Annotated in this window: 53 protein-coding genes and 1 tRNA gene (2 of these 54 only partly in view); 29 read left to right on the top strand and 25 right to left on the bottom strand. The window is 68.5% G+C overall.

The window, feature by feature from the left end:
* Both rng and G4G00_RS09715 read right to left on the bottom strand, forming a co-directional pair.
* Nucleotides 1-1,153 carry the 5' portion of a ribonuclease G gene (gene rng, locus G4G00_RS09720; RefSeq protein ID WP_108750641.1) on the bottom strand. Its footprint begins 335 nt before the window's first position, so only the first 1,153 of its 1,488 coding nucleotides appear in the window; the start codon lies at nucleotides 1,151-1,153; its stop codon lies off the left edge, out of view.
* On the bottom strand, nucleotides 1,146-1,754 hold the full coding sequence (locus G4G00_RS09715) for a Maf family nucleotide pyrophosphatase (protein WP_108756828.1): 609 nt from the start codon (nucleotides 1,752-1,754) through the stop codon (nucleotides 1,146-1,148). The genes rng and G4G00_RS09715 overlap by 8 nt, the downstream gene beginning before the upstream one ends.
* 130 nt (nucleotides 1,755-1,884) lie before the next feature.
* Here G4G00_RS09715 and G4G00_RS09710 point away from each other — a divergent pair, with 130 nt between their 5' ends.
* The 4 genes from G4G00_RS09710 to G4G00_RS09695 all read left to right on the top strand — a co-directional run bounded on the left by G4G00_RS09710 (nucleotide 1,885) and on the right by G4G00_RS09695 (nucleotide 8,101).
* Entirely contained in the window at nucleotides 1,885-2,622 is a 738-nt protein-coding gene (locus G4G00_RS09710) for an SIMPL domain-containing protein (RefSeq protein ID WP_164272905.1), read from the top strand.
* Nucleotides 2,623-2,885: 263 nt separating this feature from the next.
* Nucleotides 2,886-3,545: an energy transducer TonB gene (locus G4G00_RS09705; protein WP_164272902.1), complete on the top strand. Its 660-nt coding sequence runs from the start codon at nucleotides 2,886-2,888 to the stop codon at nucleotides 3,543-3,545.
* 217 nt (nucleotides 3,546-3,762) lie between these two features.
* Nucleotides 3,763-6,573 carry a TonB-dependent receptor gene (locus G4G00_RS09700; protein ID WP_164272900.1) on the top strand — a complete coding sequence of 937 codons (2,811 nt, stop codon included), beginning with the start codon at nucleotides 3,763-3,765 and terminating at the stop codon, nucleotides 6,571-6,573.
* 106 nt (nucleotides 6,574-6,679) lie between these two features.
* On the top strand, nucleotides 6,680-8,101 hold the full coding sequence (locus G4G00_RS09695; protein WP_164272897.1) for a basic amino acid/polyamine antiporter: 1,422 nt from the start codon (nucleotides 6,680-6,682) through the stop codon (nucleotides 8,099-8,101).
* A 162-nt stretch (nucleotides 8,102-8,263) separates the two neighbouring features.
* Here the strand turns inward: G4G00_RS09695 and G4G00_RS09690 are convergent.
* The 8 genes from G4G00_RS09690 to G4G00_RS09655 all read right to left on the bottom strand — a co-directional run bounded on the left by G4G00_RS09690 (nucleotide 8,264) and on the right by G4G00_RS09655 (nucleotide 15,132).
* A tRNA-Asn gene (locus tag G4G00_RS09690) sits at nucleotides 8,264-8,340 on the bottom strand.
* A 22-nt stretch (nucleotides 8,341-8,362) separates the two neighbouring features.
* A complete protein-coding gene (gene rlmH / locus G4G00_RS09685) occupies nucleotides 8,363-8,833 on the bottom strand; it encodes a 23S rRNA (pseudouridine(1915)-N(3))-methyltransferase RlmH (RefSeq protein ID WP_108753752.1) in 471 nt (156 codons plus the stop codon).
* Nucleotides 8,834-8,899: 66 nt separating this feature from the next.
* Nucleotides 8,900-9,310 carry a ribosome silencing factor gene (rsfS, locus tag G4G00_RS09680; RefSeq protein ID WP_108750646.1) on the bottom strand — a complete coding sequence of 137 codons (411 nt, stop codon included), beginning with the start codon at nucleotides 9,308-9,310 and terminating at the stop codon, nucleotides 8,900-8,902.
* A 58-nt stretch (nucleotides 9,311-9,368) separates the two neighbouring features.
* Nucleotides 9,369-10,034: a nicotinate-nucleotide adenylyltransferase gene (nadD, locus tag G4G00_RS09675; RefSeq protein WP_108753753.1), complete on the bottom strand. Its 666-nt coding sequence runs from the start codon at nucleotides 10,032-10,034 to the stop codon at nucleotides 9,369-9,371.
* A gap of 3 nt (nucleotides 10,035-10,037) precedes the next feature.
* Nucleotides 10,038-11,075 (bottom strand): DNA polymerase III subunit delta, encoded by a 1,038-nt coding sequence (holA, locus tag G4G00_RS09670; protein ID WP_108753754.1) that lies wholly within the window; start codon nucleotides 11,073-11,075, stop codon nucleotides 10,038-10,040.
* 12 nt (nucleotides 11,076-11,087) lie between these two features.
* Nucleotides 11,088-11,669, bottom strand: a complete 582-nt coding sequence (lptE, locus tag G4G00_RS09665; protein ID WP_108753755.1) for an LPS assembly lipoprotein LptE — start codon at nucleotides 11,667-11,669, stop codon at nucleotides 11,088-11,090.
* 138 nt (nucleotides 11,670-11,807) lie between these two features.
* A complete protein-coding gene (gene leuS, locus G4G00_RS09660) occupies nucleotides 11,808-14,450 on the bottom strand; it encodes a leucine--tRNA ligase (protein WP_164272894.1) in 2,643 nt (880 codons plus the stop codon).
* Between the two features lie 82 nt (nucleotides 14,451-14,532).
* Nucleotides 14,533-15,132 (bottom strand): DUF998 domain-containing protein, encoded by a 600-nt coding sequence (locus G4G00_RS09655; protein ID WP_164272891.1) that lies wholly within the window; start codon nucleotides 15,130-15,132, stop codon nucleotides 14,533-14,535.
* 141 nt (nucleotides 15,133-15,273) lie between these two features.
* Here G4G00_RS09655 and trxA point away from each other — a divergent pair, with 141 nt between their 5' ends.
* The 3 genes from trxA (at nucleotide 15,274) to G4G00_RS09640 (ending at nucleotide 19,553) form a co-directional block, all read left to right on the top strand.
* The gene (gene trxA, locus G4G00_RS09650; RefSeq protein ID WP_108753758.1) at nucleotides 15,274-16,131 is read left to right on the top strand and encodes a thioredoxin; all 858 of its coding nucleotides are present in this window, start codon (nucleotides 15,274-15,276) and stop codon (nucleotides 16,129-16,131) included.
* A 150-nt stretch (nucleotides 16,132-16,281) separates the two neighbouring features.
* Nucleotides 16,282-17,934, top strand: coding sequence for a FecR domain-containing protein (locus G4G00_RS09645; RefSeq protein WP_240336107.1), 1,653 nt, complete (start codon nucleotides 16,282-16,284; stop codon nucleotides 17,932-17,934).
* On the top strand, nucleotides 17,931-19,553 hold the full coding sequence (locus G4G00_RS09640) for a CHASE2 domain-containing protein (RefSeq protein ID WP_108753760.1): 1,623 nt from the start codon (nucleotides 17,931-17,933) through the stop codon (nucleotides 19,551-19,553). The genes G4G00_RS09645 and G4G00_RS09640 overlap by 4 nt, the downstream gene beginning before the upstream one ends.
* A 336-nt stretch (nucleotides 19,554-19,889) precedes the next feature.
* On the opposite strand, the gene G4G00_RS09635 is transcribed toward G4G00_RS09640, so the two are convergent.
* On the bottom strand, nucleotides 19,890-20,345 hold the full coding sequence (locus G4G00_RS09635; RefSeq protein ID WP_234414531.1) for a transposase: 456 nt from the start codon (nucleotides 20,343-20,345) through the stop codon (nucleotides 19,890-19,892).
* Between the two features lie 312 nt (nucleotides 20,346-20,657).
* Here G4G00_RS09635 and G4G00_RS09630 point away from each other — a divergent pair, with 312 nt between their 5' ends.
* Nucleotides 20,658-21,116, top strand: a complete 459-nt coding sequence (locus tag G4G00_RS09630) for a DUF4442 domain-containing protein (RefSeq protein ID WP_108753761.1) — start codon at nucleotides 20,658-20,660, stop codon at nucleotides 21,114-21,116.
* Between the two features lie 4 nt (nucleotides 21,117-21,120).
* Here the strand turns inward: G4G00_RS09630 and G4G00_RS09625 are convergent, their stop codons facing one another.
* On the bottom strand, nucleotides 21,121-22,398 hold the full coding sequence (locus G4G00_RS09625; RefSeq protein WP_164272888.1) for a hypothetical protein: 1,278 nt from the start codon (nucleotides 22,396-22,398) through the stop codon (nucleotides 21,121-21,123).
* A 74-nt stretch (nucleotides 22,399-22,472) separates the two neighbouring features.
* On the opposite strand from G4G00_RS09625, the gene G4G00_RS09620 reads away from it, so the two are divergent.
* The 9 genes from G4G00_RS09620 (at nucleotide 22,473) to G4G00_RS09580 (ending at nucleotide 31,468) form a co-directional block, all read left to right on the top strand.
* Nucleotides 22,473-23,156, top strand: coding sequence for a DUF502 domain-containing protein (locus G4G00_RS09620; protein WP_108750658.1), 684 nt, complete (start codon nucleotides 22,473-22,475; stop codon nucleotides 23,154-23,156).
* A complete protein-coding gene (locus G4G00_RS09615; RefSeq protein ID WP_108753763.1) occupies nucleotides 23,153-23,950 on the top strand; it encodes a queuosine precursor transporter in 798 nt (265 codons plus the stop codon). The genes G4G00_RS09620 and G4G00_RS09615 overlap by 4 nt, the downstream gene beginning before the upstream one ends.
* A 94-nt stretch (nucleotides 23,951-24,044) precedes the next feature.
* Nucleotides 24,045-25,952: a DUF885 family protein gene (locus G4G00_RS09610; protein ID WP_108753764.1), complete on the top strand. Its 1,908-nt coding sequence runs from the start codon at nucleotides 24,045-24,047 to the stop codon at nucleotides 25,950-25,952.
* On the top strand, nucleotides 25,949-26,350 hold the full coding sequence (locus G4G00_RS09605; protein WP_164272885.1) for a VOC family protein: 402 nt from the start codon (nucleotides 25,949-25,951) through the stop codon (nucleotides 26,348-26,350). Before G4G00_RS09610 ends, G4G00_RS09605 begins: the two co-directional genes overlap by 4 nt.
* Before the next feature lie 532 nt (nucleotides 26,351-26,882).
* Entirely contained in the window at nucleotides 26,883-27,332 is a 450-nt protein-coding gene (locus G4G00_RS09600; RefSeq protein ID WP_108750662.1) for a DUF2147 domain-containing protein, read from the top strand.
* A 102-nt stretch (nucleotides 27,333-27,434) separates the two neighbouring features.
* Entirely contained in the window at nucleotides 27,435-29,516 is a 2,082-nt protein-coding gene (gene metG / locus G4G00_RS09595; protein ID WP_164272882.1) for a methionine--tRNA ligase, read from the top strand.
* Nucleotides 29,517-29,591: 75 nt separating this feature from the next.
* Nucleotides 29,592-30,182: an HAD family hydrolase gene (locus G4G00_RS09590; protein ID WP_164272961.1), complete on the top strand. Its 591-nt coding sequence runs from the start codon at nucleotides 29,592-29,594 to the stop codon at nucleotides 30,180-30,182.
* A gap of 23 nt (nucleotides 30,183-30,205) precedes the next feature.
* Nucleotides 30,206-30,619 (top strand): Rnf electron transport complex subunit RnfB, encoded by a 414-nt coding sequence (gene rnfB, locus G4G00_RS09585; protein WP_164272879.1) that lies wholly within the window; start codon nucleotides 30,206-30,208, stop codon nucleotides 30,617-30,619.
* 489 nt (nucleotides 30,620-31,108) lie between these two features.
* The gene (locus G4G00_RS09580; RefSeq protein WP_164272877.1) at nucleotides 31,109-31,468 is read left to right on the top strand and encodes a hypothetical protein; all 360 of its coding nucleotides are present in this window, start codon (nucleotides 31,109-31,111) and stop codon (nucleotides 31,466-31,468) included.
* A gap of 51 nt (nucleotides 31,469-31,519) precedes the next feature.
* On the opposite strand, the gene G4G00_RS09575 is transcribed toward G4G00_RS09580, so the two are convergent.
* Nucleotides 31,520-31,867 carry a RidA family protein gene (locus tag G4G00_RS09575; RefSeq protein ID WP_108750666.1) on the bottom strand — a complete coding sequence of 116 codons (348 nt, stop codon included), beginning with the start codon at nucleotides 31,865-31,867 and terminating at the stop codon, nucleotides 31,520-31,522.
* Nucleotides 31,868-32,057: 190 nt separating this feature from the next.
* Here G4G00_RS09575 and mprF point away from each other — a divergent pair, with 190 nt between their 5' ends.
* Complete coding sequence (gene mprF / locus G4G00_RS09570; RefSeq protein ID WP_164272874.1) at nucleotides 32,058-34,619, top strand: bifunctional lysylphosphatidylglycerol flippase/synthetase MprF; 2,562 nt, start codon at nucleotides 32,058-32,060, stop codon at nucleotides 34,617-34,619.
* Between the two features lie 46 nt (nucleotides 34,620-34,665).
* On the opposite strand, the gene G4G00_RS09565 is transcribed toward mprF, so the two are convergent.
* From G4G00_RS09565 to G4G00_RS09550, 4 genes are all read right to left on the bottom strand, one after another.
* Nucleotides 34,666-36,003 (bottom strand): AcvB/VirJ family lysyl-phosphatidylglycerol hydrolase, encoded by a 1,338-nt coding sequence (locus G4G00_RS09565; protein WP_240336106.1) that lies wholly within the window; start codon nucleotides 36,001-36,003, stop codon nucleotides 34,666-34,668.
* Between the two features lie 71 nt (nucleotides 36,004-36,074).
* Entirely contained in the window at nucleotides 36,075-36,692 is a 618-nt protein-coding gene (locus G4G00_RS09560; protein WP_164272871.1) for a DUF998 domain-containing protein, read from the bottom strand.
* A complete protein-coding gene (locus G4G00_RS09555; RefSeq protein ID WP_108756846.1) occupies nucleotides 36,689-36,868 on the bottom strand; it encodes an oxidoreductase-like domain-containing protein in 180 nt (59 codons plus the stop codon). Before G4G00_RS09555 ends, G4G00_RS09560 begins: the two co-directional genes overlap by 4 nt.
* A gap of 49 nt (nucleotides 36,869-36,917) precedes the next feature.
* Nucleotides 36,918-37,520, bottom strand: a complete 603-nt coding sequence (locus G4G00_RS09550; protein WP_164272868.1) for a hypothetical protein — start codon at nucleotides 37,518-37,520, stop codon at nucleotides 36,918-36,920.
* Nucleotides 37,521-37,794: 274 nt separating this feature from the next.
* Here G4G00_RS09550 and G4G00_RS09545 point away from each other — a divergent pair, with 274 nt between their 5' ends.
* Nucleotides 37,795-38,955, top strand: coding sequence for a transglutaminase-like domain-containing protein (locus tag G4G00_RS09545; protein WP_164272865.1), 1,161 nt, complete (start codon nucleotides 37,795-37,797; stop codon nucleotides 38,953-38,955).
* A 6-nt stretch (nucleotides 38,956-38,961) separates the two neighbouring features.
* On the opposite strand, the gene G4G00_RS09540 is transcribed toward G4G00_RS09545, so the two are convergent.
* Entirely contained in the window at nucleotides 38,962-39,297 is a 336-nt protein-coding gene (locus G4G00_RS09540) for a zinc ribbon domain-containing protein YjdM (RefSeq protein ID WP_108751627.1), read from the bottom strand.
* A gap of 255 nt (nucleotides 39,298-39,552) precedes the next feature.
* Here G4G00_RS09540 and G4G00_RS09535 point away from each other — a divergent pair, with 255 nt between their 5' ends.
* From G4G00_RS09535 to G4G00_RS09525, 3 genes are all read left to right on the top strand, one after another.
* Nucleotides 39,553-40,914, top strand: a complete 1,362-nt coding sequence (locus G4G00_RS09535) for an Hsp70 family protein (RefSeq protein WP_108753775.1) — start codon at nucleotides 39,553-39,555, stop codon at nucleotides 40,912-40,914.
* Between the two features lie 228 nt (nucleotides 40,915-41,142).
* Nucleotides 41,143-41,436, top strand: coding sequence for a YkgJ family cysteine cluster protein (locus G4G00_RS09530; RefSeq protein WP_108751629.1), 294 nt, complete (start codon nucleotides 41,143-41,145; stop codon nucleotides 41,434-41,436).
* 11 nt (nucleotides 41,437-41,447) lie between these two features.
* A complete protein-coding gene (locus G4G00_RS09525) occupies nucleotides 41,448-41,630 on the top strand; it encodes a hypothetical protein (RefSeq protein WP_079222716.1) in 183 nt (60 codons plus the stop codon).
* Nucleotides 41,631-41,677: 47 nt separating this feature from the next.
* On the opposite strand, the gene G4G00_RS09520 is transcribed toward G4G00_RS09525, so the two are convergent.
* From G4G00_RS09520 to G4G00_RS09510, 3 genes are read right to left on the bottom strand one after another with little or no spacing between them, the layout of a single operon-like run.
* A complete protein-coding gene (locus G4G00_RS09520) occupies nucleotides 41,678-42,556 on the bottom strand; it encodes a DUF4097 family beta strand repeat-containing protein (protein ID WP_164272863.1) in 879 nt (292 codons plus the stop codon).
* 11 nt (nucleotides 42,557-42,567) lie between these two features.
* Nucleotides 42,568-43,092: a hypothetical protein gene (locus tag G4G00_RS09515; RefSeq protein WP_164272859.1), complete on the bottom strand. Its 525-nt coding sequence runs from the start codon at nucleotides 43,090-43,092 to the stop codon at nucleotides 42,568-42,570.
* Nucleotides 43,089-43,667 (bottom strand): sigma-70 family RNA polymerase sigma factor, encoded by a 579-nt coding sequence (locus tag G4G00_RS09510; RefSeq protein WP_108753778.1) that lies wholly within the window; start codon nucleotides 43,665-43,667, stop codon nucleotides 43,089-43,091. The genes G4G00_RS09515 and G4G00_RS09510 overlap by 4 nt, the downstream gene beginning before the upstream one ends.
* Nucleotides 43,668-43,792: 125 nt before the next feature.
* Here G4G00_RS09510 and G4G00_RS09505 point away from each other — a divergent pair, with 125 nt between their 5' ends.
* Both G4G00_RS09505 and G4G00_RS09500 read left to right on the top strand, forming a co-directional pair.
* Complete coding sequence (locus G4G00_RS09505; protein ID WP_108753779.1) at nucleotides 43,793-43,972, top strand: hypothetical protein; 180 nt, start codon at nucleotides 43,793-43,795, stop codon at nucleotides 43,970-43,972.
* 36 nt (nucleotides 43,973-44,008) lie between these two features.
* Nucleotides 44,009-44,602 (top strand): mechanosensitive ion channel family protein, encoded by a 594-nt coding sequence (locus tag G4G00_RS09500; RefSeq protein ID WP_108753780.1) that lies wholly within the window; start codon nucleotides 44,009-44,011, stop codon nucleotides 44,600-44,602.
* Nucleotides 44,603-45,234: 632 nt separating this feature from the next.
* Here G4G00_RS09500 and G4G00_RS09495 read toward each other — a convergent pair.
* Entirely contained in the window at nucleotides 45,235-45,501 is a 267-nt protein-coding gene (locus G4G00_RS09495; RefSeq protein WP_108750680.1) for a DksA/TraR family C4-type zinc finger protein, read from the bottom strand.
* A gap of 111 nt (nucleotides 45,502-45,612) precedes the next feature.
* The gene (locus G4G00_RS09490; RefSeq protein WP_164272855.1) at nucleotides 45,613-46,170 is read right to left on the bottom strand and encodes a DUF2058 domain-containing protein; all 558 of its coding nucleotides are present in this window, start codon (nucleotides 46,168-46,170) and stop codon (nucleotides 45,613-45,615) included.
* 62 nt (nucleotides 46,171-46,232) lie between these two features.
* Between G4G00_RS09490 and G4G00_RS09485 the strand changes: the two genes are divergently transcribed.
* The 3 genes from G4G00_RS09485 to G4G00_RS09475 all read left to right on the top strand — a co-directional run bounded on the left by G4G00_RS09485 (nucleotide 46,233) and on the right by G4G00_RS09475 (nucleotide 49,150).
* Entirely contained in the window at nucleotides 46,233-46,733 is a 501-nt protein-coding gene (locus tag G4G00_RS09485; RefSeq protein ID WP_108753782.1) for a M48 family metallopeptidase, read from the top strand.
* Nucleotides 46,734-46,780: 47 nt separating this feature from the next.
* Complete coding sequence (locus G4G00_RS09480; protein ID WP_108753783.1) at nucleotides 46,781-47,479, top strand: RNA pseudouridine synthase; 699 nt, start codon at nucleotides 46,781-46,783, stop codon at nucleotides 47,477-47,479.
* Between the two features lie 126 nt (nucleotides 47,480-47,605).
* Complete coding sequence (locus G4G00_RS09475; RefSeq protein ID WP_164272852.1) at nucleotides 47,606-49,150, top strand: phospholipase D family protein; 1,545 nt, start codon at nucleotides 47,606-47,608, stop codon at nucleotides 49,148-49,150.
* A 3-nt stretch (nucleotides 49,151-49,153) separates the two neighbouring features.
* On the opposite strand, the gene G4G00_RS09470 is transcribed toward G4G00_RS09475, so the two are convergent.
* Entirely contained in the window at nucleotides 49,154-50,224 is a 1,071-nt protein-coding gene (locus tag G4G00_RS09470; protein WP_164272956.1) for an HDOD domain-containing protein, read from the bottom strand.
* Between the two features lie 275 nt (nucleotides 50,225-50,499).
* Between G4G00_RS09470 and G4G00_RS09465 the strand changes: the two genes are divergently transcribed.
* Entirely contained in the window at nucleotides 50,500-51,597 is a 1,098-nt protein-coding gene (locus G4G00_RS09465; RefSeq protein ID WP_108753786.1) for a Glu/Leu/Phe/Val dehydrogenase dimerization domain-containing protein, read from the top strand.
* Between the two features lie 52 nt (nucleotides 51,598-51,649).
* On the opposite strand, the gene G4G00_RS09460 is transcribed toward G4G00_RS09465, so the two are convergent.
* Complete coding sequence (locus G4G00_RS09460; RefSeq protein ID WP_164272849.1) at nucleotides 51,650-54,490, bottom strand: autotransporter serine protease; 2,841 nt, start codon at nucleotides 54,488-54,490, stop codon at nucleotides 51,650-51,652.
* A gap of 181 nt (nucleotides 54,491-54,671) precedes the next feature.
* Between G4G00_RS09460 and G4G00_RS09455 the strand changes: the two genes are divergently transcribed.
* A protein-coding gene (locus G4G00_RS09455) for an acetyl-CoA C-acyltransferase (RefSeq protein ID WP_108753788.1) crosses the window boundary here: on the top strand, nucleotides 54,672-55,551 show its 5' portion. It continues 296 nt past the right edge of the window; only the first 880 of its 1,176 coding nucleotides appear in the window; its start codon is at nucleotides 54,672-54,674; the stop codon falls past the right edge of the window.

The raw sequence follows: 55,551 nt of genomic DNA, 5'->3' as shown, positions 1-55,551 counted from the left end.
CGTAGACGGTGGTCTTGGCATGGTCGCGGGCCAGCGCCTTTTCCAGCGTGCGCAGCACCTGGCGGCGATGCTCGGCATCGTCCATGTCGATGAAATCGATGATGATGATGCCGCCCAGGTTGCGCAGCCGCAGCTGCCTGGCCACCGCCTGCGCGGCCTCCAGGTTGGTGCGGAACACGGTTTCTTCCAGGTTGCGCTGGCCCAGGAACGAACCGGTGTTCACATCGATGGTGGTCATCGCCTCGGTCTGGTCGATCACCAGGTAGCCACCGGATTTCAGCGGCACCTGCTTGTCCAGCGCGCGGCCGATCTCGTCTTCCACGCCGAACATGTCGAAGATGGGGCGGTCACCGCTGTACAGCTCGATCTTCTCGGCCAGCACCGGCATGTACTTGGCCACGAACGCCTGCAGCTGGGCGAAGGTTTCCTTGGAATCGACCTTCACCTTGTCCACGTCCTTGCGTATCAGGTCGCGCACCGAACGCAGCGGCAGGCTCAGGTCTTCATAGATGTTGCTGCACGAGGGCGCCTCGCGGCCGCGCCGCTCGACCACGTTCCAGACCCGCGACAGATAGGCGATGTCCTCGGCAATGGCTTCGGCCGGCTGGCCTTCGGCATTGGTGCGCACGATATACCCGTAGCCACCGTGCTGCGCCGACAGTTCGGTCACCAGCGCCTTCAGCCGCGCACGCTCGCCTTCGTCTTCGATGCGCGCGGAAACGCCCACCACCTTCGACTGCGGCAGCAGCACCATGTAGCGCGAGGGAATGCTGATCTGCGTGGTCAGGCGCGCGCCCTTGGTGCCGATCGGGTCCTTCACCACCTGCACCACGATGTCCTGGCCGTCGCGCAGCAGTTCCACGATCGGCACGCTGGACGGCGGCGGCAGGGTGGTGTTCTCGGTATCGGCGCTGGCCACCGGGGCCGGCCGCACCACGTCGTTGGCGTGCAGGAACGCGGCGCGCTCCAGCCCCACTTCCACGAACGCGGCCTGCATGCCGGGCATGACCCGCTGCACCTTGCCCTTGTAGATGTTGCCGACCACACCCCGGCGCCAGCCGCGCTCGATGTGCAGTTCCTGCAGCATGCCATTTTCGATCACCGCGACCCGGGTTTCGCGCGGGGTCACATTGACCAGGATTTCCTCAGACATCGGCAGCCTCCCTGGCGGCATGGGCAGTGGGGGCCGGCACGCCGCAACGGGCCAGCAGGCGGTCAGTGTGCAGCAAAGGCAGCCCCATCACGCCGGAATAGCTGCCTGACAGGTGTTCGATCCAGCGCTCGGCGCCGCCCTGGATGGCATAGGCACCGGCCTTGTCCAGCGGTTCGCCGGTGGCCACGTAGGCGGCGATGTCGGCCGCAGCGATCGGCGCGAAGGTGACCTCGGAGACCACCAGCTCGGTCTCCAGGCCCTGCGCGTGCACGACCACCACGGCGGTCATCACCTGGTGGGTGCGCCCGGCCAGGCGCGCCAGCATGGCGCAGGCCTCGGCCGCATCGGCCGGCTTGCCGAACACCTGGCCGTCCAGCACCACCTCGGTATCCGAGCCCAGCACCCGCGCCTGCGGGTCGGTGGCCAGCACCCGGGCCAAGCCGGCGCGCGCCTTGTCGGCAGCCACCCGGCATACATACTGTTCGGCACTTTCCTGCGGCGCACGCTGCTCGGGCACCTCCAGGTCCAGGGCCTGGAAGGGGCGTTCGAGTCGGGCCAGCAGTTGGTTGCGTCGGGGCGAGCGGGAAGCGAGATAGAGCATCGGCACAGCATAACCTGAGGCCGCCACCTGAATCGTCGGCAACCCCGCCTTGAATGCCTTCAACCCCGAACGGACTCACAGCGCGTTCATCGCTACGACACCACCCTCACCGGCACACCAAGGAGATCCCATGCGCCGCACCGCCACCCCGCTGCTGCTTGCCCTGTCCCTCGCTCTTGGAGCTTCGATGACCGCCCATGCTGCCCCGCCGCCGCCGCCCGCGGTCGCCGCCGCCGAAGGCACCCTGCTGAACATCTCGGCCAACGCCGAAGCCACCCGCGTGCCGGACGTGGCCACCCTGTCGGCCGGCGTGGTCACCCAGGCCGCCGACGGCAACAGTGCCATGCGCCAGAACGCCCAGCAGATGGACAAGATGCTGGCCGCGATCAAGGCCGCCGGCATTGTCGAGCGCGACGTGCAGACCAGCGGCGTCAGCCTGAACCCGCAGTATCGCTATGCCGACAACGAAGCGCCGAAGATCACCGGCTACCAGGCCAGCAACACGGTCAGCCTGAAGGTGCGCGACATCGCCAAGCTGGGCAAGGTGCTTGATGCCCTGGCCGCGCAGGGCGCCAACCAGATCAACGGCCCGCAGTTCGAGATCGACCAGCCCGAGCCGGTCTACGACGAAGCCCGCCTGGCCGCGCTGAAGAAGGCCCAGGCCCGTGCCCAGACCTATGCGAAGTCGCTGGGCCTGCAGGTGCGCCGCATCGTCAGCATTTCCGAGAACAGCAACGGCGGCTTCCGCCCGATGCCGATGATGCGCGCAATGGCCGCCGGCGCGGCGATGGACAAGGCCACCCCGGTGGCACCGGGCGAATCGACCGTGTCGGTGAACCTGGACGTCGTGTTCGAGCTGGGCCGGTAAGCGTCGCGCAAGGCGGTAGGTGCCAACCGTGGTTGGCAGCCGCTGGCCCAGGCGCCCCCCAGGCTGGCGACCTGCAGAACAAGAAGAAGGGGTCCGCCACCGCGGGCCCCTTCCTTGTATCTGAAGCCCAGCCCAACGGCGTCGCACCTGACTCTAGGCAGTGGCCGGTGGCTGGCGCTAATGATGAACTGCCAGCCGCGTGCGGCAACCCCGATGGCGGCCCTGGTGCGTTGAGGACTTCAACACTGGCATGGAGGTGGACCATGGTTCGTACGTATCCCGCTGCATCCCTGCACTTCGACCCCGCCCGCATTGCCGCCTGGAGCGCGGCCATTGCCCTGCACCTGCTCGCGCTGTTGCTGCTGCTGATCCCGGCAACCTACCAGGCCATCAGCGCCCTGCCCCGCGACGACACCACGGTGCGTTTCATCCCCAAGGAAGCCCCCAAGCCGCTTGAGCCCACCCCGCTGCCGCCCAAGCCGGAAGTGGTGAAGCTGGTGCCGAAATCGCAGCCTGTGCCGACCGTGACCCCGCCCCTGCCTGCGCCCACCGCAGCACTCGACGAGGCCCAGGGCATCATCCTGCCGGCGGCCGCCGAGGTGGCGGTGGAAGCGCCGCCCGCGCTGCAGCCGGGTGCTCCGGTCACCGGCGCCCAGCTGCAGTACCGCAGCGCGCCGCCGCCGAGCTATCCGGTGCCGGCCCTGCGCAACCACGAACAGGGCACGGTGCTGCTGCGGGTGGAAGTGGACCCGAACGGGCAGCCGGTGAACGTCAGCATTGAACGTAGCAGTGGCTCGCGCAGCCTGGACCAGGCCGCCCGCCAGCAGGTGCTGCGCCACTGGCGCTTCGTCCCGGCCGAGCGTGATGGCCAGGCGGTGTCCGCCATCGGCATGGTGCCGGTGCAGTTCAGCCTGCCCGACTGAGCCATGGACCGGCCCGGCGACCTGCCGGGCCGGCTCCAACGCGGGCTGCGCTTCAAGCCGGCCATGCGCCTTCAATTCTTCAGTCGCGATCACATTTCTGTTACGAATTCAGTAAAACTTCACAACGCCGTCACCTGACAGAAACCTAGATTGAGCCGTCCCGGGACACACCGGCGACAGCCCTCGATGCTCGAGTTTTCCAGTCAGGAGAGAAGCTGTGAAACACCCGATCCAACGGCCCGCCAGCCGCCGCCATAACCACCTGGCATTTTCCATTACCCACATCCTCACCGGCGGCGCTCTGCTGCTGGCCGGCGCCGTGGTCTCCCCTGCCTTCGCACAGGACCAGGCCACCAACCTCGACCGGATCACCGTGACCGGTTCGAACATTCCCCGCACCAACACCGAAACGCCCTCGCCGGTGCAGGTGGTGACCCGCCAGGAAATCGACCGCAGTGGCAAGACCACCGTGGCCGAATACCTGCAGACGCTCACCTCCGACGGTGCAGGTTCCATTCCCAAGACCTTCGGCAATGGTTTTGCCGGCGGTGGCGCCGGCATCTCGCTGCGCGGCCTGGGCGCCGGCTCCACGCTGGTGCTGTTGAACGGCCGCCGCATGGCCACCTATGGCCTGGCCGATGACGGCCAGAAGGTGTTCACCGACCTCAGCACGATTCCGCTTGACGCCGTCGAGCGCGTGGAAGTGCTGAAGGACGGCGCCTCGGCCATCTACGGTTCCGATGCGATCGCCGGCGTGGTCAACATCATCCTGCGCAGCGACTTCCAGGGCGCGATCCTGCGCGGTTCCTACGGTGTTTCCGGCGATGGCGATGGCGATGCCAAGAAGGCCACGCTGACCGCCGGTACCGGTGACCTGTCCAGCGACGGCTGGAATGCGTTCTTCAGCCTGGACGTCGGCAAGACCGACGCGATCAAGATCAGCGACCGCAAGAACCGCAAGTGGATCGGCACCGGTGACATCCGTCGCTGGGGCTATGACGCCGCCGATGCGCAGTTCCTGGGCGGCGCCTACCTGTCCGGCGGCACCGCCGGTGGCGTGGGCCCGAACGGTTCGGTGTTCGATGACCGCAACGTGGACGATGAAAACCCGGCCTTCCTGGTCGCACTTCCGGGCTGCGCCGACCTGACCACCATTCCCGGCCAGAGCGATGCCACCGCACAGGCGCAGGGCTGCCTGTGGAATCCAGCCCAGCTGTACCGCGACCTGAGCCCGGAAGAGAAGTACGTGAACGTGTTCGGCCGCGCCAGCTTCGCCTTCGGCGAAGGCGGCGAGGTCTACACCGAGATCGGCTACTCGAAGAAGGAAACGATCTTCAGCAACACGCCATCCGGTGTTTCCGGCGGCTGGGGCTACCCCGGCGGCCCGGTCAACGCCAGCAGCGGCGACGGTGCCGTGGTGCTCAGCCCGACCCATCCGGACAACCCGATTCCCGGCCAGGCCTCGCGCCTGCGCTATTCGGCCTGGGATGTCGGCCCGCGCGTGACCAACAACACCAACGAGTTCAACCGTTTCCTGGTGGGCGTGAAGGGCAACTGGGGCGACTGGAGCTACGACACCGCCTACCTGCATTCGGGCACCGACCTGGTCAACAAGCGCACTGGCTTCCTGCGCTACAGCGCCGTGCAGTGCGCGCTGGGTGACCCGGCCTGCGCCGGCGGTGTGTGGCGCATCGGCGACAACGCCGGCCTGAATTCGCAGGCGCTGTACGACTACATCTCGCCCACCATCAGTGCCCGCGCCAAGTCCAGCCTGGACATGTTCGACTTCACCGTCTCGCGCAGCCTGATGGATCTGAAGGGCGGCCCGCTCGGCCTGGCCATGGGTACCGAATGGCGCAAGACCAGCAACAGCCTGACCCCGCAGACCTACACCGACCAGGGTGACATCATCGGCCTGGGCTACTCGGCCTATGACGGCACCCAGAACGTGTACGCCGGCTACGTCGAACTGTCCGCGCCGGTGCTGGAGCAGTTGGAACTGTCGGCCGCACTGCGTTACGACAAGTACGAAAGCGGTGAAGGCAAGGCCACCCCGAAGCTGGGCGTGAAGTTCACCCCGGCCGACTGGATCGCCCTGCGCGCCAGCTACGCCGAAGGCTTCCGTGCGCCGAACCCGGCCGAAAACGGCGACGGTGGCCTGGCCGCCTTCTCCAATGCCCGCGATCCGGTGCGCTGCGCCATCGACCCGGACAACGAGTGCACCGCGCGTTCGGTGGCGATCATCACCCGCCCCAATTCCGGCCTGAAGCCGGAAGAGTCGAAGAGCTACTCGGTGGGTATCGTGCTGCAGCCGACCTCCAGCACCTCGCTGACGGTTGATGCCTGGGAAATCAAGCGCACCAACGAAATCGCCCAGGGCAGCACCGCCGACGCCATCGCCGCCGGCAACGTCCTGCGCGACAGCAACAACATCGGCGGCGTGGCCAACAGCGGCACCATCCTGGCGGTCAACACGCAGTACGTGAATGCCAACTCGTCGCGTGTGCGCGGTATCGATACCGATATCCGCCAGACCTTCGACCTGGGTCCGGGCCAGCTGGAAATGGACCTGCAGTGGAGCCACCTGCTGAAGTTCGAGCGCACCGAGGGTGACACCACCGTCGATTACGTGGGCACGCACGGCAACTGCGACGTGACCAACTGCATCGGCACCCCGCAGGACCGCATCAACTTCGGCACCACCTGGAAGCAGGGGCCGTGGAGCGTGAGCGGCGTGGTGAACTACATCGACAGCATGGAAAACAAGGATCGCCGCGGTGGCGACTACCTGGCCTTCTATGAAGACGGTACGCCGGTGGAGAAGATCTCTTCGTTCACCACCTTCGATCTGTCCGGTCGCTGGAACATCACCGATGCGTTTGAACTGAACGCTTCGGTGCAGAACGTGTTCGACCGCATCGCCCCGCTCGACCCGTCCACCTACGGCGCGGTCAACTACAACCCGCTGCACTTCAGCGGTGCCATTGGTCGTTACTTCACCGTCGGCGCCAAGTACACCTTCAACTGATCCACGAAGGTCAACCGCTGCAGAGGCCCGGGCATGTCCCGGGCCTTTGCTTTTTCACCACATGCGCGCGTCCATGATGAAGGCCTACCGCGCGAGGCACGACCGCATGCCGTCTTCCACGCAACGCCTGGGCCTGGCCGCGCTGACCGCGCTTGTCGTCGGCTCGATGGTCGGTGCCGGCATTTTCTCGCTGCCACAGAACGTGGCCCGCAGCGCCGGGCCGGCCGCCGCGCTGATCGGCTGGGCCCTGAGCGGCGCCGGCATGTTGATGCTGGCCTTCGTGTTCCAGGCGCTGGCCAACCGCCGGCCCGACCTGGACACCGGCATCTACGCCTATGCGCGCGAGGGCTTCGGCAACTACATCGGCTTTTCCGCCGCATGGGGCTACTGGGTGGCCTCGGTGCTGGGCAATGCCAGCTTCTTCGTGCTGATCTTCAGCGGCCTGGGCCACTTCCTGCCGGTGTTCGGCGAGGGCAATACGCCCGTGGCATTCGCTGCCTCGTCGCTGCTGCTGTGGACGGTGCACCTGCTGGTACTGCGGGGCCTGCGCACCGCCGCCATCATCAACGGCCTGGTGACCGTGGCCAAACTGGTCCCGATCGCGCTGTTTCTGGTGCTGGCCGCCGGGGCATTCCGTATGGATGTGTTCCGCGCCGACTTCTTCGGTACACCCGCGCTGGGCGATCTGGGCACGCAGCTGCGCGGCATGATGCTGGTGACGGTGTGGGTGTTCATCGGCATTGAAGGGGCCAGCATCTACTCGCGGCGTGCGGCCCGCCGCGCCGACGTCGGCCGCGCCACCGTGATCGGTTTCGTCGGGGTGTGGCTGCTGCTGGTGCTGGTCAGCCTGCTGTCGATGGGGGTGCTGTCGCAGGCCGAGCTGGCCGGCCTACCCAACCCCTCAATGGCGTACGTGCTGCGTGCCATCGTCGGCGAATGGGGCGCCACCGTAATCATCATCGGCTCGATCATTTCCGTGCTGGGCGCGCTGCTGGCCTGGGTGCTGCTGTGCGGTGAAGTGCTGTACGCAGCGGCCGGCGACGGCACCATGCCTGCCTTCCTAGGCCGCGAGAACGCGCGCGGCGTGCCGGCCAATGCGCTATGGATGAGCAACGGCCTGATCCAGCTGTTCCTGCTGCTGGTGCTGTTCAATTCGGGCAGCTACACCAGCCTGGTGCTGCTGGCCGCGTCGATGAGCCTGGTGCCGTATTTCCTATCGGCGGCGTTCGCCGTGCAGTTGGCCTGGCGTGGCCAGGCCTATGCCGGCGAAAGCGGTATGCGCTGGCGCGACTTCGGCGTTGCGCTGCTGGCCAGCGCCTACGCGTTGTGGCTGGTCTATGCCGGCGGCGTGGACAACCTGCTGCTGTCGGTGCTGCTGTATGTGCCCGGCGTGGTGCTGTTCGCGCTGACCCGGCGCCAGCATGGGCAGGCCGTGTTCACCCGCTGGGAAGCGGTGCTGTTCGGCGCGATCGTATTGGTGGCGATCGCCACCCTGGTCGCATTCTGGCGCGGCGCGTTGACGTTGTAGAGTCGAGCCATGCTCGACTGCGCCACCGCCGTTGTAGAGTCGAGCCATGCTCGACTGGCTCTTGCATCGCGCGCACAGCAGTCGAGCAAGCTCGACTCTACGAAGTGCAGCCATCACGCACACAAAAAAAAACCTGCATCTCGCGATGCAGGTTTTCAAAGGTGGCGCCCGAAGTTGGACTCGAACCAACGACCCCCTGATTAACAGTCAAGTGCTCTAACCGGCTGAGCTATTCGGGCAGACGACTAGTATAACCACTCTTCACGCGCGATGGTAGGGGTGATTGGCAATCATTGCCGCAGCCCGATACAACTGCTCGGCCACCACCAGCCGTACCAGCATGTGCGGCAGGGTCAACGGGCCGATCGACCACTTCTCATCGGCCAGTGCGGATACTTCCGGCGAATGCCCTTCCGGGCCGCCGATCAGGAACGCCAGCTCCCTGCCCTGCCCGCGCCAGTGCTCCAGGCGCTGTGCCAGCTGTTCGGAACTGAGCTGGCGACCGGGCACATCCAGCGCCACCACGTAGGCGTTCTTCGGCAATGCCGCGATCACCCGCTTGCCTTCGTCTTCGGTGGCACGGCGCGCATCGCGACCCTTGCCACGCAGGCCGGGTTCGATTTCCACCAGTTCAAACGGCAACCAGTGCGAGAGCCGCTTCTGGTACTCGGCAAACCCTTGCGCCACCCAGCTGGGGGCACGTTCGCCGGTGGCGATCAGACGGGCTTTCATCAAACAGTCCTCCACAAACGTCGACGGCGCCATCGGCGCCGTCGAAGGGGTGCGTCAACGCGCGGCTCAGGCCACTTCGTCGTCGCTGGTCGGCGGCTGGTCGCCCACGGTCCACAGGCGCTCCAGCGCGTAGAACTCGCGCACGCGCGGCAGCATCACGTGCACGATCACGTCGCCCAGGTCCACCAGCACCCATTCGGCTTCGCGCTCGCCTTCCACGCCCAGCGGCATCACGTCGATCTTCTTGGCGAAGCGCACGACTTCATCGGCGATCGACTTCACATGGCGGGTGGACGTACCGGAGACGATGACCAGGTAGTCGGCGACGCTGGACTTGCCACGCACGTCGATCTCGACCGGGTCCTTGGCCTTCAGGTCTTCGGTGGCTTGGCGGACGCTGGCCAGCAGTTCCGGCACCGAAGGCGGCGGGCTGGGCAGTTCGACCTTGATGGTCTGGGGCTGGGTCTGGTTGCTCAAAACGGATCGACTCGATAAACGTGGGGGCGATTATACGGGCAAGGCGCGCCCGCGGCATTCACGGGGTGGCCGGCCGGTACAGGCCGTGGTCCACCACGTAATCGGCCACCGCCGGCGGCAGCAGGGCCCGCCACGGGCCGGTCGCGGCAATCTGCGCACGCACCGCGCTGGCCGATTCCGAGCGCAGCGGGTGGTGCAGGCGCAGCACCCGCCCGCCGGGGCTGGCGAACAGGGCCTGCTCGTTGTCGGCCCAGCGGCCATCCAGGGCCTGGCCCAGGGCGCCATCCACCGAATCCTGCAGCGGGCTGCCCGGGCGCTCGGCAACGATGAAGTGGGCCAGGTCGAACAGGGCCTGCCACTCGTGCCAGGCCGGCAGGGCCAGCAGGCTGTCGGCGCCAACCAGCCAGGCCAGCGGCCGGCTCGGGCCCAGCTCGGCGCGCAGTTCGCGCAGGGTGTCGACGGTGTAGGAAGGACGACCCGGGAAGCGCTTGGCCCGTTCCAGTTCGCGCCGGTCCAGCAGCAGGCCCGGCTCGTCGCCAATGGCCAGCGACAGCATGCGGCAGCGCTGCTCGGCGGTGGCCCCCGGCGGCGCGCGGTGCGGCGGGTCGGCCGCCGGCAGCAGCCGCACCGCCACCTGCAGTTCGTCGCGTGCGGCGCGGGCGATCGCCAGATGCCCCAGGTGCACCGGATCGAAGGTGCCCCCGTAATAGATGCGCAGGCTCATGGCTCAGGCCCGGGCCAGCAGGCGCACGGCGCGGGCCTCGGCCACCGCCACCAGCAACCGCTCCAGCGCCAGCCAGGCATCGCCGTCGGCGCGCCCCTTGGCAATGCGATCCACCAGGCCGGCTTCGGCCACGAAACGTTCCCAGCGCTTGCCTTCCGGGTGGCGCTGCAACGCACGCTTGTAGGGCGCCTGGCGCGATTCCCAGATACCGCGCGACTTCATTTCCGCGGCCAGATTGCCGCCGCGTGCCTGCACCCGGGCCAGGCCGGCACCGGCCAGCAGTTCGCGGATGACCATCGGCATCAGCGCGGCCACCGCCTCGCCTTCGCCGCGCAGCCCGGCCAGCATGCGCAACACCGCCTGCGGCTGCCCGGAGAACGTGGCTTCCAGCAGACGGAACACGTCGTAGCGGGCGGCATCGGCCACCAGCGATTCCATCCGTTCCACGTCCAGTGGCTGGCCGTCGGCCAGCAATGCCAGCTTGTCGATCTCCTGCGCGGCGGCCAGCAGGTTGCCTTCCACGCGTTCGGCCAGGCGCTGCACCGCGGCGGGATCGGCGCGCAGGCCCTTGCCACGCAGGCGGCGCTCGATCCAGTCGGGCAGTTCGTGCGGCTTGATCGCCCAGGCCACCGACAGCACGCCGACGCGGTTCACCGCTTCGGCCCACTTGCCCTGGTGGGCCTTGCTCCATTCGTTGGCGGTGATCAGCAGCACCACGTCCGGCGCCGGGTTGGCGCAGAACTGGCTGATCACTTCGGCGCCGTCCTTGCCCGGCTTGCCGCTGGGCAGGCGCACCTCCACCAAGCGGCGGGCGCTGAACAGGCTGGGCGCATTGAAGCTGGCGTCGAGCTGGTTCCAGTCGAAGTCGCGGCCATCGGCATCGAACACTTCACGTTCGCCAATGCCGGCGGCACGGGCGCGTGCGCGCACGGCATCGGCCGCTTCCAGCACACGCAGGGTTTCCGGCCCGGCGATCAGGTACACCGGCGCCAGCGCGGTATCACCGCCCTGGCTGGCCAACTGCTCCGGACGCAGTTCCATCGCTGCGCCGGCTCAGCGCTCGACCGGCGGTGCCGGCGTAGGCTGCACGTCCTGGGCCGCGGCCGGCTTCGGCGCTGCCAGGCTGCCGCCACGTTCCAGTTCGGCGCGCACCACGCTGTCAATGCGGCGGATGATGGACGCCGACATTTCCCGGCGCAGCTCATCGGCCAGGATCTCGCGTTCGGTGGTGGTGCCGGTGGCGTCGGTCGGCGGCGACACGTAATCGCGCGACAACTCGATCACCTGCTGCGGCACCAGTTCGCTGCCGTCTTCGCGGCGGAAGATGAAGATGACCGCATAGCGCAGGCTGTATTCCTGGGCACGGCCCTGCGCATCGATGGCGATGGGCAGATCGCCCCAGCGCTCGGACAGCACCTGCAGCTGGGTGCTCGGCCCGGTGCTTTCATCGTCGGCCAGCTTGGCCCCGGAGGCCAGCAGGCTGCGGTTGAGCAGCTTGACCAGTTCGCTGTAAGGCGCGGTGGAGACCACCTTCACTGGCGCCGTGTCGGTGGGCAGCATCAGCTTGTTGCGCAGATGGAAGCCACAGCCGGCAAGGCCGAGGGCAAGGACGAGGGCAAGCAGGATTCGGGTCATGGGAACAGTCTGGCGGAGCCGGGCGATCACGGCAACAGACAGCCTGCCCGATCACGCGTGAACGCAGGGCCATCGGCCGCTGACGCCGGCGTGGGGAACACGCACCGGCCGCCACACGGGCGGCCGGTGCCGGACACATCAGGCAGCGACGATGTTCACGATCTTGCCGGGCACGATGATGATCTTGCGCACCGTCAGGCCTTCCATGAACTTGGCCGCGTTCGGCTCGGCCTGTGCCAGCGTTTCGATATGGTCGCGCGCGGCATCGGCGGCAACCTCGATGGTGCCGCGCAGCTTGCCGTTCACCTGCACCGCCAGGGTGACCGCATCGCGCACCAGCGCACTGCTGTCGGCCTGCGGGAACGCCTGGTCTTCCAGCAGCGTTTCGCCGTGGCCCAGCACCTGCCACAGGGCATGGCTGGCGTGCGGGGTGATCGGGTTCAGCAGCAGCACCACGGCCTGCAGGGCTTCCTGGCGCACCGCACGGCCCTGCGCGCTGGCGTCGTCGAACTTGGCCAGTGCGTTCATCAGTTCCATCACCGCCGCGATGGCAGTGTTGAAGCTGTGGCGGCGGCCGTAGTCGTCACCGACCTTGCCGATGGTTTCGTGGGTCTTGCGGCGCAGCGCCTTCTGGTTGGCATCCAGCCCCGCCACGTCCAGGGCCGGTGCCACGCCCTCTTCGGCGTGCTTGTGCACCTGGGTCCACAGGCGGCGCAGGAAGCGGGCCATGCCATCCACGCCGGCCTCGTTCCATTCCAGCGACTGTTCCGGCGGCGCGGCGAACATCGAGAACAGGCGCACGGTGTCGGCGCCGTACTTGCCGACCATGGCCTGCGGGTCCACGCCGTTGTTCTTCGACTTGGACATCTTCTCGGTGCCACCCACCACCACCGGCTGGCCATCGGCCACCAGGGTGGCGCCGGTGATGCGGCCGCGCTCATCGCGCTGCACGTCCACGTCGGCCGGGTTGATCCAGTCCTTCGAGCCGTCCGGGTTCGGGCGGTAATAGGTTTCGGCGATCACCATGCCCTGGCACAACAGATTGCGCGCTGGTTCGTTGCTGTCCACCATGCGCGCGTCGCGCAGCAGCTTGTGGTAGAAGCGGAAGTACATCAGGTGCAGGATCGCGTGCTCGATGCCGCCGATGTACTGGTCCACCGGCAGCCAGTAGTTGCCGCGCTTGTCCACCGCATCACGCGCACCCGGCGAGGTGTAGCGGGCGTAGTACCAGCTCGATTCCATGAAGGTATCGAAGGTGTCGGTTTCGCGCTCGGCCGCGCCGCCGCAGTCCGGGCAGGTGGTCTTGCGCCATTCCGGGTCGGTCTTGATCGGCGAACCGGTACCCGAGAACGCCACGTCTTCGGGCAGCACCACCGGCAGCTGCTCTTCCGGCACCGGCACCGCGCCACACTTGTCGCAGTAGATGACCGGAATCGGGCAGCCCCAGTAACGCTGGCGGCTGACGCCCCAGTCGCGCAGGCGGTAGTTCACTCGGCGCTGGCCCTGGGCCTTGCGCTCGAACCGTTCGGCCAGGGCTTCAAAGGCGCCCTGGAAATCCAGGCCGTCGAACTCGGCCGAGTTGACCAGTTCGGTCTGCCGGCTCTTGTCGCTGTACCAGTCCTGCCAGCGGGTGGCGTCCCAGGTGCGCTCGTCGTCGTTGCGCGCATCCTTCAGCGCGATGACCTGCACGATCGGCAGGCCGTACTTGTTGGCCACCTCGTTGTCGCGCTGGTCGTGGCCGGGAACGGCCATCACCGCGCCGGTGCCGTAGCCCATCAGCACGAAATTGGCTACCCACACCGGCACCTGTTCGCCGGTGACCGGATGGATCGCGCGCAGGCCGGTATCCATGCCGCGCTTTTCCTGGGTTTCCAGTTCAGCTTCGGTCACGCCACCCTGCTTCAGCTCGGCCAGCAGCGCGGCCAGTGCCGGGTTGCTCTTGGCCGCATGCAGGGCCAGCGGGTGTTCGGCGGCGATCGACACGAAGGTCACGCCCATCACGGTGTCCGGACGGGTGGTGAACACGCGCAGCGGGTCCAGCGCGCTGCCATCGGCATCGCGCACGTCGAACTGGATTTCCAGGCCTTCGGAACGGCCGATCCAGTTGCGCTGCATGGTCTTGACCGATTCCGGCCAGCCGTCCAGTTCATCCAGGCCGTCCAGCAGTTCCTGGGCGTAATCGGTGATGCGCAGGAACCACTGCGGGATCTCGCGCTTTTCCACCAGCGCGCCCGAACGCCAGCCGCGGCCGTCGATCACCTGCTCGTTGGCCAGCACGGTCTGGTCCACCGGGTCCCAGTTCACCACTGAGTTGCGGCGGTAGGCCAGGCCCTTGCGCATCAGGCGGGTGAACATGCGCTGCTCGTGGACGTAGTAGTCCGGGCGGCAGGTGGCGAACTCGCGCGACCAGTCGATGGCATAGCCCAGCGATTTCAGCTGGCTGCGCATGTGGTCGATGTTCTTGTAGGTCCACGCCGCCGGCGCGGTCTTGTTCTTGATGGCCGCGTTTTCCGCCGGCAGGCCGAACGCGTCCCAGCCCATCGGCTGCAGCACGTTGTGGCCGGTCATGCGCTTGTAGCGGCTGATCACGTCGCCAATGGTGTAGTTGCGCACGTGGCCCATGTGCAGCGCACCGGACGGGTACGGAAGCATCGACAGGCAGTAGTACTTCGGCTTGTCCGAGGTCTCGCTGACCTCGAAGGCACGGGTGGCGTCCCAGTACTGCTGGGCGGCGGATTCAACCTGCTGCGGGTCGTAGGCGATGGGTTCAGCGCTGGTCATGGAACACGCGGATGCGGCGGCAAAGCGGTACAGCGTACCGCAGTGCGGCAAACGTCTCCAATCCCGCCCATCGCGGGCAGTCTCAGCGCCCCCGCGACAGGGGCAGTGCCAGCGCCAGCCAGACCGCCCAGCAGGCAAACGCCAGGCGCTGCGCGAACGGCGCCGGCAGCACCCCCTGCAGGCCAAAGGCGGCTACCGCCGCGGCGATGCCGACCAGCAGCGCCAGCACGCCCGGCGCCCGTGCACCGGGGTCACGCAGGCGGCTGGCCCCCAGCATGCAGGTGCCGGCCACGAACCCCAGCACCCAGACCATCCAGGCGCTGGCGTGCAACTGGCTGGCGCCGCCATGCAGATCCTCCAGGTCCAGCGGCAGCACGCCCATGGCCGCGAAGGCCAGCCCGGCCAGCAGCAGCATCTGGCTGCCCACCCGGCCCGCCCAGCCTTCGGTGGCCGGCAGCCGCCGGCGCAGGCGCTCGGCCACCACCATCGCCAGCATGCCCGGCGCCACGAAGCCCAGCAGGTTGAACGCCCAGGCATGCGGCACCCCGTGCGCGCCAAGCAGGGCGACCGGGTGCACCGCCTGCGCATAGCCGGCCAGGCCGACGCCGAAGCCGACCACCGCGGCAACGAACAGCAGCGCGGCGCACAGCCCCAGCCAACGATCAATCCGGACCCACGACATGGTGCCTACCCGTACGACAGAAGAAGCACCCATTGTCGCGGCCGGCACGCGGGGCGCCAAGCCAAGACGTGAGGAAAGGGTTGAGACCGTCATCGATCGACACCATAGAATCGGTCTCCTGTTGCCGAACGATGTGCCCCCATGACCGAGACGACCTACGTATTCGACGCCACGACCGCGACCTTCGAGGCCGAAGTCCTGCAGAAGTCGCTGCAGACGCCGGTGCTGGTCGATTTCTGGGCGACCTGGTGCGGCCCGTGCAAGACCCTGGGGCCGATGCTGGAAAAGCTGGCCGCCGAGTACAACGGCGCCTTCGAGCTGGCCAAGGTGGACGTGGATGCCGAGCAGCAGATCGCCGCGGCCTTCCAGATCCGCTCGGTGCCCACTGTGTTCCTGGTCAAGGGCGGCCAGCTGGTGGACGGCTTCCCGGGTGCCATTCCGGAAGGCCAGCTGCGCGAATTCCTGGCCCAGCACGGCATCGTGCCGGCCGACGTGGGCGATACCAGCAGCGAAGAAGAGGCACCGCTGGACCCGCAGGGCCAGGTGGACGTGCTGCGCGCGCAGATCGCCGCCGAGCCGGACAAGGACGAACTGAAGCTGGACCTGGCGTTGGCCCTGCTGCAGATCGGCGGGGTGGACGAAGCAGGCAAGCTGATCGATGCCCTGCCGGCCAACCTGGCCACCGATGACCGCGCCGTGCGTGGCCGCGCCCGCCTGGCCTTCGCCACCGCACTGAAGGATGCGCCGGCCGCCGATGCGCTGGACGCGCGCATTGCCGCCGATGGCAAGGACCTGCAGGCGCGCCATCTGCGCGGCGTGCAGCTGCTGCTGGGCGGCCACGACGAAGCGGCGCTGGAACAGTTCCTGGAAATGCTGCGCATCGACCGCAGCTATGACGACAACCTGCCGCGCCGCACGCTGATAGACGCCTTCAACGTCATCGCCGACGAGGACCTGGTGGGCCGCTACCGTCGCAAGATGGCGTCGCTGCTGTTCTGAGGCCGCTGTTTTCGTTCAGGATTCGCGCCACGCACCGGGCAATAATGTGATGCCGGCCGCACTTTTGCGCGACCGGCATCCATTCCGGGGGGAATAAGTCAGGGCCATGGGGTCTGCACGCTGGCCCCCGCATTGCCGGGACTGCATGCCGTGACCGTTGGGATCTCGTCTGTCGTTGTGCGCGTGTTCGCCGCGCTGCTTGCCGCCGCCACCCTGCTGCCCATCAGCGCAGCCGCGCAGGACTGGACCTACCGGGTGCGCCCCGGTGACACCCTGTGGGACCTGGGCGGCGTGTACCTGAAACCCAGCGTGCCCTGGCAGCAGTTGCAGCAGCACAACCGCATCGACAACCCCTACCGCCTGCCCCCGGGCCAGCCGCTGCGCTTCCCGATCGGCTGGCTGCGCGTGGAGCCGGCGCCGGCGCGGGTACTGGCCGTGCGCGGCCCGGTGCAGCTGGCCGCCGGCACTGGCGCCGCCACCCGCGCACTGCAGGCCGGTGAGAACCTGCATATCGGCGATGTGGTGCAGACCGGCGCCGATGCCAGCCTGACCCTGGAATTCGCCGATGCCTCGCGCCTGCAGCTGCGCGAGCATTCGCGGCTGCGGCTGGACCAGCTCAGCCGCTACGGCCGTACCGGCATGGTCGACACCCGCATGCGCCTGCAGCAGGGCCGTGCCAGCAACCGCGTCACCCCCGCACGCGGCCCGGCCTCGCGCTACATCATCGATGCACCCACCGCGACCAGCAGCGTGCGCGGCACCGTGTTCCGGGTCAGCGCTGGCCAGGCCGGACAGCCGGCGGCCACCGAAGTGCTGGAAGGCAAGGTGCAGGTCGGCAATCAGCGCGGCCAGCAACTGGTACGCCCCGGCCAGGCCAGCATGGCGCCGGATCTGGATGCGGCACCGATGGCGGCGTCGGCACTGCTGCCCGCCCCGTCCTTGGCTGCAGAAACGTTGCAGCGCCCCGGTCTGCCGTTGCAGCTGCACTGGCAGCCGGTGGACGGCGCCGACCACTACCGCATTGAAGTGGTGCAGGCGGCGATGGCCGAGATCCTGCTGTTCGCCACGACCACGGCAGACACACGATTGACCATTGCCGCGCTGCCGCCCGGCCAACACCGCCTGCTGCTGCGCGCCGTCGATGCGCAGGGCGTGGAAGGCCTGGATGCCAGCGCCGACTTCAGTCTGGACGACCAGCCGCCACCGCCGCTGACGGTCGCGCCGCTGCACGGACAGGACATCAACAGCGACCGCCCGCGATTCCGCTGGACCCGGGCCCCGGGCGCGCAGGCCAGCGTGCTGCAGATCGCCAGTGAACCGCAGTTCCTGTCGCCCCTGCAGGAGCAGGCCACCACCGGCACCGATCTGCGCCTGCGCCAGCCGCTGCCGCCGGGCCAGTATTTCTGGCGCGTGGCCTCGCGCGACGGCCAGGGCCGGCAAGGGCCATACGGGGACGCGCTGCCCCTGCAGCTGACCGACCTGCCGGTGGACCCGGCCCTGCAGCCGCCGGAAGCGGACGGCAAGGCGCTGACCCTGCGCTGGCAACCGGGCAGCGCGGGCCAGACCTACCGCGTGCAGGTTTCCCGCAACGGTGCATTCGAGGCACCATGGCTGGACCAGACCGTCGAGCAGCCCCAGGTGAGTTTCAAGCGCCCTTGGCACGGCACCCTGCACGTGCGCGTGCAGTACATCGATGATGACGGCCACGCCGGCCCGTTCTCGCCCGCGCAGCAGGTCAGCCTGCCGTGCCGGCTGTGCTACGGCGCCGGCGGCGGGGCCGCCCTGCTCTGGCTGCTGCTGTGAGGCGCTCGCCGCTGCCCTGGTCGCGGCGGTTGATGCTGGCCGTGCTGGCCTTCGTGGCCACCGCCGTGGCCAGCCACGGGCAGTGGCTGTGGCGGCAGGATGAAGCGGCCTACGACCTGATGGTCGGCGACTGGACCTATCGGCCCGACCCCAGCGTGCTGGTGGTGGCCATCGACGAGGACAGTCTGGCGCGCATCGGCCAATGGCCGTGGCCGCGTTCGGTGCACGCGCGCCTGTTGGACCGCCTGACCGATGCCGGTGCCGAACGCGTGGCGCTGGACCTGATGCTGACCGAGCCCGACCGCCGCGACAACCGCCAGGATGCCGAGCTGGCCGCCGCCATCCGCCGCAATGGTCGCGTGGTGCTGCCGGTGCTGGCGGCACCCGCCGCCGGCGACCGCATGGCTGAAGAGCTGCTGCCCATTCCGCTCATTGCCGACAGCGCTGCAGCGCTGGGCCACAGCGACGTGGAAGTGGATGGCGACGGCGTGGCCCGCGGGGTTTACCTGCATGCCGGCATCGGCCAACCGCATTGGCCGGCGCTGGGGCTGGCCCTGGCCGACCTGCCGGTGCAGGCCGCGCGCGGGCTGCCCGACCCCGATCCGGCGCTGGAATCGCCGTACCAGTGGCGCCGCGATGACTACGTGCGCGTGCGCTACGCCGGCCCGCCGGAGCAGTTGCCGCAGGTGTCCTATGCCGATGTACTGGACGGCCAGGTGGATGCCGCCCTGCTGCGCGACCGCCGCATCGTGGTCGGCATGACCGCCAGTGGCATTGCCCCGCGGCTGCTGACCCCGACCACGCGCGAGTACTGGATGAGCGGCAGCGAATACCAGGCCAACATCGCCTCGATGCTGCTGCAGGGCAAGCAGATCCAGGTGGTTCCGCCGCTGGTGCAGGACCTGCTGGCCGGTCTGCTGGCCGCGCTGTGCGTGCTGCTGCTGGGCCTGCGCCTGCCCTGGCTGGCCGCCCTGTGTTCGCTACCGATGGGCCTGGCCACCAGCTGGCTGCTGTTGCGCACGGCCAGCCTGTGGTGGGCCCCAGCCGCAGCCACTTTCGGCATCCTGATGGTGCTGCTGGTATGGGCGGTCTGGCGCATTTCCGCCTGGCACCGCCAGGCCAACCGCGATGCCCTGACCGGGCTGGGCAACCGCCTGCGCTTCGAACAATCGCTTCAACAGGAATGCGACGCCGCACGGCGCAGTGGCAAACCGCTCAGCCTGGTGCTGATCGACGTGGACCATTTCAAGCGGCACAACGACCGCCATGGCCACCAGCTGGGCGACCGCGTGCTGCGCGACGTGGCCGCGCTGATCGCCGCCCATGCGCGACGACCGCGCGACATGGCCGCCCGTTACGGCGGCGACGAATTCGCAATGGTGCTGCCCGACACACCGGGCAGCGGCGCACGCCAGGTGATCGAAGACCTGATTGCCGACGTACGCGCCCTGCCCGCGCCGGCAGCGGGCGACGACAGCCGCATCACCCTCACCATCGGCGTCTATACGCGGGTGCCGGACAGCCAGCTGCACCCGCACCATTTCGTCGAAGGCGCCGACGCCGCCCTTTACCGCGCCAAGGCCAACGGCCGCGACGGCTACGCCATGGACGGCGCCTGACCCCACCCCCGCCCGACGTTCGTAGCGTCGAGCTTGCTCGACTGCCCTTCGCATCACGCCCGTAGAGTCGAGCTTGCTCGACTGCTCTGCGCGCGATCCCCGTAGAGTCGAGCTTGCTCGACTGCTCTGCGCGCGATGCCGGCGATAAACAGTCGAGCAAGCTCGACGCTACGAAAGCGGCCAGCGGCACCACACGCGGCCGCCCGTTCGATGCGCTCCGTGCAATGCCCGCAACATTTGCCGACACGGCGGCCCTGCGCGCGATCCCCGTAGAGTCGAGCTTGCTCGACTGCTCTGCGCGCGATGCCGGCGATAAACAGTCGAGCAAGCTCGACTCTACGAAAGCGGCCAGCGGCACCACGCGTGGGGGTAATGCCCCAGCGCGCTTGCCAGCCCCGCCCGGACCGGATTGCCCATGACATACATGGCCTGCTGGCGTACATCGCGCTCGTTCCGGATCCAGTGCTCGTAGTAGCCACGCTGCCACACCGCTGCGCCGAACCCAGAAGTATGCGCATTGAGCGCAATCGCAGCGCGCGACTTCAGCGACTGCACACAACGCCCCAATGTCCCGCTCCGCAACTGGATGACCCAATGGAAGTGGTCAGGCATGACCACCCAGGCACAGGAGCGCGTGAACCCCAGACAGTCGCTGTTTCGGAATGCCTCTTCCAGCAAGGCCGCGCAGGCAGGATCTGCGAACAGGCGCCACCGCCCCGCCACTACGCTGGTGATGACATAGAACTGACCGATGGCGGAGCTGCGATGTCGCAGGAGTGCTTGGCTGGGCATGACCCAGCTTGACCGGGGTGCCGAGCTGTTGATGTCGGGCGATCCTGATTCTGCCGTCCGTAGAGTCGAGCTTGCTCGACTGTCTTTTCCCGACAGGGGCCGTCGAGCAAGCTCGACGCTACCAATGCGGGATCAAAAGCCGTCGAGCAAGCTCGACGCTACCAAAGCGGGGTCAAAGGCAACGCCGCGGAGCGGGTGCGATGCCACGAAAGCAGGAGGACGCGCAACAGACGGCCATCCGGCAAGTCCCGGGGTTCAACATACGGTGGCGAATGGTTAGACTCGAGGCCTCGCCCCCTGCCCCGCACCCGCATGAAAGCCAGCACCTTCCGTCTCGGCATCAACCTGTGGCCGCCGTTCCTGTTCACCGGCATCCATGTCACCCGCATCACCGCCGACTACCGGCAGATCGACGTCGAGCTGCGCATGCGCCCGTGGAACCGTAACTACGTGGGCACCCACTTCGGCGGCAGCCTGTTCGCCATGACCGACCCGTTCTGGATGCTGGGCCTGCTGCATACGCTGGGCCGCGACTACTACGTCTGGGACCGCGCCGGTGCCATCGAATTCCTCAAGCCCGGTCGCGGCACCGTGCGCACCCACTTCCACATCGATGACGCGGTGCTGGACGAACTGCGCGCCGAGGCGGCCGGCGGCGAGAAAGTGCTGCGCTGGTTCAGCAACGACGTGGTCGATGCATCCGGCGAGGTCGTCGCGCGCGTGCGCAAGCAGGTCTACGTGCGCCTGAAGCCGCAGGCACGCGGCGGCTGACCCGCTACAGCGGCACCGACAGCATGGTCGTCAGCTCGCCGGTCGCATCGCGCTGGCGGCGCGGCACCTGCAGGTGGCGGCCATCGGCCGACAGCGTGGGCACCCGGCTGGGCGAACGCCATTGCGCCGGCAGCCGTGCCAGCGCCTGTGCCGGGGCATCGGGCTGCCGCCGCAGCCATCGCTGCGCGCCCAGCAGGCGCACCAGCGCCGCGCTGTCCTGGCTGCGCGCGGCGTAGTCCTGATACGCCGGGCCGCTGATGCTGGCCAACGTGCAGCCGATCCAATTGGCCAAGCAGCGGACGTCCCACGGCTGTTCCCAGCTGCGCTGCGCCGGCGCGTCCTCGGCCAAGGTGCGTTCGGCAGCAGCACCGCAGGCCCAGGCGAAGTTCTGCGCGATGCGCGCGCGGGTCTGGCTGCGGTCCAGCATCAGCACGTTGGCGCCCTGCCGCAGCGACGCATCGATGGCCCGTTCGTTCAGTGCGAACTCGCCCTGCATCGCGCGGCACAGGCTCTGTTCGTCGCTCGCCAGCGGCCGCAGCGCCGTTTCGCAGACCGCTGGCAGCGCGTGGTCAGCCGGCAGTTCCACCAGCATGTCGGCCAGCAACTGCGCGTTCACCTGCACGCTCGCGGCGCCGATCATGCTGTCCAGCAGCGTGCCGCCACGGTGCATCAGGCGCCTGCCCAGCTGCAGCGAGCGACAACTGCCGGCCAACGCTGCCGCCGTATCGCCCTGCACGAAAGCCAGCGCATGTGCGCTGGTGCCCTCCATCAGCAGCTGATAGCGCGGCACCGGCATCAGCAGCGGGTCATCCAGCCCCGGGAACGGGGAATCGAAACGATCGAAGTCGGCCAGCTGTAGCTGGCGCGCATGCAGGCCGCCGTGGCCGGCATGGCCATCGATGAAGCGCTGCGGATCGGCGCGCACCCGCGCCAGGCAATCCGGCACACGGGACCCACAGGTGACTCCCACCTGCGCCTTCACCTGCGGTTGGGTGCCTTCCAGCAGGGAATCGGTCATGCCCGGCTCCGGCCCGGCCCGCCACCGCGCTACGTCCTTCAGCAAGGCCTGCTCGCGCTGCGCCGCATCCAGATCGTCGAACGGCAGCGTCCACAGCAGGGCAAAGCCGTTGCGCCCGGGCAGGGGCTGCACATCTTCCAGCAGGCGCACCTGCGCGCGCTGCTCGGCCGACAGCGGCCAGAACCGCGCCGCCAGCCACACCGCCACCACCAGCCCCAGCAGGGCCAGCAGGCTCCAACCGATTCCGCGCAGAATCCTCAACACAGCATCCCTGCCCTGTAGCCCGCCGTCGTGATCGGGCAGCGTAATCGACAGGCTGCGACCGCTACAATGCGCGCATGTCGCTCGAAGCCCCCGCCCTGGTTCCCCGCCCCTCCCTGCAGCGCCTGTTCCTGACCGGCCTGCTGACCCTGTTGCCGATCTGGCTGACCTGGGTCGTGGTGAAGTTCGTGTTCGTGCTGCTGTCGGGCATTTCCAGCCCGCTGGTGGTGCCGCTGTCCGAACAGATCGCCACCAACTTTCCGCACTACCTGGGCTGGGTACGCGCCGAATGGATTCAGAACACCATCGCCCTGCTGGCCACCCTGCTGGTGATCCTGGCGGTGGGCGTGGCCAGCCGGCGCGTGGTCGGCCAGCGCCTGCTGCGCTGGGTGGGCGCGGTGATCAAGCGCATTCCGCTGGCCAGCATCATCTACGACAGTGCCAAGAAGCTGCTGGACATGCTGCAGACCGAACCGGGCAGCACCCAGCGCGTGGTGCTGATCGACTTCCCGCACCGTGACATGAAATCGGTCGGCCTGGTCACCCGGGTCATCAAGGAACAGGGCAGCGACCGTGAACTGGCCGCGGTATACGTGCCGACCACGCCGAACCCGACCTCGGGCTACCTGGAAATCGTGCCGGTGGAACTGCTGACCCCAACCGACTGGACCGTGGACCAGGCGATGAGCTTCATCATCTCCGGCGGTGCGGTGGCCCCGGCCAGCGTGCCGTTCACCCGCGCCGGCGAACGCGCCGAGTGAGCGAGCCGGCGCAGCCCACGCCGCATGCGCGGCCACTGCAGGACCGCGCGGTCCTGCTGTTCATCGTGCTGGCCACGTTCTTCTGCGGCAACGCGGTGCTGGCCGAACTGATCGGGGTGAAGATCTTCGCGCTGGAAGACACGCTGGGCATCAACCCGCTGAACTGGAACCTGTTCGGCCAGACCGGCTCGCTCAGTTTCACCGCCGGTACGCTGCTGTGGCCGGTGGTGTTCATCATGACCGACACCATCAACGAGTTCTTCGGCAAGCGCGGCGTGCGCTTCATCTCGTGGCTGGCGGTGGTGCTGATCGCCTACGGCTTCCTGTTTGCCTTTGCCGCCATCTCGCTGGCCCCGGCCAGCTGGTGGGTCACCTCGATGAACGCCCATGGCGTGCCGGACTACCAGGCCGCCTTCGCGGCGGTGTTCGGCCAGGGCATGTGGACCATTGCCGGCTCGCTGGTGGCCTTCCTGGTTGGCCAGCTGATCGACGTGGCCGTGTTCCACCGCATCCGCCGGGCCACCGGCGAACGCCATGTGTGGCTGCGCGCCACCGGCTCCACGGCGGTGTCGCAGCTGGTGGACAGCTTCGTGGTCATCTGGATCGCCTTCGTGCTGGGCCCGCAGCATTGGCCCACGTCGTTGTTCCTGGCGGTCAGCAGCGTCAACTACGTCTACAAGATGGGCTTTGCGATCGCCCTCATTCCCCTGCTGTACCTGATGCGCCGCGCCATCACCCGCTACCTGGGGCCGCAGCGCGCGGCCGATCTGCGTGCCGCCGCCGCGGCTGACTGAATACCCAGCGCCGGCAAACTGACTGCGGCTGCACGCTGGCCGTACGCGCGCGGATCGTGCAAGCTCCACGGTCTGTGTTCCACGGAAGCTCCTGATGCCGTATTCCCCCCGCGTCCTGGCCGCCGCCATCGCTGCGTTGTTCCTGTTCAGTGCCGTACCGTCGGCCGAAGCAGCGAAGAAGAAGGCCAGCCGCCCCGCCGCCGCGCAGAGCCGCCAGGCCGCAAAGCCCAAAGCCAAGCCTCGCGCCGCCCCACGCCGCGCCGCGCCGCGCCCCACCGCCCCGGCCCGCGCCGTGCCGCGCGCCGTGCAGCTGGAGCGCCTGTACGACGAATACTGGGATGCCTCGATGCGGTTGAACCCGCTGCAGGCCACTTTCCAGGGCGAAACCCGCTACAACGACCAGCTGCCCAACATCCTGTCGGCCGCCTGGCGCCAGCAATCGCACGATTTCACCGTGGAATGGCTGGGCAAAGTTGAAAAGGTCGGCAGTGACGGCCTGCAGGGCCAGGACCTGCTCAGCTACCAGATCTTCGTGCGCGACGCGCGCGCCACGCTGGACGCAGAACGCTACCCCAGCTGGATGATGCCGATCAGCCAGTACTACAACATCGGCAGCATCATGGCGATCCTCGGTGCCGGTGCCGGCGCCCAGCCCTTCAACACCGTGCAGGACTACGACACCTGGTCGCGCCGTTCGCTGGGCATTCCCCCGCTGTTCGACCAGGCCATCGACAACATGCGCCAGGGCATGAAGGCCGGCGTGGTGCAGCCGCGCGACCTGATGGAAAAGGTACTGCCGCAGCTGGATGCGGTGATCAAGCCGACCGCAGAGGAAAGCATCTTCTGGTCGCCCATCCGCACCATGCCCGACAGCATTGCCGCCGAAGACAAGGCGCGCATCAGCGCCGAGTACAAGCGCATGATCGAACTGCGCATCATGCCGGCCTACCGCGCACTGCGTGGCTTCATCGCCACCGAATACCTGCCGGCCACCCGCGAAAGCACCGGTCTGGGCGCGCTGCCCGATGGCCAGGCCTGGTACGCCAACCTGATCGTGCAGACCACCGCCAGCGACCAGACCGCCGCGCAGCTGCATGCCCTGGGCGAACAGCGCGTGCAGGAACTGCAGGCGCAGATCGCCGCGGTGATGAAGGAAAACAAACTGCGTGGTTCGCAGGCCAAGCTGCTGAAGAGCATGCGCAGCGACCGCCAGTTCCAGTACGTGAACGCCGACGACCTGCTGAACCGCTACCGCCAGGTGCAGCAGCAGGTGTCCGCGCGCCTGCCGCAGGTGCTGGACACGCTGCCCAAGGCCGGGCTGGAGATCCGCGCGGTCGATCCGGAACGCGCCCTGGCTGCCGCCGCAGCCGCCTACCAGCCTTCGCCGGCCGGACAGCCGGGCGTGCTGTACGTGAACACCCGCGACCTGCCCAGCCGCAAGCGCTGGAGCGTGCCGGTGCAGTACCTGCACGAAGCCATTCCCGGCCACCACGTGCAGCTGGGCCTGCAGCAGGAACTGGCCAAGCTGCCGCGCTTCCGCCGCCAGGGCGGCGATGTGGCCTTCGTTGAAGGCTGGGGCCTGTATGCCGAAACCCTGGGCGATGAGCTGGGCGCCTACAACGATCCCTACGACCGCATCGGCTACCTGTACTCGCGCCTGCTGCGCGCCACCCGCGTGGTGGCCGACACCGGCGTGCACGCGCAGGGCTGGAGCAAGCAGCAGGCGGTCAGCTACCTGCAGAAGAATGCAGACATGAGCGCCGACGATGCCAGCGCCGAAGTGGAGCGGATCATGGCCCAGCCCGGCCAGGCCCTGTCCAACGTGGCCGGCCTGACCACCATCGTCGCCCTGCGTGACAAGGCCCGCGCGCAGCAGGGCGCAGCGTTCGACCTGCGCCGCTTCCATGCCGAACTGCTGAAGGACGGCTCGATGCCGCTGGATGTATTGAGCCGCAAGATGGACCGCTGGATGGCCCAGCCCGCCGCAGCGGCCACGCCATGAGCGGGGCCGACGCACTGCTGGGCATCCACCATGCGGCGCTGATCTGCAGCGACTACGCGCGCTCGAAGGAGTTCTACGTGCGCGTGCTGGGCCTGCGCGTGCTGGCGGAAAACCACCGCCCCGCGCGCGATTCATGGAAGCTGGACCTGGCCCTGCCCGACGGTGGGCAGCTGGAACTGTTCTCGTTCCCCGCACCGCCGCCGCGGCCCAGCCGGCCCGAAGCACAGGGCCTGCGCCACCTGGCTTTCCGGGTGGCCGCACTGGAACCGTTCATCCAGCGCCTGGCCGACCACGGCGTGGCCTGCGAACCGATCCGCGTGGACGAATACACCGGCGCCCGCTTCACCTTCTTCGCCGACCCCGACGGCCTGCCACTGGAACTGTACGAAGTCGTCTGAGCCGGGGGCGGATCCCTTTCCACAGGAAAGGGCTCTGACCCCATCCAGGCGATCCCCAATGGGGTCAGAGCCCGTTGCGCAGCAACGGGATCCGACCCCGTGCGACCCACAGCCGCGTGAACCTGTCGAAGGCGGGGCACTGTGGGTTTGCGGGGTGTGAGCCGCATGGATGCGGCGACCAAGGCTACATGGACGTACTTGCGCCGTCCCCGCAAACCCGCAGTGCCCCGCCATCCCCCGGAATGCCGCTCTTGATCTTGCTTCGGCTTCGGCTTCGGCTTCGGCAGGCGCAGGTGCAGGGCGCAGCCCTGCTCTGAGCCCATGCACGCGATCCCCAAGGGGGGCAGAGCCCGTTGCGCAGCAACGGGATCCGACCCCGTGTCGACCAAGGTCGACACCTACCCTTCGGCTTCCGCCTCTGCGGGTGCAGGGCGCAGCCCTGCAAAGCCCTCCCTCTTCCCCATACCCACCCGAATGGGTATACAGTCGCCCTGTACCGGCATCGTGCCGGAATGAACCCTGGGAGGGGACCATGCGCAAGACCTTCAAGACCCTGCTGCTGGCACTGCCGCTGTGCCTGGCCGCGCTCTCGGCGCAGGCCGCCGACAGTGCCGCCGGCCGCTGGAAGACCATCGACGACAAGACCGGCAAGGTGAAGTCGATCGTCGAGATCACCCAGGCCGCCAACGGCACGCTGTCTGGCAAGGTGGTCGACATCCTGCATTCGGACAAGGGCCCCAACCCGGTCTGCGATGGCTGCGAAGGCGCCAACAAGAACAAGCCGGTGAAGGGCATGACCATCCTGTGGAACCTGTCGCAGGACAAGGGCAGCCACAGCAAGTGGTCCGGCGGCACCATCCTGGACCCGGCCAACGGCAAGACCTACAAGTCCAAGATCGAACTGCAGCCCGGCGGCGGCAAGCTGGACGTGTCCGGCTGCATCGCGTTCATCTGCCGCGCGCAGACCTGGGTGCGCGAGTAACCCGCCCCACCCCGCGCAGCACCCCGTGACCCGGCCCCGGCCGGGTCACGACGTTGCGGGCGTGCGATAATCTGCGGTTCCCCTCGGCTGCACCCCGCGACCATGACCCGTACCGCGCTCGTCACCACCGCCCTGCCCTACGCCAACGGCCCGCTGCACCTGGGCCATCTGGTCGGCTACATCCAGGCTGACATCTGGGTGCGCGCGCGGCGAATGAGCGGCGGTACCGCCTGGTTCGTCTGCGCCGACGACACCCATGGCACGCCGATCATGCTGGCCGCCGAGAAGGCCGGGGTCACCCCGGAAACCTTCATCGCCAACATCCAGGCCAGCCACGAACGTGACTTCGCCGCCTTCGGCGTGGCCTTCGACCACTACGATTCGACCAACTCGGCGGCCAACAAGGCGCTGACCGAACAGTTCTACCTGAAGCTGGAAGCGGCCGGCCACATCAGCCGTCGCTCGGTGGCGCAGTTCTACGACCCGGCCAAGGGCATGTTCCTGCCCGACCGCTACGTAAAGGGCATCTGCCCCAACTGCGGCAGCGCCGACCAGTACGGCGACAACTGCGAAGTGTGCGGCGCCACCTACGCGCCCACCGACCTGAAGGAACCGCGTTCGGTCATTTCCGGGGCAACCCCGGAGATGCGCGATTCGGAACACTTCTTCTTCGAGGTCGGCCACTTCGATGCGTTCCTGCGCGAATGGCTGGCCGGCGACGTCGCCCTGCCGGGCGTGAAGGCCAAGCTGGGTGAGTGGCTGAACGCCGAAGGTGGCTTGCGAGCGTGGGACATCTCGCGTGATGCACCGTACTTCGGTTTCCAGATTCCCGGCCAGCCGGGCAAGTACTTCTACGTCTGGCTGGATGCGCCGATCGGCTATCTGTCCAGCTTCCAGACCCTGTGCGGCAAGCTGGGCGAAGACTTCGACGCGCACCTGCGCGCCGGCACCAGCACCGAACTGCACCACTTCATCGGCAAGGACATCGTCAACTTCCACGGCCTGTTCTGGCCGGCGGTGCTGCATGGCACCGGCCACCGCGCGCCCACCCGCCTGCACGTGAACGGTTACCTGACCGTGGACGGCGCCAAGATGAGCAAGTCGCGCGGCACCTTCGTAATGGCGCGCACCTTCCTGGACGCCGGCCTGGAACCGGAAGCGCTGCGCTATTACTACGCAGCCAAGACCAGCGGCGGCGTGGACGACCTGGACCTGAACCTGGGCGACTTCATCGCCCGCGTCAACGCCGATCTGGTTGGCAAGTTCGTCAACCTGGCCAGCCGCTGCGCCGGCTTCATCAGCAAGCGCTTCGACGGCCTGCTGGCCACCCAGCTGCCCGACGCGGCGCAGTACCAGGGTTTCGTCGATGGCCTGGCGCCGATCCGCGAAGCCTACGAGCGCAACGACCCGGCCGCGGCCATCCGCCTGACCATGGCCCTGGCCGACGAAGCCAACCGCTACATCGACGATGTGAAGCCCTGGGTGATCGCCAAGCAGGAAGGCGCCGACGCGCAGCTGCAGGCGGTCTGCAGCCAGGGCCTGAACCTGTTCCGCGTGCTGGTGACCGCGCTGAAGCCGGTGCTGCCGACCACCGCCGCCCAGGCCGAAGCGTTCCTGGCCGCACCGGTCAACGACTGGACCGCGCTGGCACAGCCGCTGCTGGGCCACCGCATTGCCGACTACACCCCGCTGTTCACCCGTATCGACCCGAAGAAGATTGACGCCATGATCGACGCCTCCAAGGACACCCTGCAGCCGGCCGCCGCTGCCGCCCCCGCCGCCAAGCCCGAGGCCGCCAAGCCGGCCGCCCCGGCCCCGGCCAAGGACGAAGCCAAGAGCGCCGACGCGCCGGCCTACATCGGCATCGATGATTTCGCCAAGCTCGACCTGCGCATCGGCAAGGTGCTGGTGTGCGAATTCGTGGAAGGCTCGGACAAGCTGCTGCGCTTCGAGCTGGACGCCGGCGACCTGGGCAAGCGCCAGATCTTCTCCGGCATCCGCGCCAGCTACGGCGAACCGGAAGCGCTGGTCGGCCGCAGCGTGGTGTTCATCGCCAACCTGGCCCCGCGCAAGATGCGCTTCGGCCTGAGCGAAGGCATGATCCTGTCGGCCGGTTTCGACGGCGGCGCGCTGGCACTGCTGGACGCCGACAGCGGCGCGCAGCCGGGCATGCCGGTCCGCTGATGCACCCCGGGCGCGGCCCACACCGCGCCCGACCCGCACACCGCCACGGAAGGCACCGCCATGGGAGAGAGCAGGATGGAGCTGGCGCTGTTCGATTTCGACCACACCATCACCACCTGCGATACCTATGGCCGCTTCGTGCGCCGCGTGGCCACGCCGGAACAGCTGGCCCGTGCGTGGTGGAAGGTGGGCCCATGGTTGCTGGCCTACCGCCTGCGCATCATTTCCGCCGAGCGCATCCGCGCGCGCGTAACCCGCCTGACCTTCAGCGAACGCCACGCCGATGACATCGCCACGCTGGCCGCCGGCTTCGCCCGCGAGGTACTGCCCGAGGTGATGCGGCCGGAAATGCTGGAACAGATTCGCTGGCACAAGGAACAGCAGCACACCGTGGTGGTGGTGTCCGGCTCGCTCGATCTGTATCTGCGGCCGTGGTGCGAACAGTGGGGCCTGCAGTTGATCTGCAACCGGCTGGAAAGCCAGGACGGCCGCTTGACCGGGCGCTACGCCGACGGTGACTGTGGCCCGCGCAAGGTCGACCACATCCGCCGCCGTTTCGACCTGTCGCGCTATGTGCGCATCTACGCCTACGGCGACAGCTACGAAGACCGCCCCATGCTGGCCCTCGCCCACGAGCGCTGGTACCGCGGCAAGCCCCTGAAATAACCAACGCGCAGCCTTCGCCACGCATGAGCCTGATCCCGCCCCTGACCGAACGCCTGGACCGCCTGCTGCCGCAGACCCAATGTGGCCAATGCGGCTTTGATGGCTGCCGCCCGTACGCGCAGGCCATGGCCCGTGGCGAAGCCGGCGTGGACCGCTGCCCGCCCGGCGGCGATGCCGGGGCGCGTGCATTGGCACAGGTGCTGGGCGTACCGGCGCTGCCGTTCGACCGCACGCGTGGCGCGCACAAGCCACCGCAGGTCGCGGTGATCGTGGAAGCAGACTGCATCGGCTGCACCAAATGCATCCAGGCCTGCCCAGTGGATGCCATCGTCGGCGGCGCCAAGTACATGCACACTGTCATTGCCGACCTGTGCACCGGCTGTGAGCTGTGCATTCCGCCGTGCCCGGTGGACTGCATCGATCTGCAGCTGCTGTAAGGGGTCAGATCCCTTTTCGTAGAAAAGGGCTCTGACCCCATTCCGCAAAGCTAGTCGCAATCGACCCACACCGCCGCGCCCCACGCCCGCGCAAGCACGACACATGTCGCAGATTGCCCGCTCGGTCGAGGCGCTTGCGGCGCAGCGGCATGGCAACCATCAACCCGATGCAACACTGCCGCAAGCGTCCTGCTGCGAAGTGGAATGCAACGATTCTGATGGGCATTCGGCCGCAGCACGGCTATAGATGGCGTGCCACTGATAACGAGTGGCCGGGTCTCGAAAACCCGCGACGTAAGACGTTGTTTACGCTTGCCAGCCGGCGTCACCTTGCGTGGCGCCGGCTGGCAATCCGTCTGCCGGCTATGGCGGGCGGAGCGTGGGGGTCTTCGCGCCCACCGGTTTCGTCTTGCGTCCCGGTTTTCGAGCCACGTCTCCGTCCGCCACCCTCACGTGGCGGCTACCGAATGCCTTGCACGGAGCACTGCCATGAAGACACCGGACATTTCCCACCTGCACGCGCGCACTGCGCCCGCCCCTGCCGATGCGGTAGACACCTGCAACCCCAACACCCTGGCGGCGACCCTGCGCGCCATCGGCCACGGCAGCGCCGCCGATGGCCAACCCTGGCCCGAGCACGCCCAACAACCGGGCCGGCAACGCGCCCTGGCCGACGCCGACTGCGCCCTGGCCGGGCTGCGCGTGGTGCAGGAAATCATGCTGGCCGCCGAACGCACCCGCCAGAACGGCGACGTGCAGGAACACGTCGGCGACCGTGTGATGGAAGGCCTGATGCTGGCCTCTATCGGCCTGTGCGCGCAGGTCAGTGCGCAGCTGCAGCCACGCTAGTTGAAGGGGTCAGAGCCCTTTCCTGCGGAAAGGGATCTGACCCCAGCAGGATTACGGCACCGCCGCCGTGATCACGATCTCGACCTTCCACTCGGCGTGCGCCAGCTTGGCCTCGAACGTGGCGCGGGCCGGGGTTGCGCCTTCAACCACCCACTCGTCCCATGCCTTGTTCATGCCGTCGAAATCGGCGATGTCGGCCAGGAACACTTCCGCACGCAGCACGTGCTGGCGGTCGCTGGCCACCAGCGCCAGCAGCTTGTCGATCTCGGCCAGCACCTGCCGGGTCTGCCCGGTGATGTCCTGGCTGGTGTCTTCCGGAATCTGGCCGGAAAGGTAGGCGACCTTGTTGTGCACGGTCATTTCGGACATACGCGGTCCGACGTCGTAACGCTCCATCATGGGCGTGGCTCCTGCGGGTGGACAGACCTGCATTCTCACCCACCCGGCGTGCGAAGTGTGTGCCCGGCGCGGCCACTGCATCCGGCCAGCCTGCGCACAGTCCGGCGCTGGTCAAACGGCGGCGACAGGCGCACGATGCGCGACGCTGCGTTGACACCGCCCTCGCCCCCACTGACGCACCCTTGCGCCGATGACCGCCCCCACCGATTCCACGCCCTCCGCCGCTTACACCTGGAAGCGCGTCGCCACCATCGTCATCCCGCTGCTGATCCTGGCCCTGGCCCTGCATGGGTTGGCCAACGAGTTCGACGAGAACGGCTACCGCGCCATCCGCCACGCCTTCCAGAACCTCAGCCTTGGCCAGATCGCGCTGACGGTGCTGCTGGGTCTGGCCAGCTATGCCTGCCTGATCGGCTTCGATGCCATCGGCCTGCGCCGCAGCGGCATCCGCGTGCATCCGGCACGCGTCGGCATCACCGCCTTCCTGGCCCACACCCTGGGCCAGACCGTCGGCTTTGCCGCGTTGACCGGCGGCGCGGTGCGCCTGCGCGGCTACCGTAGCGCCGGCCTGGACCTGGCGCAGATCGGCCAAGTGGTGCTGATGAGCACGCTGGGCTTCGTGTTCGGTGCGTGGCTGCTGATGGGCCTGGCCCTGTGCATGGAACCGGCCGCGGCAGCGCTGGCCCTGCCGCTGGACCCGACCGCCGTGCGCGTGGTCGGCATCGTCGCCTTGGCGGCCTACGCGCTGACCGTGCTGCTGGTCGGCCGCCACGGCCGTACCTTCCAGATCTTCGGCCATGGCCTGTGGCTGCCCGACCGGCGCACCATGCTGGGGGTGACCGCACTGAGCGTGGTGGAACTGGTGCTGGCCAGTGCCGCCTTCTACGTGCTGCTGCCCGATTCCACCCCCACCGGCCTGCCCGGCTTCGTCGGCCTGTATCTGGTGGCAGTGCTGGCCGGGCTGGTGTCCACGGTGCCGGCCGGTTTGGGCGTGTTCGAATGGAGCCTGCTGAAGCTGCTGCCGCAGGTGGCCCCGGCCGCCGTGCTGGCCGCCGCGCTGATCTACCGCGTGACCTATTACGTGCTGCCGCTGCTGCTGGCCACCCTGCTGGCCCTCGCGCCGGCGTTGCGCCAGCCGTTCAAGGCCGGCGCCGGTGCCACCCGTGCCGGCTGGCATGCCCTGCGCCCGTGGCTGCCGCAGATCATCGCGCTGGCCGCCTTCAGCGTGGGCGCGGCGCTGGTGATCGACGGCACCCTGCCCACGCCGCGCCGGCACCTGCTGAACGCCTCGCTGCCGATCCTGGAAACCTCGCACCTGATCGGCAGCCTGACCGGCGTGGCCCTGCTGCTGATCGGCCAGGGCCTGGCCCGGCGCAGCCATGCGGCCTGGATGCTGGCCATGGCGATCTGCGTGATCACCCCGCTGCCGATCTGGCTGCGCGGTGGCCAGCCGCTGATCGCACTCTCTGCGCTGCTGGTGGCGATGGCACTGTGGGCGGCGCGCCGCGAGTTCTACCGCCAGGGCGCGCTGCTGGACGAGGCCTGGTCGTGGCCGTGGCTGCGCAACCTGGGCCTGGTGCTGGTGGCGGTCACCTGGCTGCTGTTCTTCACCTACAGCCACGTGGAATACCAGAACGAGCTGTGGTGGCAGTTCGCGTTGTCCGGCAATGCACCGCGCGCCCTGCGTGCGCTGCTGGTGGTGGCCATCGCGCTGGTGATCTTCGGCCTGGCACGGCTGCTGCACAGCACCAGCACGCCGCTGCCGGCCGCCGACGATGCCGCCCTGCAGGCACTGGCCCCGGTGCTGGCCGGCGCCACCGACACGCAGGCCTGCCTGGTGCTGACCGCCGACAAGGCCGTGCTGCGCGACGAAGCCCAGCAGGGCTTCGTGATGATGCAGCGCTACGGCGGTTCGTTGATCGCCATGGGCGACCCGGTCGGGCCGCCCGAGGTGGCCCGCGCCTTGATCTGGCGCTTCCGCGAAGAAGCCGACCGGCTGGGCCTGCGCCCGGTGTTCTACCAGGTGGGCGAAGCCTATTGGCAGACCTACCTGGACCTGGGCCTGGGCCTGGTGAAACTGGGCGAAGAAGCAATGGTGCCGCTGCATGATTTCGGCCTGGAAGGGCGCGAGCGTGCCGACCTGCGCCAGGCCTGGAACCGTGGCAAGCGCGGCGGCCTCAGCTTCCGGGTGGCGCCGGTGGAGGAGATCCCTGCCCTGCTGCCGCGCCTGCAGGCCATTTCCAACGCCTGGCTGGAAGACAAGGCCGGCGATGAGAAGGGCTTCTCGCTGGGCAGTTTCGACCCGGCCTATCTGGCGCGCTTCCCGATCGCCCTGGTCGAGGCCGAAGGCCAGATCGTGGCCTTCGCCAACCTGTGGCAGGCCCCTGCTGGCGCCGAGCTGTCGGTGGACCTGATGCGCCATGTGAACGAGGCGCCGAAGGGCACGATGGATTTCCTGTTCATCGAGCTGTTCCTGTGGGGCCGTGCACAGGGCTATGCGCGCTTCTCGCTGGGCATGGCACCGCTGTCCGGGCTGGCCCAGCACCGCCTGGCCGGGCGCTGGAACCGGCTGGCCGGACTGCTGGCGCGGCACGGCGAACGCTTCTATGGGTTCAGCGGCCTGCGCCGTTTCAAGTCGAAGTTCGCCCCGCAGTGGCGGCCGCGTTATCTGGCCGCGCCGGGTGGCATGCACCTGCCGGCGGCGCTGCTCGATGCCACCCGATTGATTTCGCTGGACCCGCGGCGCGGGTGACCGTGCAGGTTTTGCGCCGGGCCATGCCCGGCGAACGCCTGAGGTTTTACGCGCCCCCCTTCAGGATCACCTCGGCCACGCGATCGTAATCGCCGCCGAAATGGTGGTCGCCTGGCAGCTTCACTTTCTGCACGCCATCGTTGGCCGGCAGGTCCGGGCACAGCGCATCGGCATCTTTTTCGCCGAACACGCACAGCGTTTTCGCCGCCGGCAGTCGCGCAACCTCGGGCGCGATCGGCAGGCCATCGCCACCGCCGCCCAGCCAGTTGCTCACGTGGAATTCGAAATCGGCCTTGCGCCCCACCGACAGCAGGGCGATGCGCTGCACGCGCGCGCGGGTTGCGGCGTCCAGCTGGTTGACGCTGGCCGGCAGCACGTCTGCGCCCTGCGAGAAACCGATCAGCATCACCTTGTCACGGTGCCACTGCTGCCGGTAGTGCTCGATGATCTTCTGCAGGTCTGCGGCGAACCCCTGCGGGGTACGCGCGGTCCAGAAGTAGCGCAGCGAATCCAGGCCGACCACCGACACGCCGTGCTCGGCCAGCGACTCGGCCACGTTCTTGTCCAGGCCCGCCCAGCCGCCATCGCCGGAAACGAACACCGCCAGGGTGTCACCGTCACCGCGCGCAGGCACTTCCACCACCGGCAGGCCCTTCAGCGCATCGGGCGGCGGCGCCAGGCTCACCCCGGCCTGCGCACCCATCACCCGTGCCGCCGCCACCAGCCCCGGCGTGGCATCGCCGGCGGCGGTGCGCTTGAAGCCACGGGCCATCGCGACCTGCTGCACGAAGGCATCGGCATGGCCGGCCTTGCAGCCCTCGCCGCCATTGGCGTTCAACCACGGCAGATTCAACTCGGCCGGTTGCAGGCGGCCGTGCTTCACCCCGTCGCCGCAGACCATGCGCTCGTGGCTGTGGTCGGGGCAGAAACCGCTGGTCAGCAGGCCGGCGAACACCTGCGTATCGGCCTGCGCGGCCAGGCTGTAGGCCAGCTCGGCGCCTTCACCATCACCACCGACCAGCGGCAGGTGGTAGCCAGGAAGGTGCAGGTAGGCCTGCACCCAGCGCGAGAAGTTTTCCACGTCGCCCGCACCGAAGGCGCAGCTGCTGTTGCCCTCGCGCTTGAGCACACCGCGCAGGTGGTCCACGTCGACCGACGCCACCAGCGCACCATCGGCGCGCAAGGCTTCGATCGGCGCGGCGGCGGCCGGCGCGGCAGAGGGCTGGTGGAACCAGATCACCACACGCTTGGGCGCACCGCCCGGTGAATGCACCGGTACCTGCTCAAAGCGGCCGTGGCTGACCTGCTGCACGTCGGCGGCTGCCGATCCCGCCGCCAGCGCCAACACCAGTCCCATCGCCCTGCACAGCCCTGCACGCGTCATGTCGCATCCCCGTTGGAATGCGCACACGATACGCTGCCGACGCGTGCACGGCATGTACCGGCGTGGGCGGTTCAGCCGGCGCTGGCGATGCGTGCGCGGCGGTACAGGGACACCGCCAGGTGCAGCAGCCAACCGACGATGACCGCGATCACGATCTTCTGCCCCAGTCCGCGCGGTGGGCCATCGCGCCACAGCACGTGCATCCACAGCAGCACGAACGCCAGCCACGCCCACGCCCATAGCAGCGCCGCACTGCGTTGCCAGCCCGGTTCGCGGCGCAGGTACCAGGCCTGCAGCAGCATGGCCACGCTGGCGCACAGGAACGCGGTGTTGGCGGCCAGCCCATGCACCAGCGGCGCGATCAGCGGCGCCAGCTGCGGCAGCCAGCTGTCACCGATCGCCACGGTGGCCAGGCCCAACGCCGCCACGGTGAACAGCAAGGGGGCGGCGGCACTGCGGCGCGGCCCGCGGCTGCCGCGGTACAGGGCAATGCCCAGCAGCGCGATGGCCAGCGCCAGCAGGCAGTAGGCGGTGCGCAGGGCCAGCCCCCACGGGCCCTGCAGGTACAGGCTCAGCGTTGCCCGCACCCAGTCCAGGTCGGCGCGCGCGAACTGCGTCCACAGTGCGGTTGCCACGAACAGCAGCAGCGCCACCAAGGCCAACAGCGCTGCGGGGCGCGCCCGGCTCACGGCGCCTCCTGCGGGTGCCGCGCCTGCCATTCGGCCAGTGCCTTGCGGTAACGCTGCAGTTCTTCCGAATACAGGTCCAGCACGCACAACGGGCAGCCGCTGCCGCAGCACTCGTTGGGGCCGGGCTCTTCCGGCGGCAGCGGGCGCGGGTCGGGATCGGGCACGGGATCGGTCACAGGCAGATCAGACAGGACAGGAAACACCGCGCCAGTGTAACGGCCCCGCTCAGCGTTCCAGGTGCCGGCGCAGGTTGGCCCGCGCCGCAGCGTCCAGACGCGCATGGAAGAAATCGCTCAGGAAGATGCGCGGCGCACGCAGCAGGCCCTGCAGGAAGCGACGGCGACCGGCACGGTACAGGAAGCCGGGCACGACACCCCGGTACTCTTCGGCCACGCCGCGGTCGTAGGCATCGAACACCTCGGCCGGGGCGCCCAGGATGGCCATGTCGCAGTCCAGGAACAGCGCGGCCTCGGCGTCCACCTCATCGGGCCCCAGCGCACCGTGGCGTGCGGTCAGCATTATCAGCTGTTGCACGCGCGCGGCATCCAGCTGCGCAAGTGCGGGCACATCGGCCATGGCCTGCACGGCCAACTGCGCCGAACGGGCCTCGTTGTCCTTGCGCCCGGCCTGGTACACCGCATCGTGGTACAGCACGGCCAGGTAGACCTCGGCCGGCTGCTGCCAGCCCGGGCCGTCGGCCACCTGCTGGCAGTGCTGCAGCACCGCGCGCACGTGGCCGAAGTGGTGGTAGGCGCGCGGTGGCGTGGCATAGGCCGCTTCAAGTGCCTGCCACTGCGCCGGCGCCAGCGGAACGGGAGCGAAGTCCATGTAACGATGATCCCGCCGACGCCCGGCCAGAGCAAGCTGGTCAGTTTTTCACCACGCACTCACAACGCTTGCCCGGCAAGCGCTGGCGGCGGTTGTCCACAGCTTTGTGAAGCGCTGGTCCACATCCTCTGTGGATCAACGTCCGTGCCGACGGGCGCTGGTCCACATCCTCTGTGGATCAACGCCCGTGCCGACGGACGGTGTGCGCCCGGTCGGGGCCCCCGATCTACACTGCCGGCAGGCGGGAGCGTCCGCCGTCGTGCAGGAACTGCTCATGCACCTGCTTGCCGCTTGCAGCCTGGCCGTGCTGCTGGGAATCGCACCGTCCCTGGCGGCGCAGGGCCAGGCCGCGTCCAGCGCCCCCGCCCCGGCGCCGGCGCTGGCCGCCCTGCAGACAACCCCCGCGCCGGTGCCCACGCCCGACCAGGTATTGGCCATTCCCGCGCCGATGCGGCAGATGCTGCAGCAGCAGGTGATCAACCGTTCGCGCTCGCGCGACCAACGCGCGCAGGCCCTGGTCGACATGATCTTTTCGCAACGTGGCCTGGACCTGCAGTACGACGCCAACGCCACCTACACCCTTGCCGAAATCTGGCAGCAACGGCGGGCCAACTGCCTGGCCTTCACCCTGCTGTTCGTGACCCTGGCGCGCGAGGCCGGCATCCAGGCACGCGTGCAGCAGGTGGACCGGGTGGTGTCCTGGTACCAGGACCAGGACCAGGGCGTGGTCTACAGCGTGGGCCACGTGAACGCGTCCATCGTGGTGGACGGGCGCAGCGGCACGGTGGATCTGGACCGCAACGTGCTCTATGACCGCCGCGGCCCGCAACCGATCAGCACCGCGCGGGCGCTGGCCCACTTCTACAACAACCGCGGCGCCGAACGCATGGCCAGCAACGATGGCGCCGGCGCGCAGGCGTTCTTCGCCGCGGCGCTGCAGCAGGACCCGGGATTCGCCTCCACCTGGAACAACGTCGGTGTGCTGGCCAGCCGCCGTGGCGACCTGGTCGCCGCGCGCATGGCACTGGAAACCGCGCTGCGGCTCAAGCCCCGGCATGACGCCGCGCTGGCCAACGCCGCCGCCCTGTACGAGCGCATGGGCATGACCGCGCAGGCGCACGCCCTGGAGCAGGTGCTGCACGAGGTGCAGCGCGAAGATCCGTTCGTACAGTACATGCTGGGGGCGCAGGCCGAGCGCAGCGGCAACCTGGCCGACGCGATCCGTTACTACCGGCGTGCCGTGCGTCTGTACGACAGTGCGCACCAGTTCCATTTCGGGCTGGCCCGCGCCTACTTCCGCAGCGGGCAGGTACAGCGGGCCGACCGCGAACTGCTGCGTGCCCAGCAACTGGGCGGGGCGCCCGAGCAGGCGCGTTACCAGGCCAAGCTGGACAGCCTGGCCCGCTGGCGCGCGCAGCAGCAGGCGCGGCGCTGAAGCGCGTCAGGCCTTTTTCAGGAAGCAGGTCTTCAGCACCAGCCCCTTGATCTTGTCCGAATTGCCTTCGATGTGTTCGGCATCGTCCTCGACCAGGCGGATGTTGCGGATCACCGTGCCCTGCTTCAACGGAATGGACGACCCCTTCACCTTCAGGTCCTTGATGACGGTGACCGTATCGCCGCTCTGCAGCGTATTGCCGTTGCTGTCACGCACCACCAGCCCCGCGCCACTGGCCTCTTCGGCGGTCCACTCGAAGCCGCAGTCGGCGCAGATCCACAGCGCGCCATCGGCATAGGTGTTTTCCAGGGTGCACTGCGGGCAAGCGGGAGCGGACGACATCAGCAAGTACCTCAAAATGAATCAACAGCCGCCATTGTAACCGGCTGCTGGTTCTGCTCATTTTTCCGATGTATGGCGCTTCGATTGATATCGGTTTGAGGCGGAGGGGCGGGCCCTGCCTTTTGCTGCCGCGGCGCAGGGAACTGTCATGGCGGCGCGGGGAGGGGCTGAAACCCAACCGAAGCCGACTGAAACTTGCAGGACGCGCCGAACTGCAGCAGAGTGCGCGGCCCCCGCCTGTCCCCCGGATTTCCCATGCGCCTCGGCATCGACTTTGGTACCAGCAACTCCGCCGCCGCGATCGTGCGCGATGGCCAGCTGCTGCCGATCCGCTTCGGCGACGCCGAACAGTTCCGCACCAGCGTCTACTTCCCCGGCGTGGTGCCCGACCCGGACGATTTCCAGCTCGATGCCGGGCAGGAACACCAGCTGCAGCAGATGATCGACAGCGCCGCCCGCGCGGCCCGTGCCGCCGGCCAGGAACGCACGCCGCAGGCCCTGCGCCGCGAAGCCCTGCGTGCCCTGCGCCGCGAATGGATGGAAGCCCGCGCCGGGCAGGAACGCAGCGCCAGCGACCTGCTGCAGAACGCGGTCTACGGCGACGAGGCGCTGGAAGCCTATTTCGAGGAACACGAAGGCAACCTGGTGCAGAGCCCGAAATCGATGCTGGGCTACAACCTGCACCCACGCGCCAAGCAGACCATCACCGGTATCGCCGCACACATCCTTGAACATATCCGCCTGACCGCCAGCGCCCAGCTGGGCCAGCCGCTGCGCGCCGCCCTGCTCGGCCGCCCGGTGCAGTTCCGCAGCTCCATCGGCGATGCCGGCAACGCCCAGGCCCTGGACATCCTGCGCGAGGCCGCCAGCCAGGCCGGCTTCGACCAGATCGATTTCCTGGAAGAACCCGCTGCCGCCGCCATGCATTACCACGCCGAAAGCCGCGAGCGGCACCAGGCCGTGATCGTCGATATCGGCGGGGGTACCACCGATATCGCCCACGCCGAGGTGGGCGGCGACGACGCGCCGCGCATCCACCGCGCCTGGGGTATCGCCCGCGGCGGTACCGATATCGACCTGGCACTGAGCCTGTCCAGCTACATGCCGCTGTTCGGCCGCGGCATCACCCGCGTGCCCGCCCACCACTACGTGGAAGCGGCCACGGTGCAGGACATGACCCGCCAGCGCGAGTTCCGCCTGCACAAGTACGACCACGTGGACGCGCCCTGGGGCGACCGCCTGCAGTCACTGCAGGACACCGGCAACACCGCCCGCCTGTACCGCGACGTGGAACGCGCCAAGATCGCCCTGAGCAGCAGCCCGCAGCACCGCAGCACGCTGGACTACATTGCCCGCGACCTGCATGCCGACACCAGTGCCGAAGGCCTGACCGCTGCCGCGCACGGCTACCTGGAACAGATCCGGGCCCTGCTGGCGCAGGTCCGTAGCGATATCGGCGGCGACCCGGACGCGGTGTTCCTGACCGGCGGCATGTCCCGCGCCGGCTACCTGCGCCAGGCCGCGGCCGAGGCCTTCCCCGGTGCCCGCATGGTGCATGGCGAGCCCTCGCTGGGCGTGGTGCAGGGCCTGGCGCTGGCGGCAGCCAGCCGGGATTAACAAAACGTTACGCGAAGTTTGCTACCCTCGGTAGGCTTGATAGGGCTCTACCTTCCGCCGGCTGCGCCGGTGTGTGTCCCCGGGTAGGGCCCGGCCCGCGCAGCGGGCCTTGCGGCCATGCCTTCTGGCTCGTTCATGGTCCGCGTACTACCCGAGCCGCCATCGAGACCCGCTTTGGGCACCCGCCTGGCCCCTGTGGCCGCACAACCTGAAGAAGCACCTGCACCCATCGACTGCCGCCGTTGTGATGCGGTCTGCTGCCGATTGCCCGTGCTGCTGCAGGCTGGCGACGAGGTGCCCCGCCAGTATACCTCGCGCGACAGGCACGGCCGTGCCGTGATGGCGCGCAATGATGAAGGCTGGTGCGCGGCGATCGATCCCTATCACCTGCGCTGCACGATCTATTCGCAGCGCCCGGCGATCTGCCGCCAGTTTGCGATGGGCGGCGATGACTGCCGCCGCGAGCGGCAGGACTACCTGCGCCAGGCCGATGCCTGGGCGCTTTCCTCCCCTTCCACCTGACAGGAGCAACCATGCCCCGCAAGGCAAAGACCCCCGCGAAGGCTACCAACAGCATCCGCAGCGAACGCAAGGGCGCGGCCGCCAGCACCACGGTCAGCAGCGATTCGATTGCGTCCGATCTGGCCGCGTTCCGCAAGAGCGGTGGCAAGATCGAAGTACTGGGCACCACCTGGGCGCTGAAGAAAGCCAGCTGACCCACCCTGACCGCGGCGGCGCTGCCGCCGCGGCCTGCCGGGCCGGCTCAACGGTCCAGACGGACCTGCACGCTGCCCGAGTGCGACTGCACGCGGATATCTCCATCACCACTGCCCAACCGGGTGTCCAGATGGCTGCCCGGGCCGTAGCGTGGGCGTTCCACGCTGCCCGCATCGCTGTTGATCGCGCCACTGAAGGTGTTCACTGACAGCTGTGCCGACACCGTACGCGGCAGCCGCAGGCTGACCGACGCACTTACCGATTCCACGCTGATACGTCCGCCCGGCGCCAGGGCAGACGCCGACAGGTCGATGCCGCCGGACACCGTTTCCACGGCCAGGCGCTGGATGCGACCGGCATCCACCCCAACGCGGCCCGACACGGTCTGCGCGCCGATGTCGCCGGCCACGCCGCCACCGGCCTGGATCTGCCCGCTGACCGTGTTCACGTCCAGCCGCGGCGTCTGCAGGCGTGCAGTCACATTCCCGCTGACCGAATTGAGCTTGCTGTCGGCGCTGCGCCCTGCCGCACTCAGGTTGCCGCTCACCGTGTCGGCCTGCAGCCTGCGCACATCGATGCCACTGATGTCCTGGTCGGCACTGACCGTGCTGAGCAGCAGCTCGGACGAGCGCGGAACGTTCAACACCAGGGTGGCACCACCATTGTTGCTGCGCCGTGGGTATTCCACTTCCCAGCGCACCCGGTTGGCGCTTTTTTCCTGGCGCAGCTGCAGGCCGTCGCTGAGGCTGCCGGTCAGCTGCACATCGTTGCGGTCCCAGCCGCGCACCGTGACCTTGCCGGCCACGTTGCTCAGTTCAATACGGCCACCACTGGCCAGGGCGTGGCGTTCGTCCACGCGGGTGTCGGCCAGCGCCAACGTTGGCAACAGCAGCAGCGCAGCAGACAGGGGAAGCAAGGCTCGCATCGGGAATCTCCTCAGGTTGTCAGTCCGGCCGCGGCCTGTGCCGCCTGCCGGGTCAGTTCCAGCCGCAGCGCGTAGGTGCGCCGCAGTTGTGCCAATAGATGAGCAGCGCGCGGGTCCTGCGCCATGGCGGCGCGGATCTGCACCACGCTGCGGTCCAGTTCCTGCAGCGCCGGCTGCCATTCCGGCGCACGCGCTGCCGGCAACGACGCCACCGCCTGCTGGTACTGCGTGGCCATGGCATTGGCCTGCAGCTGCAGCCCGCCGGGTGCCGGCGCCTGCACGGCGTCAGGCCGCCACGGGGCCACCGCGAACAGCGCCAGGCCTGCGGCCAGCGCCGCGCCCAGCGGCAGCCAGGCGCGACGCAGCGGTCGGCGTCGCAGAGCCACTATGACGGCCGGCGCGGTGGTCGCCTGCACAGGCTCGCGTGGCGGCAACCGTGCCGACAGCCGCGCCCAGCCATCGGCAGGCGGAGTGCGCTGCTGCGGCAGGTCGCGCAGCCGCGCCAGCAGGTCGTGATCGGGGTCGGGTGTGGTCATGTCATGTCTCCCAGCCGCGCACGCAGCAGGCCGCGCGCGCGATGCAACTGTGCCTTGGAACTGCCGACGGCCATCTGCAGTTGTTCGGCGATTTCGTGGTGTTTCCAGCCTTCGATATCGTGCAGCACCAGCACCGCACGGGCCCGCGGTGGCAGTGTTGCCAATGCCCGCTCCAGATCACGCTCGGTGCCGGCGCAGCGGTCATGCACGGCCAGCTCCTGCAGGCCGCCTTCCATGTCGTCCAGGCTGTGGTGGTCCTGCCCGCCAGCGCGCACGCGCAGTTCCATCAGCGCGGCGTTCACCCCCAGCCGGTGCAGCCAGGTGGCCAGGCTGCTTTCAAAGCGGAAACCCGGCAATGCCTTCCAGGCCTGCAGGAAGGCTTCCTGCAACGCGTCTTCGGCCCGCGCCTGCTGCCCGCCGCACAGCCGCCACAGCACGGCGAACAGGCGCGGCGCGTGGCTGCGGTACAGGCACTCATAGGCCACGGTGTCGCCGGCCGCAGCCGCCCGGATCAACGCGGGCTCATCGGGCGCATCAGCGGCGGCAGGTGGCGGTGGCATGGTGGTGTCGAGCATAGCGCTTGGATGCAGCGGCCCAGCAAAAGGTTTAGACAGCCCGCGGCCGCTTCGGCATGCAACCTTTTCGGCCGCCGCTGCATCCATGCCTGCATCCCCCGCGTGGCCGCAGGCCCGGAGACCCCATGTCCGCCACCCACTGTGCAGCGCTGCTGGCCATCGTGATCTGCGTGGCGCAGCAGGGCCTGGGCCTGTCGCTGCAGTGGCACGGCGAGACCCACGGCGCATGCCTGCAGCGGCATGGCCAGGCGCTGGTCTGCCTGCAGTGGCCCCCGGCAGTCGAAACGCCATCGCGCGCCGGGTAACATCAGGCGTTGTTCCCCGCTACCTGTTGTCGCCCCATGATGTTGTCACTGAAGGATCACCTGCCGGCCTGGACCCACCCGTGGCTGCACGACATCGGCGTCGGCCTGCAGATCCTGGCCACGCTGCTGGCGGCCTGGTTGCTGCGATTGCTGGCGCGGCGTCTGATCCGGCGCTTTTCCGAGCACTACACCCTGCCGCAGGAAATGGCGATGGGCGCGCGGCGGATCAGCAGCTTCGTGGTCTATTTCAGTGCCCTGCTGTACATCCTCAGCCTGCTGGGCGCATCGCCTTCGGTGCTGTGGACCGCGTTCACCGGTTTTGCGGCGGTGGGTGCCGTGGCCTTCTTCGCGGCATGGAGCGTGCTGTCCAACATCTTCTGCACGCTGCTGATCTTCACCACGCGCCCGTTCCGCCTGCACGACTACATCGAAGTCCTGGAGAACGGCGAGAAGCCGGGGCTGAAGGGTCGGGTGATCGACGTGAACCTGATCTACACCACGCTGCAGGAAACCGGCGATGGCCACCAGGGCACGGTTCTGCAGTTGCCGAACAACCTGTTCTTCCAGCGCACGGTGCGCCGCTGGCGCGACCCGTCGCAGGCCCCCGGCGGCATCCAAGGCGACGGCTGAGGGGGTTTTCCCCTGCAGGGCTTGCAGCCCTGCACCTGCTACGAGCAACGGCAACGGCAACGTCAAAAGCGGGCTATCCGTGGGTTGGCGGGGTGGGTCCGGTTGCGGGGGACGCTGCAAGTACGTCCATGTAAGCTTGGCCGCGGCATCCATGCCGCGGACACCCCCGCAACCGGACCCATCCCGCCTTCGACAGTTTCCCGCGATCTGCCGCAACGGCGTTCTGCTCTGGTGGGTGTCGACCTTGGTCGACACGGATGAATTCATTCGATATCTGACAGATGTGTCGACCAAGGTCGACACCTACCTACAGCCGCGCATGTGCCGCGATGGCAAGTAGAGCCACGCCATGCGTGGATGCGTTTCGAATTCGACTAAATTTCATCCACGCATGGCGTGGATGTGTCGACCAAGGTCGACACCTACCAACAGCCGCGGGAACCTGTCAGAGGTGGGGCGGTGTCGGATTGCGGGGTGTCAGCCGCATGGATGCGGCTGCCAAGCCTACAAGGACGTACTTGCGGCGTCCCCGCGATCCGACACCGCCCCGCCATCCCACGGAATGCCGCTTTTGCTTTTGACGTTGACGTTGACGTTGAGCAGGTGCAGGGCGCAGCCCTGCAAAAGCCCCCTCACCGCAACTGGCTGTCCTTGCTGCCGCGGCGGTTGTAACCGGCGTGTGCCTGTTCTTCGTCGTCCAGCGCCTGCTGGCACGCCACGCACAGGCGAACACCGGGCACGGCCTGGCGCCGCGCCAGCGGAATCGGCGCGTCGCATTCTTCACAGTGTTCCAGACCCGGCCCCTGGCGCAGCTGGCGCCGCGCACGGGCAATGGCATCGTCAACGGTGGCGTCGATCTGGTCCTGGACCGCGCCGTCGCCCGCCCAACCGGTGGCCATCACTCACCTCCGCAACTGTCAGGTATATCCCTGATATGGGGACCGTACCCGTAACTGCAATCGGCAGCACCGGGCCCTGCCCGGCGTGCTGGCGGCCGGTTCAGCCGCGCCTTACCAGACCAGGTCGTCCGGCACCTGGAACTGGGCGTAGTAGGCGTCGTCCTCGGCGTTGCCGGTGGAAATCTCGGCGGTCGAGCCCGGCTGGCCGTGGTCGACGATGATCGCCTCGGGGGCACGCTCGCGCACCTTCTCGGCGGCCGCACGCGGCAGCAGGGCGTAGCCCTCGCCGTGGGCGACGATGACCAGCACGCCCACCGACAGCGCCTTGCGCAGCTTGGGGTCGATCAGCAGCGTGCGGATCGCCGCGCCATCGCTGAAGCGATATTCGTCATCACCCTTGTGCGGCACCGCGTGGGCCGTGATGATCTGCTTGGCCTGCGCCTTCTGTTCAGCCAGGCGGGCCTGGGCATTGCGCTCGGCCGCCAGGGCGCGGTCGCGTTCGACCTTCTCGGCGCGCGCGCGTTCAGCTTCGCGCTGCACCTCGGCCGAGGCCGATTCCGCCTTGCCCTGCCGCGCCTTGGCCTGTTCACGCGCGGCAGCACTGGCCTGCGACTTCTTGGCCAGGCCGGCCTTGAGCAATTGTTCCTGCAGCGCGTTGGGCTTTGCCATGGTCGGTCGGTACCGCGTGTAATCTTGGAAGCCCCATTCTACCGACGCTCCGCCGCCCCTGCATGGCTGTCCTGAAGTACCTCACCGGTTATCCCGAGCCCCTGGTGGCCCAGGTCAGCGAACTGCTGGCCCAGGGCAAGCTCGGCCCCTGGTTGCAGCAGCGCTACCCCGATCCGCACGAGGTGCGCAGCGACCGCCAGTTGTACGACTACACCCAGGAACTGAAGGACCGCTACCTGCGCAAGTCGGTGCCGCTCAACAAGGTCTGCTACGACAACACCCTGGAAGTGATCAAACACGCGCTGGGCACGCATACCGCCATCTCCCGCGTGCACGGCGGTCGCCTCAAGGCCAGTCGCGAGATCCGCATCGCCACCGTGTTCCGCCAGGCCCCGGCCGCGTTCCTGCGCATGATCGTGGTGCATGAGCTGGCGCACCTGAAGGAAGCCGACCACAACAAGGCCTTCTACCAGCTGTGCCAGCACATGGAGCCGGATTACCTGCAGCTGGAGTTCGACACCCGCCTGTACCTGACCGAGCTGGCCAACCGCAGCCAGCGCTGACCGGCCGCACCAGCTACACTGCGCGCCCCCTGACCGACCTGCCCGCCATGGAACCGATCCGCCTCGACAAACGCCTGTCCGCCCTGCTCGGCATCCCGCGCGGGGAAGCGCGGCGCTATGTGGAAGGTGGCTGGGTGACCGTGAACGGCGAAGTGGTGGAACAGCCGCAGCGCCCGGTGGATGAGGACGCGGTGATCGTGGTGGCCGAGCAGGCCAGCGATGAAAAGGCCGAACGGGTCAGCATGCTGCTGCACAAGCCGGCGGGCATGGCCGCCGAGGCATTGTGCGCACTGGTCAGCAGCGCGACGCGCAGCGAACTGGATGCCAGCGGCACCCGCGCCCTGCAGCGCCACTTCCACGGCCTGCAACTGGCCGCCGCACTGCCGGCCGCCGACAGCGGCCTGGTAGTGGTCAGCCAGGACCCGGCCACGCTGGCCCACCTGCAGCGCAACCTGGGCCGCACCGAGCAGGAATACCTGGTGGATGTGGCCGAAGGCGGCCCCGAACGTGGCCCGTGGCTGCTGGCGCGCCTGCAGCAGGAAGCCGGCGGGCCCAAGGTCAGCTGGCAGAGCGAGCAACGCCTGCGCTTTGCCGGCAAGGGGCTGACCGCGAAAGGCCTGCGCATGGCGGTGACCGCTGCCGGGCTGCAGGTGACGGCGGTGCGCCGGCTGCGCATCGGCCGCGTGGCGCTGGGACCGCTGGTGCCGGGGCAGTGGCGCTACCTGGGCAGCGACGAGCGGTTCTGAGCCCGCCACGGGGTCGGATCCCTTGCCGCAGACAAGGGCTCTGACCCCACAAGGCGCCATCCACGCATGGCGTGACCGTGCCCAGAACGCCATCCACGCATGGCGTGGATCCACTAGCATGGTGGCATGAGACTGCTGCGTATCGTCGCCATCATCATTGCTGCGCTGGTGCTGCTGGTGTTGTCGGGCCTGCTGCTGGCCGACCATCTCACCCCCAGCGCGCGCGGGCCCGCATCGCAGATGCTGCCACTGCAGCCGGCGCAGACCGCGATCGATCGCCAGCTGGCGCCGCTGCTGGCCGCCCACCCCGACCAATCCGGCGTGGCCTTCCTCAGCGATGGACTGGATGCCTTCGCCGCGCGCGCCGTCATCACCGAACAGGCCGGCCGCAGCCTGGACCTGCAGTACTACATCTGGCACGACGACCGGGTGGGCCACCTGATGGCCAAGGCGCTGCACGACGCCGCCGTGCGCGGCGTGCGCGTGCGCCTGCTGCTGGATGACATGAACGCCAAGGACAAGGATGCGCTGATGCTGGCGCTCGATGCGCACCCGAACATCGAGATCCGCCTGTACAACCCGTTCCGCAACCGCAGCGGCATCGCCCGTACGCTGGAACTGGTGCAGCGCGCCTTCAGCGTGAACCACCGCATGCACAACAAGAGCTGGATCGCCGATGGCCGCGTGGCAATCGTCGGCGGCCGCAACATCGGCGAGGAATACTTCAGCGCGCGCGACGATGTGAACTTCCAGGACCTGGACCTGGTCGTGGCCGGCCCCGCCGTGCAGCAGGCCAGCGCCATCTTCGATGCGTACTGGAACAGCGACGCCGCCGTTCCGATCAGCGCGCTGGCGCACTACAGCCAGGCGCAGCTGCGCGTGCTGCTGCAGCAGTCCGACCGCGATGCGCTGCATGACAGCAGCCGCCCCTACCTGCAGCGCGTGGCCAGCTCGCGTGCGCTGCGCCAGCCCGGCCCCGAGCCCCTGCACTGGAGCGCCCGGGTGCGCATCCTGTCCGATCCGCCAATGAAGCACCGCGACGATGCACGCGAGGGTTGGCTGGTGACCGCGCTGGCCGCGCAGTTGCAGTCCGCCCAGCACGGCGCGCTGCTGGTCTCGCCCTACTTCGTGCCCGGTGCCGAAGGCCTGCAGGGTCTTTCGGCCATGGCTGCACGCGGTGTGCAGGTGGGCGTGGTAACCAACTCGCTGGCCGCCAACGATGTGGCTGCGGTGCACGGCGGCTACATGGGCTACCGGGTGCCGCTGCTGCAGGCCGGCGTGCAGCTGTACGAACTGAAGGCACACGGCGAACCGGGCGACAGCAGCCTGTTCGGCAGCAGCGGCGCCAGCCTGCATACCAAGGCCTTCGTCGTCGACGACCGCCGCGGCTTCGTCGGCTCGTTCAACCTCGATCCGCGCTCGGCCTACCTCAATACGGAAATGGGCGTGCTGTTTGACGATCCCGTGCTGGGCGCGCGCCTGCGCCAGGAATACCTGCGACTGGCCGACCCGCAGCACAGCTGGTGGCTGGCGCTGGGCGCCGGCAACGAGCTGCGCTGGCTGGAACGGCAGCCGCCGCCGCACTGGGTGGAGCGCGAGCCCGGCAGTTCGCTGGGCAAGCGCTGGACCGCGCGGGTGATCAGCTGGCTGCCGGTGGAATCGCAGCTGTAGCGCTTACGGTACGGGCGTCTCACCGCCCTCGGCGCCGGCTTCATCCAGCGTTTCCACCGCGCGCCCGTGCAGCCGTCGCCAGATCCAGCGCAGCGCGTGCGGCGGTGCCGAAGGCAGCTGTTCCAGCAACGCCTGCATCCGTACCTGGCTGCCATGGCCATGCCGGCACAGCAGGCTGGCCGCGGCCGCCGCGCTGCCCAGGCGCAGGCTGTCGGCCAGCGGCCCCTGGGCATCGGCGGCTAGCGCCTGGTGCACCGGTTCGGGCAGGTCCCAGGCGGCGGCCACGCGTTGCGCCAGCGGCAAGGACCAGCGCTGCAGCAGGTCCAGTGCCAGCGCCGCATCCACCGTGCTGCTGCGGCCCTGCGCTTCCTGCAGCACCTGCCGCATCACCAGCGCCGCGCCCAGCCCCTGCACCAGCCCCAGCCACTGCGCGGCGAACGCATCGCCGAAGGTGACGGTGCGGGCGTGGTCGGCCGCGGCGCGCGAGGCCAGCAGCGCGTGTTCCCAGATGATGGTGCTGAACTGCGGGAAGACATCGCACTGCACCTGCATGACCGGCTGTACCAGCACGGCGCTGATGATCTGCCGCACCCCTTCGGTACCGACCAGGGTGACCGCGCGCTGCAGGCTTTCCACCGGCCGCTCGTGCACCTTGTAGGCCGGGCTGTTGGCAATGCGCAGCAGGTTGCCGGTCAGCACCGGGTCCTGGCCGATGATGGCGGCCATCACCCGCGCCGACGCGGCATCGTCGTTGACGGTCTGGATCAGCTGCGGCAGCAGTTGCGGGCGGCGCGGCAGCTGCCGGGTGGCCCAGTCGCGGTCCTGCAGGGCGCGGTCCACCGCCTCGGCCAGCGGCGAGCTGCCCTCGCCCGCCGGTTCGCCCACCAGATGCGGGGACAGCGCCAGCGCGTGCAGGCTGCGCTGCAGGTGCGCGGCGACATCGCCGGCGGCCAGCGGCTCGCCCTGCAGGGGACCGGCGGGCGGGCGGACATGCGATTCGGCCCGGCGCACCGGTGTGGTCGCGCGCCTGCCCGCCAGCCAGGCCGTCATGGCCTGCCACCAGACCGGCCTCACCGGCGCCCGCCGTGTTGTTGCACTGCTGCTGCCACTGCCTGCACCCGCGCCTTCTTCACATTCGGCGACCTGCCGTCGTCGCAGCATCGGCCGCGCTTTCATCTTCTTTAATGCAGCCGCCCCGGCCGTGCACGGCATCGGCCGGGCGAATGGACTAGAATGGCGCCGCGCGACCCGTCCCCCAGCCATGACGACGTCGCTTTTTTTGTTTTGGGACCCTACCGTTCATTGGCAGTTCGCTGCAGTTCGCCGCTGATCGCGCCATCGGAGACGCCATGCTATTCGAAACCCTCGCCACCACCGGTCATGAGCAGGTGGTGTTCTGCCACAGCCAGGATGCCGGCCTGAAGGCGATCATCGCCATTCACAACACCACCCTGGGCCCCGCCCTGGGCGGCGTGCGCATGCGCCCCTACGCCAGCACCGACGAGGCCTTGAACGACGTGCTGCGGCTCAGCCGCACCATGACCTACAAGAACGCCCTGGCCGGCCTGAACGTGGGCGGCGGCAAGGCGGTGATCATCGGCGACCCGAAGGTGGACAAGACCGAGGTGCTGTTCCGTGCATTCGGCCGCTACGTCGACTCCCTGGGCGGCCGCTACATCACCGCCGAAGATGTCGGCACCGATGTGAACGACATGGAGAACATCTACCTGGAAAGCCAGTTCGTGACCGGCGTGCACCAGGTCCATGGCGGTTCCGGCGACCCGGCCCCGTTCACCGCCTATGGCGCGCTGCAGGCGCTGATGGCAGCGCTGCGCTTCAAGTTCGGGCACGAAGAAGTGGGCAAGACCAGCATTGCCGTGCAGGGCCTGGGCCACATCGGCATGGAACTGGTGAAGCTGCTGCGCGACCGCGGCGCCAAGCTCTACGTGACCGACCTGGACAGCGCGCTGGTGGATCGTGCGGTCAGCGATTTCGGCGCCGAAGCGGTCAAGCCCGACGAAATCCACGAAGTGAACGCCGACGTGTTCGCCCCGTGTGCGCTGGAAGGGGCGATCAACGCCGACACCCTGCCGCGGATCAAGGCGAAGATCATCTGCGGCACCGCCAACAACCAGCTGTCCAGCCTGGACATCGGCGATGAGCTGCATGCCCGCGGCATCCTGTACGCACCGGATTACGCGGTGAACGCCGGCGGCGTGATGAATGTGTCGCTGGAGATCGACGGCTACAACCGCGAACGGGCGATGCGCCTGATCCGCAGCATCTACCACAACCTGACGCGCATCTTCGAACTGTCGCAGCGCGAGAACATCGCGCCGCAGCGCGCGGCCGACCGCATTGCCGAAGCGCGCATCCAGTCCATCGGCAAGCTGAAGATGCCGCTGGGCCGCAGCACCCCGCGCCTGGGCAACCTGCGCGGCGGTTGATGGGCGCTGGCCACGCCCGGCAGCCTGCCGGGCGTGGTCACCCAACACCGCGTCAGAACGCGGTGCTGTAGCGCAGTGCGACCTGGCTCAGTTCGCCGCGCGGGCCGAAGCGCTGGTCGTAGCCGAAGCTGAGGCGGCTGTTGCGGCTCAGCCACGATTCCACCGACAGACCCAGCAGGCCACCGGAACGCATCGGCTGCAACCCGGCCATCGGCGCCCAGGCATCGATGCCGACGAAGCTGGCCTGCGCATCCATGCCCTGGCTGGACAACTGCTGCTGCCATTCGGCGTAGCCACGCAGCGCCCAGTTGCGCCACTGGCGCTCGGCGCGCACACCGGCCAGTGCCTGGCTGCGGCTGCTGGCATCGCCTGCGCTGCGCAGGCCGAAGCCCAGGCCACCCTGTTCGCTGAAGCGATCGCTGTCCACGCGGGTGTAGTCGGCGCCCAGGTACGGGGTCAGCGAAGCACCAGCCCAGCCGAAGCGATAACCGGCCTCCACGCTGGCCGTGCTGAAGTTGCCACCGTAGCGGGCGTTGACCCCGTACTGGCCGGCACCCAGCAGCAGCTGGCGATCGATCTCGCGGTTGAACTGGCCGGCACCCAGCTGGCCCAGCGCATAGGCACCGCCGGCATTCCAGCCGGCGTACAGCTGCGCCTGCGACTGCCGGTCGCGGCCGCGATCGCTGCCCCAGGCCCGGTTGCCGAAGCTGCGCGTTTCACCGAAGGCAAAGCCCAGCACGCCGTTGCTGCCCAGTGCGGTGTCCTGGCCCATCATCCAGCCATGGGTGTCGGCGCCGCTGGCCGAGAAGCTGCCCTGGCCGGCTTCGCCCAGCGCGTTCTGCCAGGCACCGGCCAGGCGCGGTGCGCCCTGCACCTGGCCGAAGCGTGCGGACAGCGCGCGGCGGCCCAGATCGATGCTGTCGAAGGTGGCCGCCGTAGCCAGCGCATGCGCCTTGCCGGACAGGCTGTCCAGGCTCTGCTGCAGCGCCAGGTTGCCCTGCACGCCCTGCAGCACGCCCGCGCCCTGGGCGAACACGCCGGTGACGTCGGTCCCATCGTCGAGTGCTTCGAACGCGCGTTCCACGCGCGAGGCCGAGGCCTGGGTACTGGCGCCCAGGCCGGCCGCCGATGCCGCGCTGACCACGTTGACCCGGTCGATGTTCAGGGTGACGTCGTTGCTGCCATAGCTGAGCCATGCATCCAGCAGGCTGCCCGCGTTGAGGCTGTTGCTGACCCCGTTGAACGTGCCGCTGACGCCCTGCCCGGCCTGCAGCACGGTCTGGGTGCGGCCGGCAGCCGGCACGTAGCCGCTGACGACACTGGACACGTGCACGTCGCCGCCCTGCAGGGTGGCCCTGCCGGTGATGGCAAGTGGACTGGAACCCAGCGAGATCATCAATCGCGCGCCGTCGCGGTGCAGGTAGTTGCCTTCGATGGTGGCGCTGCTGTTGGCATCGCGCACGATCACCATCGCCGCGTTGTCCACGTTGCCCTTGACCCGGGTGGTGCCGGTCATGAACTGCAGTGCCGCCGCGTTGGGGCTGGACGCCTGCGCGGTGATCACCACGTTGGAAGTGATGGACGCGCCGTCGCGCAGCGCCAGCGTGCCGCGTTCGATGCGGGTGTCGCCGGTGTAGGTGTTGGTACCGGAAAGGCCCAGCGAACCTTCGCCCTGTTTGACCAGGCCGCCGCTGCCGGTGATGTTGTTGCTCCAGACCGAATTCAGGCCCAGCTGCGAGACGTTGACGGTGGTATTGCCCCAGTCGATGCGGGCCGGGCCGTTCACGGCCTTGCCGACATTCAGCAGGCCGTAGCCGTAGATGGCGTCCACGCCTGGCGCGCCGATGTCGGTGGCCGTGCCCAGCAGGGTCTGCCGCACCAGGTCGTTGTCGAAGTACGGGAAGCGTTCCCAGACCAGCGCGGCCGCGCCTGATACCAGCGGCGCGGCGAACGACGTGCCGTAATTCCACTGGTAGCCGTTGCCGTTGCGCTCGGGGAACACCGCGCTGCCCGGTGCGGTCAGGCAGTAACGCGCCGCATCGCCACAGGCGTTGGCCCAGCTGGTGCGTTCGCCGGGCTTGTTCGGATCGATGGCGGTGGCCACCAGCCAGCCCTTTTCCAGATCGGCCGCCGGCAGCGTACCGCCCACGCCGCGCTGGCTGGGCAGTGCCGCCACGCTGCTGGGCTGGTCGCGGCCCTCGTTGCCCGAGGCGAACACCACCAGGCCGCCGTTGCTCATGATGAAGGGGCGGTACTCGGCCGCCACCTGCGCGGTGGTGGCCAGATCGGTCCAGTACAACCCGCCCCAGGAGTTGTTCATGATCTTCACGCCGTAGCTGATCAGGTCCTGGTGGATGCCGGCCACGCCCAGCGGGCCGCTGAAGGAGTTGCCCTGGCCACTTCCGTCATCGGTGGGCGATGTGTCGGAAATGATTCGCGCCGACACGATCTGCGCCCCTGGCGCGATGCCGCCGGGCCAGACGCCCACGGTTGCGCCGGCGGCCAGGCTGGCCACCGCGGTGCCGTGGCCGACCACGTCGTCCACATTCAGGTTGTTGCGCGCCGGATCGACGTAGTTGAGGTTGGCCACCACGCGGCCATTGAGCGCGGCCGTGTCGCGCTTCACGCCGGAATCGACGATGCCGATGCGCACGCCCTTGCCGGTCAGGCCAGCGGACTGCGCGGCCAGGGCATTGGTCTGCACCAGATGTGCGTTCACCGCCGGCTCGGTGGGCTTGGCCGGCGTGGGCGTGGTGGGTGGCGGGGTTACCGGCGGCGTAGTGGGCGGCGGGTCGATGCGCACATTGCTGCCGCCACCGCCACCGCCACATGCACTCAGCGCGGCGACCAGCGCCGAAGCCAGAACCGACCTGCCCATCGTCTTACGTTCCATCGTTTCCTTCCCATGAACGTTGGCCTGCCGCAACCCCTTGCAGGCATCCAGTGCTGCCAGCGGCAGCTACCGCCGACCCTCTATACTGGGTCGACCCCCACGCAGTCTGCCGGGAAATGGCGCCGCTTCCAACGCCCGCCGTCTCCTTTCCGAACATTGCTCACGCATCAACGAGATTGCCATGTCCAACATCGTCATCGCCGCCGCCAAGCGCACCGCCATTGGCTCCTTCCTGGGCCAGTTCAACGGCGTGCCCACCCCGACCCTCGGCGCGGCCGCCATCGCCGCCGCCCTTGAGCAGTCCGGGGTACCGGCCAGCGACGTTTCCGAAGTCCTGATGGGCTGCGTGCTGTCGGCCAACCTGGGCCAGGCCCCGGCCCGCCAGGCCGCCATCGCCGCCGGCATTCCGCTGTCGGCCGGCGCGACCACCCTGAACAAGGTCTGCGGCTCGGGCATGAAGACCATCATGCTGGGCCACGACCTGATCAAGGCCGGTTCGGCCAAGGTGGTGGTGGCCGGCGGCATGGAATCGATGTCCAACGCCCCGCACATGCTGCCCAACTCGCGCACCGGCAACCGCTTCGGCAACTTCCAGGCGGTGGACCACATGGCCCACGACGGCCTGGTCAATGCCTACGACGGCAAGGCCATGGGTGAATTCGCCGAATGCGCGGTGGACAAGTACCAGTTCACCCGCGAGGAACAGGACGCCTATTCCATCGAATCGGTGCGCCGTGCGCAGGCCGCGCAGGCCAATGGCGCATTCGCCGATGAAATCGTCGCGGTGAAGGTGGCCACCCGCAAGGGTGAGGTCGAGTTCGCCAGCGACGAGCAGCCCGGCCGTTCGGACATCGCCAAGATCCCGACCCTGCGCCCGGCGTTCAAGAAGGATGGCAGCGTGACCGCCGCCAGTTCCTCCAGCATTTCCGACGGCGCCGCTGCCGTGGTCCTGCTGGCCGAAGACGATGCGGCCGCGCGCGGCATCACCCCGCTGGCGCGCATCGTCGGCCACGCCACCCATTCGCAGGAGCCGGAGTGGTTCACCACCGCGCCGATCGGCG

The sequence above is a fragment of the Stenotrophomonas sp. B1-1 genome, assembly GCF_010894375.1.
GTDB lineage: Bacteria > Pseudomonadota > Gammaproteobacteria > Xanthomonadales > Xanthomonadaceae > Stenotrophomonas.
This window is presented reverse-complemented; position numbering and strand designations above follow the sequence as displayed.

What these genes read in the sequence shown, in the direction of transcription:
- G4G00_RS09715 (WP_108756828.1), bottom strand. Translation starts at nt 1,754, where the DNA reads ATGCTCTATCTCGCTTCCCGCTCGCCCCGACGCAACCAACTGCTGGCC.
- G4G00_RS09710 (WP_164272905.1), top strand. Translation starts at nt 1,885, where the DNA reads ATGCGCCGCACCGCCACCCCGCTGCTGCTTGCCCTGTCCCTCGCTCTT.
- G4G00_RS09705 (WP_164272902.1), top strand. Translation starts at nt 2,886, where the DNA reads ATGGTTCGTACGTATCCCGCTGCATCCCTGCACTTCGACCCCGCCCGC.
- G4G00_RS09695 (WP_164272897.1), top strand. Translation starts at nt 6,680, where the DNA reads ATGCCGTCTTCCACGCAACGCCTGGGCCTGGCCGCGCTGACCGCGCTT.
- rlmH (WP_108753752.1), bottom strand. Translation starts at nt 8,833, where the DNA reads ATGAAAGCCCGTCTGATCGCCACCGGCGAACGTGCCCCCAGCTGGGTG.
- nadD (WP_108753753.1), bottom strand. Translation starts at nt 10,034, where the DNA reads ATGAGCCTGCGCATCTATTACGGGGGCACCTTCGATCCGGTGCACCTG.
- holA (WP_108753754.1), bottom strand. Translation starts at nt 11,075, where the DNA reads ATGGAACTGCGTCCGGAGCAGTTGGCCAGCCAGGGCGGTGATACCGCG.
- lptE (WP_108753755.1), bottom strand. Translation starts at nt 11,669, where the DNA reads ATGACCCGAATCCTGCTTGCCCTCGTCCTTGCCCTCGGCCTTGCCGGC.
- leuS (WP_164272894.1), bottom strand. Translation starts at nt 14,450, where the DNA reads ATGACCAGCGCTGAACCCATCGCCTACGACCCGCAGCAGGTTGAATCC.
- G4G00_RS09655 (WP_164272891.1), bottom strand. Translation starts at nt 15,132, where the DNA reads ATGTCGTGGGTCCGGATTGATCGTTGGCTGGGGCTGTGCGCCGCGCTG.
- trxA (WP_108753758.1), top strand. Translation starts at nt 15,274, where the DNA reads ATGACCGAGACGACCTACGTATTCGACGCCACGACCGCGACCTTCGAG.
- G4G00_RS09635 (WP_234414531.1), bottom strand. Translation starts at nt 20,345, where the DNA reads ATGCCCAGCCAAGCACTCCTGCGACATCGCAGCTCCGCCATCGGTCAG.
- G4G00_RS09630 (WP_108753761.1), top strand. Translation starts at nt 20,658, where the DNA reads ATGAAAGCCAGCACCTTCCGTCTCGGCATCAACCTGTGGCCGCCGTTC.
- G4G00_RS09620 (WP_108750658.1), top strand. Translation starts at nt 22,473, where the DNA reads ATGTCGCTCGAAGCCCCCGCCCTGGTTCCCCGCCCCTCCCTGCAGCGC.
- G4G00_RS09610 (WP_108753764.1), top strand. Translation starts at nt 24,045, where the DNA reads ATGCCGTATTCCCCCCGCGTCCTGGCCGCCGCCATCGCTGCGTTGTTC.
- G4G00_RS09605 (WP_164272885.1), top strand. Translation starts at nt 25,949, where the DNA reads ATGAGCGGGGCCGACGCACTGCTGGGCATCCACCATGCGGCGCTGATC.
- G4G00_RS09600 (WP_108750662.1), top strand. Translation starts at nt 26,883, where the DNA reads ATGCGCAAGACCTTCAAGACCCTGCTGCTGGCACTGCCGCTGTGCCTG.
- metG (WP_164272882.1), top strand. Translation starts at nt 27,435, where the DNA reads ATGACCCGTACCGCGCTCGTCACCACCGCCCTGCCCTACGCCAACGGC.
- G4G00_RS09590 (WP_164272961.1), top strand. Translation starts at nt 29,592, where the DNA reads ATGGAGCTGGCGCTGTTCGATTTCGACCACACCATCACCACCTGCGAT.
- rnfB (WP_164272879.1), top strand. Translation starts at nt 30,206, where the DNA reads ATGAGCCTGATCCCGCCCCTGACCGAACGCCTGGACCGCCTGCTGCCG.
- G4G00_RS09580 (WP_164272877.1), top strand. Translation starts at nt 31,109, where the DNA reads ATGAAGACACCGGACATTTCCCACCTGCACGCGCGCACTGCGCCCGCC.
- G4G00_RS09575 (WP_108750666.1), bottom strand. Translation starts at nt 31,867, where the DNA reads ATGATGGAGCGTTACGACGTCGGACCGCGTATGTCCGAAATGACCGTG.
- mprF (WP_164272874.1), top strand. Translation starts at nt 32,058, where the DNA reads ATGACCGCCCCCACCGATTCCACGCCCTCCGCCGCTTACACCTGGAAG.
- G4G00_RS09565 (WP_240336106.1), bottom strand. Translation starts at nt 36,003, where the DNA reads ATGACGCGTGCAGGGCTGTGCAGGGCGATGGGACTGGTGTTGGCGCTG.
- G4G00_RS09550 (WP_164272868.1), bottom strand. Translation starts at nt 37,520, where the DNA reads ATGGACTTCGCTCCCGTTCCGCTGGCGCCGGCGCAGTGGCAGGCACTT.
- G4G00_RS09545 (WP_164272865.1), top strand. Translation starts at nt 37,795, where the DNA reads ATGCACCTGCTTGCCGCTTGCAGCCTGGCCGTGCTGCTGGGAATCGCA.
- G4G00_RS09540 (WP_108751627.1), bottom strand. Translation starts at nt 39,297, where the DNA reads ATGTCGTCCGCTCCCGCTTGCCCGCAGTGCACCCTGGAAAACACCTAT.
- G4G00_RS09535 (WP_108753775.1), top strand. Translation starts at nt 39,553, where the DNA reads ATGCGCCTCGGCATCGACTTTGGTACCAGCAACTCCGCCGCCGCGATC.
- G4G00_RS09525 (WP_079222716.1), top strand. Translation starts at nt 41,448, where the DNA reads ATGCCCCGCAAGGCAAAGACCCCCGCGAAGGCTACCAACAGCATCCGC.
- G4G00_RS09520 (WP_164272863.1), bottom strand. Translation starts at nt 42,556, where the DNA reads ATGCGAGCCTTGCTTCCCCTGTCTGCTGCGCTGCTGCTGTTGCCAACG.
- G4G00_RS09515 (WP_164272859.1), bottom strand. Translation starts at nt 43,092, where the DNA reads ATGACCACACCCGACCCCGATCACGACCTGCTGGCGCGGCTGCGCGAC.
- G4G00_RS09510 (WP_108753778.1), bottom strand. Translation starts at nt 43,667, where the DNA reads ATGCTCGACACCACCATGCCACCGCCACCTGCCGCCGCTGATGCGCCC.
- G4G00_RS09505 (WP_108753779.1), top strand. Translation starts at nt 43,793, where the DNA reads ATGTCCGCCACCCACTGTGCAGCGCTGCTGGCCATCGTGATCTGCGTG.
- G4G00_RS09500 (WP_108753780.1), top strand. Translation starts at nt 44,009, where the DNA reads ATGATGTTGTCACTGAAGGATCACCTGCCGGCCTGGACCCACCCGTGG.
- G4G00_RS09495 (WP_108750680.1), bottom strand. Translation starts at nt 45,501, where the DNA reads ATGGCCACCGGTTGGGCGGGCGACGGCGCGGTCCAGGACCAGATCGAC.
- G4G00_RS09490 (WP_164272855.1), bottom strand. Translation starts at nt 46,170, where the DNA reads ATGGCAAAGCCCAACGCGCTGCAGGAACAATTGCTCAAGGCCGGCCTG.
- G4G00_RS09485 (WP_108753782.1), top strand. Translation starts at nt 46,233, where the DNA reads ATGGCTGTCCTGAAGTACCTCACCGGTTATCCCGAGCCCCTGGTGGCC.
- G4G00_RS09480 (WP_108753783.1), top strand. Translation starts at nt 46,781, where the DNA reads ATGGAACCGATCCGCCTCGACAAACGCCTGTCCGCCCTGCTCGGCATC.
- G4G00_RS09475 (WP_164272852.1), top strand. Translation starts at nt 47,606, where the DNA reads ATGAGACTGCTGCGTATCGTCGCCATCATCATTGCTGCGCTGGTGCTG.
- G4G00_RS09465 (WP_108753786.1), top strand. Translation starts at nt 50,500, where the DNA reads ATGCTATTCGAAACCCTCGCCACCACCGGTCATGAGCAGGTGGTGTTC.
- G4G00_RS09460 (WP_164272849.1), bottom strand. Translation starts at nt 54,490, where the DNA reads ATGGAACGTAAGACGATGGGCAGGTCGGTTCTGGCTTCGGCGCTGGTC.